The 56806-nt window shown below is 64.7% G+C and carries 50 protein-coding genes, 1 tRNA gene and 2 pseudogenes (2 of these 53 only partly in view); 27 read left to right on the top strand and 26 right to left on the bottom strand.

Annotated elements, in window-relative coordinates; all coding sequences use genetic code 11:
* Both XH87_RS12325 and XH87_RS12320 read left to right on the top strand, forming a co-directional pair.
* A protein-coding gene (locus XH87_RS12325; RefSeq protein ID WP_271587466.1) for a xanthine dehydrogenase family protein molybdopterin-binding subunit crosses the window boundary here: on the top strand, positions 1–857 show its end. The gene continues 1438 nt to the left of window position 1, outside the view; only the last 857 of its 2295 coding nucleotides appear in the window; its start codon lies beyond the left edge, outside the window; the stop codon is at positions 855–857.
* A 384-nt stretch (positions 858–1241) separates the two neighbouring features.
* Entirely contained in the window at positions 1242–2336 is a 1095-nt protein-coding gene (locus XH87_RS12320) for an HD-GYP domain-containing protein (RefSeq protein ID WP_158667951.1), read from the top strand.
* Between the two features lie 199 nt (positions 2337–2535).
* On the opposite strand, the gene XH87_RS12315 is transcribed toward XH87_RS12320, so the two are convergent.
* Positions 2536–4116, bottom strand: a complete 1581-nt coding sequence (locus tag XH87_RS12315) for an AMP-binding protein (RefSeq protein ID WP_271587465.1) — start codon at positions 4114–4116, stop codon at positions 2536–2538.
* A 108-nt stretch (positions 4117–4224) separates the two neighbouring features.
* Positions 4225–4635 (bottom strand): VOC family protein, encoded by a 411-nt coding sequence (locus XH87_RS12310; RefSeq protein WP_271587464.1) that lies wholly within the window; start codon positions 4633–4635, stop codon positions 4225–4227.
* A 125-nt stretch (positions 4636–4760) separates the two neighbouring features.
* On the opposite strand from XH87_RS12310, the gene XH87_RS12305 reads away from it, so the two are divergent.
* From XH87_RS12305 to XH87_RS12285, 5 genes and pseudogenes are all read left to right on the top strand, one after another.
* A complete protein-coding gene (locus XH87_RS12305) occupies positions 4761–5735 on the top strand; it encodes a Bug family tripartite tricarboxylate transporter substrate binding protein (RefSeq protein WP_271523036.1) in 975 nt (324 codons plus the stop codon).
* Between the two features lie 149 nt (positions 5736–5884).
* Positions 5885–6163: a DUF3551 domain-containing protein gene (locus tag XH87_RS12300; RefSeq protein WP_271587463.1), complete on the top strand. Its 279-nt coding sequence runs from the start codon at positions 5885–5887 to the stop codon at positions 6161–6163.
* Positions 6164–6262: 99 nt separating this feature from the next.
* Entirely contained in the window at positions 6263–6715 is a 453-nt protein-coding gene (locus XH87_RS12295) for an ArsR/SmtB family transcription factor (protein WP_271587462.1), read from the top strand.
* Between the two features lie 8 nt (positions 6716–6723).
* Positions 6724–7059, top strand: a pseudogene (locus XH87_RS12290) (SRPBCC family protein); the annotation flags it as partial.
* A 16-nt stretch (positions 7060–7075) separates the two neighbouring features.
* Positions 7076–7813 carry a DUF899 domain-containing protein gene (locus tag XH87_RS12285; RefSeq protein WP_035704437.1) on the top strand — a complete coding sequence of 246 codons (738 nt, stop codon included), beginning with the start codon at positions 7076–7078 and terminating at the stop codon, positions 7811–7813.
* Between the two features lie 156 nt (positions 7814–7969).
* Here XH87_RS12285 and XH87_RS12280 read toward each other — a convergent pair whose 3' ends face one another.
* On the bottom strand, positions 7970–9217 hold the full coding sequence (locus tag XH87_RS12280; RefSeq protein WP_271587461.1) for a S1C family serine protease: 1248 nt from the start codon (positions 9215–9217) through the stop codon (positions 7970–7972).
* 202 nt (positions 9218–9419) lie between these two features.
* On the opposite strand from XH87_RS12280, the gene XH87_RS12275 reads away from it, so the two are divergent.
* The 4 genes from XH87_RS12275 (at position 9420) to XH87_RS12255 (ending at position 11838) form a co-directional block, all read left to right on the top strand.
* Positions 9420–10037, top strand: a complete 618-nt coding sequence (locus XH87_RS12275; RefSeq protein ID WP_271587460.1) for a hypothetical protein — start codon at positions 9420–9422, stop codon at positions 10035–10037.
* Entirely contained in the window at positions 10024–10398 is a 375-nt protein-coding gene (locus XH87_RS12270; protein ID WP_035704446.1) for a transcriptional regulator, read from the top strand. Before XH87_RS12275 ends, XH87_RS12270 begins: the two co-directional genes overlap by 14 nt.
* 29 nt (positions 10399–10427) lie before the next feature.
* Positions 10428–11168: a di-trans,poly-cis-decaprenylcistransferase gene (locus XH87_RS12265; RefSeq protein WP_271587459.1), complete on the top strand. Its 741-nt coding sequence runs from the start codon at positions 10428–10430 to the stop codon at positions 11166–11168.
* A gap of 184 nt (positions 11169–11352) precedes the next feature.
* The gene (locus tag XH87_RS12255) at positions 11353–11838 is read left to right on the top strand and encodes a Crp/Fnr family transcriptional regulator (protein ID WP_271587458.1); all 486 of its coding nucleotides are present in this window, start codon (positions 11353–11355) and stop codon (positions 11836–11838) included.
* Here the strand turns inward: XH87_RS12255 and XH87_RS12250 are convergent.
* Positions 11777–12604 (bottom strand): metallophosphoesterase family protein, encoded by an 828-nt coding sequence (locus tag XH87_RS12250; protein WP_035704453.1) that lies wholly within the window; start codon positions 12602–12604, stop codon positions 11777–11779. The two genes, XH87_RS12255 and XH87_RS12250, sit on opposite strands and share 62 nt — an antisense overlap.
* A gap of 157 nt (positions 12605–12761) precedes the next feature.
* Between XH87_RS12250 and XH87_RS12245 the strand changes: the two genes are divergently transcribed.
* The 3 genes from XH87_RS12245 to XH87_RS12235 all read left to right on the top strand — a co-directional run bounded on the left by XH87_RS12245 (position 12762) and on the right by XH87_RS12235 (position 14265).
* On the top strand, positions 12762–13448 hold the full coding sequence (locus XH87_RS12245; RefSeq protein WP_271587457.1) for a DNA-3-methyladenine glycosylase I: 687 nt from the start codon (positions 12762–12764) through the stop codon (positions 13446–13448).
* Between the two features lie 26 nt (positions 13449–13474).
* Positions 13475–13768, top strand: coding sequence for a DUF1330 domain-containing protein (locus XH87_RS12240; protein WP_271587456.1), 294 nt, complete (start codon positions 13475–13477; stop codon positions 13766–13768).
* Positions 13769–13971: 203 nt separating this feature from the next.
* Positions 13972–14265, top strand: coding sequence for a hypothetical protein (locus XH87_RS12235; RefSeq protein ID WP_271587455.1), 294 nt, complete (start codon positions 13972–13974; stop codon positions 14263–14265).
* Positions 14266–14384: 119 nt separating this feature from the next.
* Here XH87_RS12235 and XH87_RS12230 read toward each other — a convergent pair whose 3' ends face one another.
* Together XH87_RS12230 and dinB are read right to left on the bottom strand one after the other, a co-directional pair.
* Positions 14385–15797 carry a sensor histidine kinase gene (locus XH87_RS12230; RefSeq protein WP_271587454.1) on the bottom strand — a complete coding sequence of 471 codons (1413 nt, stop codon included), beginning with the start codon at positions 15795–15797 and terminating at the stop codon, positions 14385–14387.
* Positions 15798–15894: 97 nt separating this feature from the next.
* Entirely contained in the window at positions 15895–16995 is a 1101-nt protein-coding gene (gene dinB / locus XH87_RS12225; protein ID WP_271587453.1) for a DNA polymerase IV, read from the bottom strand.
* Positions 16996–17039: 44 nt separating this feature from the next.
* Between dinB and XH87_RS12220 the strand changes: the two genes are divergently transcribed.
* The gene (locus tag XH87_RS12220; RefSeq protein WP_271587452.1) at positions 17040–17483 is read left to right on the top strand and encodes a TspO/MBR family protein; all 444 of its coding nucleotides are present in this window, start codon (positions 17040–17042) and stop codon (positions 17481–17483) included.
* A gap of 95 nt (positions 17484–17578) precedes the next feature.
* Entirely contained in the window at positions 17579–17788 is a 210-nt protein-coding gene (locus XH87_RS12215; protein ID WP_035704467.1) for a hypothetical protein, read from the top strand.
* A 27-nt stretch (positions 17789–17815) separates the two neighbouring features.
* Here the strand turns inward: XH87_RS12215 and XH87_RS12210 are convergent.
* The 11 genes from XH87_RS12210 to XH87_RS12160 form a co-directional block, all read right to left on the bottom strand.
* A tRNA-Arg gene (locus XH87_RS12210) sits at positions 17816–17892 on the bottom strand.
* Between the two features lie 398 nt (positions 17893–18290).
* A complete protein-coding gene (locus XH87_RS12205; protein ID WP_271587451.1) occupies positions 18291–21401 on the bottom strand; it encodes a bifunctional diguanylate cyclase/phosphodiesterase in 3111 nt (1036 codons plus the stop codon).
* A gap of 174 nt (positions 21402–21575) precedes the next feature.
* Positions 21576–22658 (bottom strand): branched-chain amino acid ABC transporter permease, encoded by a 1083-nt coding sequence (locus XH87_RS12200; protein ID WP_271587450.1) that lies wholly within the window; start codon positions 22656–22658, stop codon positions 21576–21578.
* Complete coding sequence (locus XH87_RS12195) at positions 22655–23665, bottom strand: branched-chain amino acid ABC transporter permease (RefSeq protein ID WP_271587449.1); 1011 nt, start codon at positions 23663–23665, stop codon at positions 22655–22657. The genes XH87_RS12200 and XH87_RS12195 overlap by 4 nt, the downstream gene beginning before the upstream one ends.
* Positions 23662–24384, bottom strand: a complete 723-nt coding sequence (locus XH87_RS12190; RefSeq protein ID WP_271587448.1) for an ABC transporter ATP-binding protein — start codon at positions 24382–24384, stop codon at positions 23662–23664. Before XH87_RS12190 ends, XH87_RS12195 begins: the two co-directional genes overlap by 4 nt.
* Complete coding sequence (locus XH87_RS12185) at positions 24381–25157, bottom strand: ABC transporter ATP-binding protein (RefSeq protein WP_271587447.1); 777 nt, start codon at positions 25155–25157, stop codon at positions 24381–24383. The genes XH87_RS12190 and XH87_RS12185 overlap by 4 nt, the downstream gene beginning before the upstream one ends.
* Before the next feature lie 173 nt (positions 25158–25330).
* On the bottom strand, positions 25331–26515 hold the full coding sequence (locus XH87_RS12180) for a substrate-binding domain-containing protein (protein WP_271587446.1): 1185 nt from the start codon (positions 26513–26515) through the stop codon (positions 25331–25333).
* 107 nt (positions 26516–26622) lie between these two features.
* Entirely contained in the window at positions 26623–28647 is a 2025-nt protein-coding gene (locus XH87_RS12175; RefSeq protein WP_271587445.1) for an acyl CoA:acetate/3-ketoacid CoA transferase, read from the bottom strand.
* A 243-nt stretch (positions 28648–28890) separates the two neighbouring features.
* Positions 28891–30327, bottom strand: a complete 1437-nt coding sequence (locus tag XH87_RS12170; RefSeq protein ID WP_271587444.1) for a sigma-54 interaction domain-containing protein — start codon at positions 30325–30327, stop codon at positions 28891–28893.
* A gap of 291 nt (positions 30328–30618) precedes the next feature.
* On the bottom strand, positions 30619–32355 hold the full coding sequence (locus tag XH87_RS12165; RefSeq protein ID WP_271587443.1) for a putative bifunctional diguanylate cyclase/phosphodiesterase: 1737 nt from the start codon (positions 32353–32355) through the stop codon (positions 30619–30621).
* Positions 32356–32663: 308 nt separating this feature from the next.
* A complete protein-coding gene (locus XH87_RS12160) occupies positions 32664–33629 on the bottom strand; it encodes a sensor histidine kinase (RefSeq protein ID WP_035704487.1) in 966 nt (321 codons plus the stop codon).
* A gap of 179 nt (positions 33630–33808) precedes the next feature.
* Between XH87_RS12160 and XH87_RS12155 the strand changes: the two genes are divergently transcribed.
* Positions 33809–34648: an SDR family NAD(P)-dependent oxidoreductase gene (locus XH87_RS12155; RefSeq protein WP_271587442.1), complete on the top strand. Its 840-nt coding sequence runs from the start codon at positions 33809–33811 to the stop codon at positions 34646–34648.
* Positions 34649–34797: 149 nt separating this feature from the next.
* Here XH87_RS12155 and XH87_RS12150 read toward each other — a convergent pair whose 3' ends face one another.
* Positions 34798–36174 (bottom strand): cytochrome P450, encoded by a 1377-nt coding sequence (locus tag XH87_RS12150; RefSeq protein ID WP_271587441.1) that lies wholly within the window; start codon positions 36172–36174, stop codon positions 34798–34800.
* 145 nt (positions 36175–36319) lie between these two features.
* Positions 36320–37555 (bottom strand): LLM class flavin-dependent oxidoreductase, encoded by a 1236-nt coding sequence (locus tag XH87_RS12145; protein ID WP_158671579.1) that lies wholly within the window; start codon positions 37553–37555, stop codon positions 36320–36322.
* A 280-nt stretch (positions 37556–37835) separates the two neighbouring features.
* On the opposite strand from XH87_RS12145, the gene XH87_RS12140 reads away from it, so the two are divergent.
* Positions 37836–39248, top strand: coding sequence for an MFS transporter (locus tag XH87_RS12140; protein WP_271587440.1), 1413 nt, complete (start codon positions 37836–37838; stop codon positions 39246–39248).
* A gap of 163 nt (positions 39249–39411) precedes the next feature.
* The gene (locus XH87_RS12135) at positions 39412–40593 is read left to right on the top strand and encodes an extracellular catalytic domain type 1 short-chain-length polyhydroxyalkanoate depolymerase (RefSeq protein WP_271587439.1); all 1182 of its coding nucleotides are present in this window, start codon (positions 39412–39414) and stop codon (positions 40591–40593) included.
* A gap of 87 nt (positions 40594–40680) precedes the next feature.
* Here the strand turns inward: XH87_RS12135 and XH87_RS12130 are convergent, their stop codons facing one another.
* Complete coding sequence (locus tag XH87_RS12130) at positions 40681–40983, bottom strand: hypothetical protein (RefSeq protein ID WP_271587438.1); 303 nt, start codon at positions 40981–40983, stop codon at positions 40681–40683.
* A 139-nt stretch (positions 40984–41122) separates the two neighbouring features.
* Here XH87_RS12130 and XH87_RS12125 point away from each other — a divergent pair, with 139 nt between their 5' ends.
* The gene (locus tag XH87_RS12125; RefSeq protein ID WP_035704500.1) at positions 41123–41491 is read left to right on the top strand and encodes a winged helix-turn-helix transcriptional regulator; all 369 of its coding nucleotides are present in this window, start codon (positions 41123–41125) and stop codon (positions 41489–41491) included.
* 58 nt (positions 41492–41549) lie between these two features.
* Here the strand turns inward: XH87_RS12125 and XH87_RS12120 are convergent, their stop codons facing one another.
* Positions 41550–42230, bottom strand: a complete 681-nt coding sequence (locus tag XH87_RS12120; RefSeq protein ID WP_271587437.1) for an MBL fold metallo-hydrolase — start codon at positions 42228–42230, stop codon at positions 41550–41552.
* Positions 42231–42413: 183 nt separating this feature from the next.
* Between XH87_RS12120 and XH87_RS12115 the strand changes: the two genes are divergently transcribed.
* Positions 42414–44012 carry an alpha-amylase family glycosyl hydrolase gene (locus XH87_RS12115; protein WP_271587436.1) on the top strand — a complete coding sequence of 533 codons (1599 nt, stop codon included), beginning with the start codon at positions 42414–42416 and terminating at the stop codon, positions 44010–44012.
* Positions 44013–44060: 48 nt separating this feature from the next.
* On the opposite strand, the gene XH87_RS12110 is transcribed toward XH87_RS12115, so the two are convergent.
* Complete coding sequence (locus tag XH87_RS12110; protein WP_271587435.1) at positions 44061–45761, bottom strand: alpha-amylase family protein; 1701 nt, start codon at positions 45759–45761, stop codon at positions 44061–44063.
* A gap of 197 nt (positions 45762–45958) precedes the next feature.
* Here XH87_RS12110 and XH87_RS12105 point away from each other — a divergent pair, with 197 nt between their 5' ends.
* Positions 45959–46450, top strand: coding sequence for an MmcB family DNA repair protein (locus tag XH87_RS12105; RefSeq protein ID WP_271587434.1), 492 nt, complete (start codon positions 45959–45961; stop codon positions 46448–46450).
* 180 nt (positions 46451–46630) lie between these two features.
* Here XH87_RS12105 and XH87_RS12100 read toward each other — a convergent pair whose 3' ends face one another.
* Positions 46631–47185 (bottom strand): ActR/PrrA/RegA family redox response regulator transcription factor, encoded by a 555-nt coding sequence (locus XH87_RS12100; RefSeq protein ID WP_035704512.1) that lies wholly within the window; start codon positions 47183–47185, stop codon positions 46631–46633.
* A 104-nt stretch (positions 47186–47289) separates the two neighbouring features.
* Positions 47290–48609, bottom strand: coding sequence for an ActS/PrrB/RegB family redox-sensitive histidine kinase (locus XH87_RS12095; RefSeq protein WP_271587494.1), 1320 nt, complete (start codon positions 48607–48609; stop codon positions 47290–47292).
* 108 nt (positions 48610–48717) lie between these two features.
* On the opposite strand from XH87_RS12095, the gene XH87_RS12090 reads away from it, so the two are divergent.
* From XH87_RS12090 to XH87_RS12075, 4 genes are all read left to right on the top strand, one after another.
* Entirely contained in the window at positions 48718–49521 is an 804-nt protein-coding gene (locus XH87_RS12090; protein WP_158671556.1) for an ABC transporter ATP-binding protein, read from the top strand.
* 100 nt (positions 49522–49621) lie between these two features.
* On the top strand, positions 49622–50440 hold the full coding sequence (locus XH87_RS12085; RefSeq protein ID WP_271587433.1) for an ABC transporter permease: 819 nt from the start codon (positions 49622–49624) through the stop codon (positions 50438–50440).
* 121 nt (positions 50441–50561) lie between these two features.
* Complete coding sequence (locus XH87_RS12080) at positions 50562–51890, top strand: polyhydroxyalkanoate depolymerase (protein ID WP_271587432.1); 1329 nt, start codon at positions 50562–50564, stop codon at positions 51888–51890.
* 311 nt (positions 51891–52201) lie between these two features.
* Positions 52202–53041, top strand: a complete 840-nt coding sequence (locus tag XH87_RS12075) for a M48 family metallopeptidase (protein WP_035715887.1) — start codon at positions 52202–52204, stop codon at positions 53039–53041.
* Positions 53042–53332: 291 nt separating this feature from the next.
* Here the strand turns inward: XH87_RS12075 and XH87_RS12070 are convergent, their stop codons facing one another.
* Positions 53333–55549 carry a transglycosylase domain-containing protein gene (locus tag XH87_RS12070; protein ID WP_271587431.1) on the bottom strand — a complete coding sequence of 739 codons (2217 nt, stop codon included), beginning with the start codon at positions 55547–55549 and terminating at the stop codon, positions 53333–53335.
* A 169-nt stretch (positions 55550–55718) separates the two neighbouring features.
* Between XH87_RS12070 and XH87_RS12065 the strand changes: the two genes are divergently transcribed.
* A complete protein-coding gene (locus XH87_RS12065; protein WP_025033272.1) occupies positions 55719–56144 on the top strand; it encodes a DUF1330 domain-containing protein in 426 nt (141 codons plus the stop codon).
* Between the two features lie 143 nt (positions 56145–56287).
* Here the strand turns inward: XH87_RS12065 and XH87_RS12060 are convergent.
* A pseudogene (locus XH87_RS12060) lies at positions 56288–56806 on the bottom strand (alkaline phosphatase family protein); it runs 1116 nt beyond the window's last position.

Raw genomic sequence — 56806 nt, 5'->3', positions numbered from 1 at the left:
ACGTCGTCTCGGCCTGGCCGACAGCGCGCTGGGGAATCCCCGATTTCCTGACGCCCTCGGTCGACAAGAAGGGGCCGCTCGACAGCTTCACAGTCAATGGCGCGGACTTCTTCTACACCGTGCCCAACCACTATGTGCGCGCGATCAAGAACGAGCTCGCGCACAATGCGACACCGTCCGGGCAGCTCCGCTCGGTGGCGCCGGGCTGGACCTTCTGGGCGGTCGAAAGCATGATCGACGAGATCGCGGCTGCGACCGGCAAGGATCCCGCGCTGTTCCGCATCTCGCTGCTCGACGGCGCCGGCAAGAACGACGGCGGCGCGCAGCGGCTGCGCAACACGCTGCTCGCCGCGATGGGACTGTCCGGCTACGGCACCAGGCCATTGCCGAAGGGCGAGGGCATGGGCGTTGCCTGCGTGTCGTCGCAGGAACGCGCGAGCGCAAGCTGGACCGCATGCGTGGCACACGTCGCCGTCGCGCCGTCGGGGGCCGTAACCGTGAAGAAGCTCACGGTCGCGACCGATGTCGGCACCCAAGTGCATCCCGACAACATCCGCGCCCAGGTCGAGGGCGCGGCGCTGTGGGGCCTGTCGCTGGCGATGTACGAGAAGGCGACGCTGAAGGATGGTGGCATCGAGCAGACCAATTTCGATAGCTACACGCCCTTGCGCATGAGCCAGACGCCGGAGATCGCGGTTGCCGTGATCGCCAATGGCGAGAAGGCCACCGGGGTCGGCGAGCCCGCGGTGACGGTGGTCGCCCCCGCCATCGGCAACGCCATCTTCAATGCTTCAGGGGCCCGCGTGCGGGCACTGCCGATCACGGCCGAGGCCGTGAAGGCGAGCATGAAGGCGTAGGGGTTGGATGAAGGCTGCTTGAGACAATCCGCCGGAGGACCAACCTCCGGCGGATTTGTTTTGAGCCTTTACAGTCGCGTTCACCGTCGTGCCCGGGCTTGTCCCGGGCATCCACGCTCTTCGTGTCCCGGCTCAGGCCGTGGATGGCCGGGACGGGCCTGCCATGACGGAGACGTCGGAGCCAAAAATTCCCCTTTATTATCAATGGCAGTTCTACTGTGCATGGGGTTGTTTTCGCGGTTTTGACCTCCCGCCGGCCGGGACACGAAACCCGTAAAATTGCACCCAATTCCGCAGGGTTCCATTGAGCACGCCTCTTAAGGGCCAGAGAACCTGATCCGGCTTAGGCTGACGCCAAATCCCGTCCCGTGCCTTGGGGAAGTCATGAACGCCTCAGCCAAACCCGCCGCCAAACGTCGGCTTCTGCTCGCCTCCGATCGCAGCGACGAGAGCAGCGAGCTCGCCAGCATTTTGAAGGCGGTCGGCGACGTCTCGACGGTGACGACGGAGGCGATCCCCGCCCAACCGGCGCGTGATCTCTCCGGCCTCGTGGTCGACATCAACCTGCGCTCGCCCGAGAGCGTGCAGCGGGTCCGCAACAAGCTGCGCGGCGATGCCTACCGTTCGATGCCGCGGCTGTTCGTGCTCGCGGACGCCCTGCATCACGGCACCATGCAGGCCTGGGCGCTGGGGGCCACCGACACCATCTCACGGCCGCTTCAGGCCGACGCCATCTTGCAGCGCATCCGCGCCGCCTTCCCGGACACCGCCGCCTATGACGCGACCGATCGCGGCAAGACGCTCAATCGCGGCGTCGAGGCGGCGCACGCGGTGCTGGTCAAGATGTTCGAGAAGCTGCCGCTCGGCGTGCCCCTGAGCTTCGACGACGTCATCGCGGCCGAGAGCAGGATTCTGAAGGCAATCAAGCATTCCTCGCTGCGCGAATGGCTCACCACGGTCGGCTGCCACCATGTCGGCAGCTATCGTCACTGCCTGTTCGTCACGGGCTTCGCCGTCGCCTTCGCCCAGCATCTCGGAATGCGCGAGGACGATCAGCGCCGCCTCACCCGCGCCGCGCTGCTGCACGACGTCGGCAAGGCCTTCGTTCCTGCCGCGCTGCTCGACAAGCCCGGCAAGCTCACCGACGAGGAGATGGCCGAGGTCCGCCAGCATCCGCGTCGCGGCTATGAAGCGCTCGCCGCCCAGGGCGGCTTCCCGCCGGAGATGCTGGATGTGGTGCTGCATCACCATGAATTTCTCGACGGCTCCGGTTATCCGAACGGCCTGTCGTCGAACCAGATCAGCGACATCGTGCGTCTGACGACGATCGTCGACATCTACGCCGCGCTGGTGGAGAAGCGCGCCTACCGCATGCCCTTCACCCACTCCCGCGCGTTCACGATGATGGAAGGCATGGGCGGCAAGCTCGACCAGCAGCTGCTGCAGGCGTTCCGCCCGGTGGCGCTGGGGTCGTTCTAGGCGAGAGGTTGCAATTGCAGAGGCGCGCGGCCTGCTTACCCTCCCCTGGAGGGGGAGGGTCGCTTCGCATGGAGCAACGCGACATGTGAAGCGGGGTGGGGTGATCTCACCACACGGGCACCGCCTCGCAGGAGAGACTGTCACCCCACCCCGCTCGCGCTGTGCGCGATCGACCCTCCCCCTCCAGGGGAGGGTGAAGTCACCCCACCAACTTCCTGAGTTCCGCCTTCGCCACCTTCTCCAGCGTCGAGCGCGGCATGTCGTCGACGAATCTTATCTCGCGCGGCATCTTGAAGTCGGCGAGGCCCTTGCGGCAGGCCGCCATGACCCTGTCATGCAGATCGGGCGCAGCGCCCGCGACGCCCCCTTGCGGGATGATGAAGACGACGGGCACCTCGTCCAGCATCGGGTGCTTCTTCGCCACCGCCGCGGCCTCGCGCACGCCGGGGACGAGCGCGATCACCTGCTCGATCTCGGATGCCGCGACGTTCTCGCCGCCGACCTTCAGCATGTCCTTGGCGCGGTCGCCGAACTTGACGTAGCCGTTCTGAAGCCGCTCGACGCGATCGCCGGTGAGAAAGAAGCCGTGCTCGTCAAAACTCTCGCGCGTCGCCTTGTCGTTGTGAAGATATTCGGCGAACAGCGACAGGCCCGGGATGCCCTTGATCGCGAGGTTGCCGGTATCGCCGACCGCGGTCGGCCGGCCCTCGTCATCGGTGATGCGGATCTGATATTCGGGCGCGGCACGGCCGATCGACATCGGGATGTTGGGCTGGTCGACTTCGCCGACGATGCCGTGGGTGATGGTCTCGGTCATGCCCCACCAGCCGATGATCTTGATGCCGAACGCGGCAAAGGCCGGCGGCTCGTTGATGGCGGAGCCCCACAGGCGGAATTTGTGGTCCTTCGGGATCTCCTGCTCGAGCAGCGCCTTCATGCAGAACGGAATGGTCGAGGTCCAGGTCGCGCCGTGCTCGATCGCCGCGCGCCAGAACCGGCTGGCGGAGAAGCGCGGCTGGATCACGCAGGATCCGCCGACCCACAGCGTCGCCAGCATTGAGTAGGCCAGCGCATTGGTGTGGAACAGCGGCAGATAGGTCTGATGCACGTCGCTTGCATGCAGATCCTCATGCGCGGCGTTGATCTTGGCGCCCCACAGTGCGTTGGCATGGGTCCACAGCACTGCTTTCGGCCGCGACGTCGTGCCGGACGTGTACTGCACGCTGCAAGGCGCCAGTGGATCGGTGGCGCGCTGCGGGCGGTCGGCGCTGTCGGCGAACAACGCCTCGAAACTGTCGCCGCGCGAGACCGCCTGCGCAGGCGCGGTGCCGGCGTCATGCGACGTCACCGCCATCCAGCGAATGTTGCGGCAGTTCTGCGTGACGACTTCCGCATAGGCCGGCTGCGTGATCGCGGCGACCGCGCCGCAATGATCGGCGAAATATTCGATCTCGGCCGGCGCCGAGCGGGTGTTGGTGGTGACCGCGACGGCGCCGAGCTCGACACAGGCAAACCAGGACAGCAGCGCCTCGATGCAATTGTCGAGATGAATGAGCACATATTCGCCGGGCTTGACGCCGCGCCTGGCCAGCCCCGCCGCGAGCGCACCGACCCGCTCGTGAAACTCGCCATAGCTCCAGTGCCGCGCCGGCGCATCGAACGGCGCCCAGATCAGGAATGGATGTGAGCTGCGCACCTCGGCACGCATCCTCAGGAGCCAGGGCACGTCAAGCCCGTCGAACGGGCTCACGAATCCGGCGGCGGCTTGTCGAATAGGCATATGTCCTCCCGTGCAGCCTGCATCTTGCTGGCGGCTGTCTTTGGATTATTGCGTCTTCCTGCCACCGGATGACGCCAGGAGCAAATGGTGGGGTTGGCGCCGGGCGCCTCAATCCTCGTACGACGAAATCTCGATCAAGCTGCCATCGGGGTCCCGGCAATAGACCGAGCGCAGCGTGCCGCGGGCGCCTTGCCTCGGGCCCGGGCCTGCCTCGACCGCGACGCCATGTGCCCGCAAATGCGCCACCACCTCGTCCGGTGTGGCCGAGGTGAGAAAGCACAGATCCTCGCTGCCGGCGGTCGGGTGGTCGGCGGTGAACCACTCCACCTTGTCGGCATCGCGCTGCCGGACGTTGATCTTCTGGTTACCGAATTCAAGGAAAGTCCGCGGCGCGTTGCCGCCGCCGGGATCGAACAGCTTGACTTCCATGCCGAGAATCTTGCGATACCACTCCGCGGTCACCGCGACATTGCTGACATTGATCACGAGATGATCGAGGGCGTGAACCTTGACCGACATGCCTCATCCTTTCGTCATGATGTTCCCCGGCGCACTTTCCGCCTGCGGCAAGCTTTGTTACAACCGCGCCGCCGTTCCCTTCAACTTATCCGGCCTTCAAGAACAACACTGGGAGAACCCTTGAGATGATCACTCGCCGTACCGCGCTGGGCCTGCTCGCCGCCAGTCCGCTTGCAGCAACCCCGCTGTCGAAGGCCCTTGCCGCCGACTATCCGGCTCGTCCGGTGAAGTGGGTGGTCGGCTATCCGCCGGGCGGGGCCACCGACATCCTGGCGCGGCTGATCGGTCAGCGACTTTCGGAAAAGCTCGGTCAGCAATTCGTGGTCGAGAACAAGCCGGGCGCCGGCAACAATATCGCCACCGAATCGGTCGTCAATGCCGAGCCCGACGGCTACACGGTGCAGCTGGTCAATCCGGCCAACTACATCAACGCCTCGCTCTACAAGAATCTCAAGTTCAACTTCGTGCGCGACATCGCGCCGGTCGCTTCGTTCCAGCGCGTGCCGAACGTGATGACCGTCAACAAGGACGTGCCGGCCAAGAACGTCGCCGAGTTCATCGAATATGTGAAGGCCAATCCCGGCAAGGTGAACATGGCCTCGTCCGGCAACGGCACCTCGGTGCATCTGTCCGGCGAAATGTTCATGGCCATGACCGGCTGCAAGATGCAGCACGTGCCCTATCGCGGCGCTGCGCCCGCGATCACCGACATGCTCGGCGGCCAGGTGCAGGTGATCTTCGACAACATGCCCTCGATCATCCAGCACATCCGTTCCGGCTCGCTGCGCGCGATCGGCGTCACCACGACGGAGCGCTCGCCGCAGCTTCCCGACGTGCAGCCGATTGCCGACACGGTGAAGGGCTATGAGGCCAGCGCGCTGTTCGGCATGGGCGCGCCGAAGAACACTCCGAAGGAGATCATTGCCAAGCTCAACGCCGAGGTCAACGCGCTGATGAAGGAGCCCGACATGGCCAAGCGCCTGGTCGAGCTCGGCGGCGAGCCGCGGGTGCAGACGCCGGAGGCGTTCGGCGAGGAGATCAAGGCCGAGACCGAGAAGTGGAAGAAGGTCGTCGAGTTCGCCGGCCTGAAGGTCGAGTAGCGATCTTGTGATACCCGGGAATGGGGCCCTGCCGTTCGGCAGGGCCTTTTTCTTGCGTGCTCGATGCCAGTTGACCTGGAATAAAAGGCCGCGACGAAACCTGATGATATGTGGGGCCGTATCTCGCACCACGAAGAGGAGTTGGAATCATGCGCATGATGCAATTGGCGCTGCCGGCGCTGACCACCATGGTTGTCGTCGGTTTCGCCGCCAGCACCCCCGCCACGGCGCGCGATTATCCCTGGTGCGCGCAGGGCGGCGAGTTCGACTATCCCGGCGAATGCGCCTACAGCACCTATGAGCAATGCCAGGCCAGCGTGTCCGGGCGGCTGCTGTACTGCGATCGCAATCCCCGTTTCGCCTATGGCCAGCAACGGATCCCGCAACCGCGGCCGCACCGGCGCACGCGGCCTGCCGCTCCGTACTGATCGCGCTTCCGACGATCGTGGCCTGATCACGCAGTCGTGCGGACTTGCGCCCGCACGTTCCTGCTTGACGCTTTTCCGCTCGCGTCTATACTAAACCACATGGTTAAGTATAGAGACGAGACGCTGGACCGGACCTTTGCGGCGCTATCCGACCCGACGCGGCGGGCCCTGCTGGCGCGCCTCGGCGAGCAGGACGGCCTGACGGTGAGCGAGCTGGCCGCACCGTTTCCGGTCTCGCTGCCGGCCATCATGAAGCATCTCGAGGTGCTCACGGATGCCGGCCTGATCATGCGCGAGAAGACCGGGCGCACGGTCGCCTGCCGGCTCACCGCGCAGCCGATGGAGCAGGCGATGAACTGGCTCAATCGCTATGCACGGTTCTGGTCGCACAATTTCGATCGCCTCGCCGCCTTCGTGGAGGATGAGAAATGGCCAACGCCGCCGCCAATGCCGCCGTACGCCGCGCCGAACGTCCAAGCCTCACGCTCACGCGCCGGCTCCGCGCGCCACCGGAAAGGGTCTACGCCGCCTGGACGCAAGCCGCGCAGCTAGCACAATGGTTCGGGCCGCCGAACATGAAGCCGGCGACGCTTCAAGCCGAGCTCGACGTTCGCGTCGGCGGCCGCTACCGCCTCAGCTTCACCCGTGACGACGGTGAATATTTCGAGGCCGGCGGCCTCTATCGCGAGGTGGTGCCGAACGAGCTTCTCGTCTTCACCTGGGCCTGGCACTCGACGCCGGAACGTGAATCGCTGGTGACGATCTCGCTGAAGCCGGACGGTGCCGGTACCCTGATGGTCTTCCATCACGCCCAGTTCTTCGACGAAACCGCACGCGACAACCACCGGCGCGGCTGGAGCTCGTTCCTCGACAAGCTCGATGCCTTCGTCGCCTGAAGCAAGGGAGAGCGTCATGCAGCACCATCAGATCGTCTCGCGCGAGCAATGGATCGTCGCGCGCAAGGCCCATCTGGCGCGCGAGAAGGAGCTCACGGCGGCCCGCGAGCGCCTCGCCGAGGAGCGTCGCGCCTTGCCCTGGGTCAAGGTCGACAAGGCCTACGAATTTGTCGGGCCGAACGGCAGAGTGTCGCTCGGCGATCTGTTCAAAGGCCGTCCGCAGCTCATCGTTCAGCATGTGATGTTCGCACCCGACTGGGACGCGGCCTGCAAGAGCTGCTCGTTCTGGGCCGACGGGTTCGAGCGCATGGTGCCGCACTTGGCCGCGCGCGACACCACCATGGTCGCGGTCTCGCTGGCACCAAGCGCAAAGCTCGAGGATTTCAAGAAGCGGATGGGCTGGACTTTTGACTGGGTCTCCTCAGGCAGCAACGACTTCAACCGCGATTACGGCGTGACGTTCTCGCAGGAGCAGATTGCGACCGGCGAGCCCAGGTACAATTTCGGCACGACTGCGATCTACGGTCCGGAGCTGCCCGGAATCAGCGTGTTCTACCGCGACGAGGCCGGCGAGATCTTCCACACCTATTCCTGCTTCGCCCGCGGCCTCGACATGATGAACGCAGCCTATCAATATCTCGACCTCACGCCGCTCGGTCGTCACGAGGAGGGGCTGCCCTATCCGATGGACTGGGTTCGCCTGCGCGACCAGTACGAGCCGCAGGCGGCGAAGGCGGCGTGCTGTCACGGGTGAGGGGGCCGGCACGAATCCCCATCACGGGTGTCATCGCCCGGCCTTGCCCGGGCTTTCCGGCACTCCGAGACGCTCGTGGTTGAATTGCGAAGCCGCGGCGTACTGGATTCCCCGCTTTCGCGGGGAATGACGGCGGTGATCGAGGCGCGGCTCACGCTACCGCTTCGCGTCCGCCTGCTCCGTCCCATTGCACGAGATCAGCATCGTATAGGGCCGGGCGTTGGCGGCGATGTCGGTGGTCTTGAGCTCGCCCTTTGGTTCGGCGGTCTGGTAGGGCACAACGGAATTGTCGAGGAAGTCGCGCAGCACGCCGGTCTTGATGGCGAAGTTGATGTTCTCGGGAATGTTGCCGGTCGCCACGGCGATGCGGAGCGCATCGACCTTTCCGGTGACGACGCCCACGATCTGTCCGGTCGCATCGAACAGCGGGCCCCCGCTGTTGCCGGGCTGCACGGGCGCACTGATTTGCAGGAAGCGGGTGTCGTTGCGCATGCCGCTGAGCGAGCTCACGATGCCGGTCGTCACGGTGAAGTCCGAGGTCAGCATTCCATGGTAAGGAAAGCCGATCGCGATGACGGAATCGCCGGAGCGGATCGAGCGGTCGCGGATTCGGGCAAAGTCCTTGAATGTCGTCGTCGCCGGCGCCTGCAACAGGGCGAGATCGTTGTTCGCGTCACTCGACACGACGCGCAACGTGATCGCGGCCTCGCCGGCGACATTGCCCTTGATGTCGCCGACGCAACCGTTGATCACATGGTTGTTGGTGACGATGTGCCCGCTTGCGCTCACCACGAAGCCGGTGCCGCTTCTGGCTTTGGCGGGTTTGCTGCCGGCCGGCGGTGCCGCCTGCTTGTCCGGCGCGGTCTGCGGCTTGGCGGCGATCTTGGTGAAATCGCCGACCTTGTCCAGCCCGTCGGCCTTGACCCGGGTCACGCAATTGCTGACGGCGGCAATCAGAGGGGCAGTCGATGTCAGGCTGAACTGGAACGGTGTGCCTCTCGCCACCGCCACCATCAGGCTCGCCTTCTGGAACGCACGAGCGACGTTCGTAGGCAGAACTGCCGAGACCATGACCCCGGAAAAGGCGGTCGCAAAGAGCCTCACCTCGGCCTGACCGTCGAAGGTCACGTCGATCGTCAGGTTCTCGCCCTTCTTGAACCGAAACGCCGGGTTGGCAAAACCGAGCAGCCAAGCATTGTTTGAATCCTGGCCTACGAGCAAAGTCATGCCATTGGCGTAGGGCGCGCTTGCAGCGCAGTGAGTGAATGCGCCGGTCGAGTCGTTGGTGAAGGCGCCGCCGTTCCAGTTGCCGATGTGGATGGTGCCGAAAGGCCCCGCCGCATGAACGAGCCCGGCGAGCATCCCCTGTAAAACAAACGCAACGACGAACGATTTCAGCCACATACCAGCCCCCGGGAACGCTTTTGGATCCATCTTATCCGTGAGCATAGGTGGCGCGCAACCACCAGTTGTTCGCTCGGGTTCGGTCCGGCTTTCGCGACATTCGGGCTTGCCTTTACTTTGCTACGCCGTATACTTTGCATTACAAAGTAATGGGACCTGCAGTCCCGGAAGGCTCGGGTGGAACGGGGATTTGGCGTTGCCGATGCACGATCTCGACAAGGCGCTGGCCGATATCGTGGCGATCCGCAGCCAGATCGCCGCGGGCACCGCCTTCCGCGGCTACGGGCCGGCGACGATGGCGGCGACCGGCGCCGTCGCGCTCATCACCGCGGTCCTGCAATTCTGGCTGCTGGACGATCCCACCGGCGAGCCGCTCGGATTCTTTTGCGGCTGGTTCGTCGCCGCCGCGCTCTCGGGGCTGATGATCGGCATCGAGATGCGCGCGCGCTCGCGCCGTCACCATTCGGGCCTGGCCGATGCCATGATCCATCAGGCGGTCGAGCAGTTCCTGCCGGCAGGCGTTGCTGGCGTGCTGCTCGCGGTGGCGATGTGGAAGTTCGCGAGCGAGACGCTGTGGCTGCTGCCGGGCCTGTGGCAGATCCTGGTGTCGCTCGGCATCTTTGCCTCGGTCCGCTCGCTGCCGCGCACCGTCGCGCTCGCCGGCGCCTGGTATTTCGTGTCCGGCTTCGCGGTGGTGGTGCTCGCAAGCCGAACCCACACGCTGTCGCCGTGGACCATGGGCCTGCCCTTCGTGATCGGGCAATCGGTGATGGCGGCCATTCTGCATGTCGCTTCCGGAGACAACGATGTCGAAGACTGACAGCGCGCCCTTCTCTTACGAAGGACTCGACCGCGTGATCCACGAGAAGGCGAGGCTCGGGCTTCTCACTTCGCTGATGGCGCATCCCAAGGGGCTGGCATTCGGCGACCTCAAGCAGCTCTGCGGCCTCACCGACGGCAATCTCAGCCGGCACCTTGCCGTGCTCCAGGAGGCCGGCCTCGTCGAGGTGACCAAAGGCTACGAGGGCAACCGCCCGCACACCACCTGTCGCCTGACCAGGGCCGGCCGCCGCCGTTTCCTCGACTACCTCGCTGTGCTCGAGCGGCTGGTGCGCGACGCGGCGAAAGCCGCCGGCCGTGGCGCGCCGCCGCTCGGCCGCCTCGGTATCGTCTCGACCTGATCCTCTCCTTTTTGACTGGAGACTTTGCAATGCAAAGTGACCTTACGTCCCGCAGCGAGAAGCTTCATGTCGGCATCATCATGGACGGCAATGGCAGATGGGCGACGCGGCGCGGCCTGTCGCGCGTGCGCGGCCACGAGGCCGGCGTCGAGACCATTCGCCGCATCGTCGAGGCCGCGCCCAAGCAGGGCATCGGCACGCTGACGCTTTACGCCTTCTCCGCCGACAATTGGCGGAGGCCGAAGACGGAGGTCGCCGCACTGATGACCTTGCTGCGCTTCTATCTCGCCCACGAGGTGCAGAGCCTGGTCAAGAACGGCGTGCGCCTGACCGTGATCGGCCGCCGCGATCGCCTGCCCGAAGGCATCGCCACCGCGATCGATCGCGCCGAAGAGGCCACCGCCGCTGGCGGCGCACTGCATTTGCGCATCGCCGTCGACTATTCCGCGCGCGACGCAATCCTCAACGCCGCGGCCAAAGCGGCCGCGCTGACCAGCCTCACCCGCGAGGCGTTCTCGCAGCTCGTCACCGGCGAGGCCGGTCTCCGCGACGTCGATCTCATCATCCGCACCTCCGGCGAGAAGCGGCTGTCGGACTTCCTGCTCTGGGAGGGCGCCTATGCCGAGCTGCACTTCACCGAGCGGATGTGGCCCGAGTTCGACGCGAGCGATCTCACCGAGGCGCTCGCCGCGTTCCACGGCCGCGAGCGCCGCTTCGGCGGCCTTCGGGCGATCGTGCCGGAGGAGGTGCCTTCGCTCTCCCGGGTGTGACGCGCGGCGCGATGCGCGGCCTGGCGAAGAGAGCGGGTTTTCGGGATACCGGCCTTGGAGATCGGCCGTCGGTCCACCTCGCGAGGTGCTTGTCGCGCTCGTCATACGCTCGTTGAATTGCCGCATGGCACGGATCGTGCTCTAGTCTCCGTCGATGGGTCCCCAGCGACAGGAGCTCTCTGCGATGCGCGCGGTCCTGGATTATTGCACCGGCGGAACGGAGCGGCAGATCGCCGCCGGCACGCTCATTGTCAACGAGGGTGGCACCACCGGCCATCTCTACGTGCTGATGCAAGGCAAGCTCGAAGTGCTCAAGGGCGAGATGGTGATCGCCACCGTCACCGAGCCCGGCGCGGTGCTCGGCGAGATGTCCGTGCTGCTGGGCCAGCCGCACACCGCAACCGTGCGGGCCTGCTCCGACGCGGTCGTCTATGAGTTCGAGAACGCAGCCTCGTTCCTCGAGAAGGAGCCGGGCGTGGCCCTGCTGATCGCGAAAATGCTGGCACAGCGGCTCAATGTCGCCAACACCTATCTCGCCGATCTCAAGCGGCAATATGCCGGCCACGGCACGCATCTGGCCATGGTCGGCGAGGTGCTCCAGAGCATGATCAACCTGCCGCCGCTTGAGGTCTCGCCAGGCTCGGATCGGAAATCCGATCCAAGAATGTGAGCCAGTCGGGCGGCGCTTCGATCGGGGCGGCGGGGCGCTTCAGCGGCGCATTGAGGTCGATCCACTGGGCTTCGCCGGCTGCAAGCCAGAACGCCTTGTCCGCGTCGAGGTCCAGCACGATACAGGTCGGCGGCCGGCCCGGTTGCAGGCCGGTGTTGAAGACCCAGGTCCGGCCTAGCCGGTCGAACCACGAGCCGCCGGTGATGAACGGCGACTGATGCACATGGCCCGAGATCACCATCGACGGCTGGTATTGCACGATCCATTGCACCAGCTCGACGTCGCCGAAGAAGCGCTTGCCGCCCCAGCTCGTCGGTGAATCCGCCGGCGGCGCGTGGTGCGCCCAGATCCATCGTCGCGGTCGGCTGGCCGCGGCATCGTGCAACTGGTCGACGATGCGCTGCTTTACCAGCGGCCCATCCCACCACGGGCATACCGTGAACATCGTGTCGCCGATGCCGAGGCTGTCGCCGTCGCAGGCGATGCCCAGCTCGCGCACCTCCGAAATCCAGCGCGCGATCTTCTCACCTTCGGCGTCGCGCTCGTCGAGGTCGTGATTGCCGGAGCAGAGGATCACGCGGGTCTGCGCGGCAAGCAGCGCGAGGTATTTCTTCACCACAACGATCTGGGCGCGGAAGTCAACGACCGAGCCGATGTCGAGCGCATCGCCGGCGAAGATCACGAGGTCGAACTGCGGCGCCGCGCTGACCAGCCAGTCGAGCTGGGGCAGCGAATAGTGCAGGTCGGCCACGACCAGGCAGCGCATCGAAAATCCGTCGGCGAGAGCTTGAAAATGTCTGGGAATTCCAAGCCTCATGAAGCAAGAAGCGGACCAGCATGGCCGCTCCTGCGCGTCAGCGTCGCGGGGCTGGACCGGTTCATTGAATTCTGATGTCGTGGGCATCCTCAATGCGGATGCCCGTATGACCCCCTTCAAGACCATTCGCGCCCGCGCCGAGAAACGCAAGGGCGGGCCCAAGGCGCTGGAGAAACTGATGCCGGCAAAGCCGGACCTCAAGCGGCTGGCCAGGCTCGGCGACGACCGCATCCTCGCCGAGATGACCAGGCGGGTGTTCTGCGCCGGCTTCGCCTGGAGCGTGATCGATTCGAAATGGGACGGTTTCGAGCACGCCTTCCTGCATTTCCAGCCCGCCAAGCTCATGTTCCAGCCAGAAGACTATTGGGAGGGCCTGCTGCGCGACGCGCGCATCGTGCGCAATGGCGCCAAGATCATGTCGGTGCGCGACAACGCCGCCTTCGTGCAGGAGATCGCGAAGGAGCACGGCAGCTTCGGCAAGTTTCTGGCGAAGTGGCCCTCGTCCGACGAGATCGGACTGCTCGATCTCCTCAACAAGCGCGGCAGCCGGTTGGGAGGCAACACCGGCCAGATGCTGCTGCGCTTCGTCGGCTGGGACGGTTTCGTGACGTCCAGGGACGTGGTCGCTTGCCTGCGCGATGCAGGTCTCGACGTTGCCGAGGAGGTCAAGTCGAAGGGCGATCTCGCCAAGGTGCAGGCGCAGTTCAACGCCTGGGCCGAGGAGACCGGTCTGCCTTACACCTGTCTGTCGCGCATCTGCGCGCTGTCGGTCGGCGAGAACCGCAGCGAGTAGCACTCACAACAACCTGGAGAAGAGCAATGGCGAAAGCCTATTGGGTTGCGACCTATCGTGCGATCAAGAACCCCGATGCGATGACCGCCTATGCCAACGTATCGCGCCAGGCGATCGAAGCGGCGGGTGGCCGCGTGATCGCGCGCGGGGTGCCCGCGGCCGTCTTCGAACTCGGCCAGATGGAGCGCGTCGTTCTCATCGAGTTTGACAGCGTCGCGAGCGCCAAGGCGGCGTATGAGAGTCCAGCCTACAAGGTCGCGCACGACCTGCTTGGTGATGGCGCGGATCGCGATATCCGGATCGTCGAGGCTGTCGAGTAGCGCGCGGAACAGCGAGATCGTGTGCATCGTGTGGCGATCTCGTGCCGCGAGCGCGGCAGGTGCCGTGCGCGATCACGAATTGCATTTTGCAGGAACATTTGTCCGCAGTGCCTGTTCGGGACCTTGAGCCAGGCCGACAAGGGCGCGAGGAACGCATGCTTCCGCCTGGGTCAATGAAACCGGAGCCAGAAACGGAGCAGCTCATGAAGCTCACATCCGAACAGGTGAAGCAGACCGTCAACCAACTCGGCGCTCAGGTGCTGCCCGACGAACATCCCGCCATGCCGCAGCTCAACAGCATGTTCGGCGAGCATACCTTCTTCGTCGACGAGATGGGTCTCAAGGTCCTCGAGCCCACGGGATCGCCTGGCGCCGACCGCCAGAGCGGCGAGGTCGTCAGCCTCGCCGATTGGGGCGATTCCGACCTGACACGCCTGATGGCGCATGAGCCCGAACCGACCGGGGTGATCGTGGTGTTCGAGCATATGAAGCATTGAGCGCCCCCCGAGCGGATCGATTTTCATCGGTGGCGGATCTGAAAATCCGTCACCGGCAGGCATGCCCGGCGAGCGTCCTGTTCCCGGCCTCCGAGGCGGCTCCAACACGGCCGCCGGGATCAGGCCTGGAGCGGGATCTCGATGGCGATCTGAGTCCCCGGACCCGTCGTGCTCTCGAGCCGCAGCCGCCCGTTCAGAGATGAGGCCACCAGGTTAAAGGCGATGTGCAGCCCCAGGCCGGCATTGCCGCTCTTCCGACTCGTCGTGACGAACGGATCGAAGATATGCGCCTGCAATTCGTCGGGGATCCCGACGCCTTCATCAGCACAGACGAGGCGGACTGATGCCGGATCCGGTTGGCTGACTGTGATGACAAACCGGCCGCCTCGTTTGTCGGGGTAAGCGTGCCCCGCCGTATTGAGAGCGAGATTGCTGATCACCTGAGCAAGCGCTCCGGGGTAGCTGTCGAGCTTGATTCCCGCCGGGCATCGGACCTCGACCGTCAGGCCATGATGCGACAGCAATGGCCCGAGCTTGGACATCAACTCCGACAGCCAATCCTCGAGCTCGAAGGTCCGCCGGTCCTCGTCGGCTTGATGGACGGCGACCTGCCTGAAGCTGTGCACCATCTCGGATGCGCGGTGCAGATTGTCGAAGGTCAGATTGAGCCCCTGCTTGAGCCTGTCGATGCCCTTGGTCAGATCGGAGCGCCGGACCGAGGCTCCGCCCAATGCATCAGCCATTGTCTGCAGATCGGTCTGCATGGCGGTCGAGGTCGTCAAGGCGATGCCGAGCGGGGTGCTGACCTCGTGCGCGACACCAGCCACCAATTGGCCGAGCGAGGCGAGCTTTTCCGCCTGCACGAGTTGCTCCTGGGTCGCGCGCAGATCGCGCAGCGATTTCTCCGAGCGTTCCTTTTCCCGTTGCAGCGCCTCCGACGTCCGGAATTGCTTTCGCGCCCGATACTCGCGCGCGGCCACGGCGTAAAGCGACAAGGCGTAGGCGTTCCCGACGAGAGAATGGTTGATGAATCTGAGGCCCGTCGGCAGCGCCGGCGCGAACGTCTCGGCGACGATCAGCGCCACCCACGACAGCAGGCAGAAAATCGCCAGCGAACCGATCCGCAACGGCAGCATGGTCGAGACGAACAGGATGATCATCATCATGCCTGGCGCGGCAAAGGTGAAGCCGGATGGCAGGACGAGATAGATGCTGGGCAGGATACAACCGGGAATGACGCAATAGGCGAGGAAAATCGTCTCTGCCCATGGCTTCATCCAGCGCCGTGACAGCAGCGCGGTCAGCGGGAGCAGGATGAACACGGCAGTGCCACCACGGATTGCGAGCGTGGTCGGCACGACTTCAGGGTAGAGCACCCAATCCCACAGCGTGTAGCCGGCATAGGTGGCGGCGCCGAGCAGCATCGCGATCTGCGTCCATCCGAGACTGCCCCGGACATATTGGTCGACGAATCGCCGTTCCTCGATGCGGTCTTCGAAGCGCAGTCCGAGGCGTATCAATAAGGCAAGCATTCCAATTCAATCGCGAAAAAGGCGTGTTTTGACGTCTCTACGACAGGTTTGGAGCCGCGTCGCGGACAAAGATGTCGCGTTCGCCCGGCGGTCCCAATCAAATACCCAGCGTCAGCTGCGGCTCCGCATCGTCCCCGACCTGCAGCGAAGACAGCGAGACGCCCAGCAGCCTGACGCGCTTGGGCAGCGGCATCTCGGCTTCGAGCAGGCCGCAGGCCAGCCGCTCCAGATCGTCCCGGCCCGCAACTGCCGCGGCGGCGGACTTGCTGCGTGTGATGATCTCGAAATCGGCGAACTTGATCTTCAGGGTCACGGTGCGGCCCCGGTTGCCGGTCGCCTCGCAATGGCGCCAAACCTTGTCGACGAGGGGCCTGAGTTCGGCGGCCAGCGCGTCGAATGCGTCGAGGTCGATCGAGAATGTGTTCTCCGCGCCGATCGACTTGCGGATCCGGTTGGCCCGCACCGGCCGCTCGTCGACACCACGTGAGATCCAGTAGTAATAGGCGCCGGACCTGCCGAAATTCGCATTCAGGAACTCCAGCGTCTGGTTACGGATGTCGCGGCCGGTGAACAGGCCGAGCGCGTTCATCTTCGCAGCTGTTGCCGGGCCTACCCCGTGGAACTTGCCGACCGGCAGCGCCTCGACGAAAGCCGGCCCCATCTCCGGCGAGATCACGAATTGACCATTGGGCTTGCGATGATCGGAAGCGAGCTTGGCCAGAAACTTGTTGTACGAGATCCCCGCCGAAGCGTTGAGGCCGGTCTCGGCCTTGATCTTCTCGCGGATCCGCAGCGCGATGTCCCGCGCCAGCGGGATGCCCTGCAGGTTTTCCGTCACATCGAGATAGGCCTCGTCGAGCGACAATGGCTCGATGATGGGCGTGTGCTCGGCAAAGATGTCGCGGATCTGCCTGGAGATCGCCTTGTAGACCTCGAAGCGCGGCTTGATGAAGACGAGATCGGGACATTGCCGCTTCGCTGTCACCGACGGCATGGCCGAGCGGACGCCGAACTTGCGCGCCTCGTAGCTCGCGGCCGCGACGACGCCGCGTTCCGCGGAGCCTCCGACGGCAACCGGCTTGCCGCGCAGCTCCGGCTTGTCGCGCTGTTCCACCGACGCATAGAAGGCATCCATGTCGATATGGATGATCTTGCGCACCGGTGGGGCGTCGCCGGTCATCGTGTTGGAGCCGCTCATGGAAAGAATGATACAATCGGGGAAGAAGAAGCGCGAGGTGATGGATGCTTCAGTTGTTGGTCTTCGTGGTCGCCGTGGTCGGCATCGGCTGGCTGATCGGCGCGACCAATCTGCCCGGAGAGTGGTATGCAAGCCTCGCCAAGCCGGATTTCGTGCCGCCGAACTGGGCGTTTCCGGTGGCCTGGACCATCCTTTACATCATGATCGCCGTGGCGGGTTGGCGGACCTACCGTCGTGCCCCGTCAGGAAAGGCGATGCTGGTCTGGGCCGCGCAACTCGCCCTTAATTTCGTGTGGTCTCCGGTCATGTTCACGATGCACCAGATCGGAGCCGCGCTCGTCATCCTCGTCTGTCTGTTCGTCGCGATCGTAACTTACATCGGTATCGAGATATCACGAGACAGGTTGGCGGCCGCCTTGTTCGTGCCCTACGCGGCCTGGGTCGCATTTGCCGGCGTGCTCAATGCGGCGATCTGGCGTTTGAATTGAGACGATCATTCTCAATCAATCTCGAACAGCAATCCCAGGCTTGTGAGTGGCAAGCATGAGCACGCGATCTAATATCAGTCCGCGGAGGACAGCCCATGCAATACAGCTCCGATCTCATTCAGACGATGCGTCAGGCCCTGGAAACCGTGATGGCGAGCGTGCCGGCCCAGCAATCGGTCTTCGGTCTGAAAGCGGCCGTGGCCGAATGCATCCTGAACGCCGCCGCACACGGCCAGACGTCGTATGACGGACTGGTGACGGCCGCCTCTGATCAGATTCAGGCGATTATTTCGATGCTGACATAGGCCCCGGCGTAGGAGAGGCTCAAAAGCTGGCGCACCCGACACGATTCGAACGTGTGACCTTTGCCTTCGGAGGGCAACGCTCTATCCAGCTGAGCTACGGGTGCAGTCGGGTTCATTTAGCCGATTGGCGAGGGGCGGGCAACCGGTTCTCGCCGCATGGCGCTCGAGCCGCTTCGCGCCGGAAACAGGCCGGAACCGCCGCGGCTTCCCGGCCGAGGGCGGCGAAATCGGCAAGCCCCCGTTCGGCGCAGACGACGCGGTTGCGGCCGAGCCGTCTGGCCAAATGGAGCGCCGCGTCGACGGCGCGAGCAGCCGGGCCGCCATCGGCACCGCTGGGAATGCGGCCGGCGCAGGCGGCGCTCGCTTGCAGGCCCTGCTCCGGATCACGACACGGCGCTTTCGGGTCGATCGCGAAGGGTCGGCACCACCGGATGCTGAAGCAGCCCACCGCATAGGAGTCCGCGACGTCGACGGCTTTGGCCGGAGCTGCCTGGCTTCGCCGTCAGGCCACCGCCGCCACGGGCGCCGCATCGCCGGAGCCGAACAGCTTTCGCACCTGGCTGGCTGGCTTCGGCGCGCTGAACAGATAGCCCTGCATCTGCGTGCAGCCGAGCGCGCGCAGCATGTCGCGCTGCGCCTCGGTCTCGACGCCCTCGGCGACCGTGGTCATGCTGCTGGCGGCCGCAATGTTCACCACCGCCTGCACGATCACGGGCGAGCCGCTCGCTTCCGCGATGTCGGCGACGAAGCAGCGGTCGATCTTGATCTTGTCGAACGGGAAGCGCTTCAGATAGCTCAGCGAGGAGTAGCCGGTGCCGAAATCGTCGAGCGCGATGCGCACGCCGATCGAGCGGAGCTGATGCAGGATCGAGAGCGCCGCCTCGTCGTCGCGGATCAGCACGGCTTCGGTGATTTCGAGCTCGAGCCGGCGCGGATCCAGTCCGGAAGCGGCGAGCGCGCCTGCGATCCGCAGCGCCAGCGTATCGCATTTGAGCTGCACCGGCGACACGTTGACCGCGACGCGGATATGCGTCGGCCAGGTTGCGGCCTCGTTGCAGGCCATGCGCAGCACCCAGTCGCCGAGCTCGGTAATCAGGCCGGTGTCCTCGGCGACCGGAATGAACTCCGCCGGCGACACCATGCCGCGTTCGGGATGGCGCCAGCGCAGCAGCGCCTCGCAGCCCGAGACTTCGCCTGAGCGCAGGTCGACCAGCGGTTGATAGTGAATTTCGAAGCCGCCATCCACCAGGGCCTGCCGCAAATCCTGCTCCATGCTGAGGCGTGCCTTGGCGCTCGCATCCATTTCCGGCTCGAAGAAGCGATGTGTGCGACGTCCTTCGGCTTTGGCGCCGTACATCGCGAGGTCGGCGTTCTTGACGAGCTGGTCGAGATCGCTGCCGTCCTGCGGCGCAAGCGCGATGCCGATGCTCGCGTCGGTGGAGAGCTGATGGCCGAGGCAATGATAGGGCTGTCGGATCACGCCATAGATCCGCTTCACGAACGACACCACCTCGTCCGAGGACTGGATCCCGGTCTGGATGACCGCGAACTCGTCGCCGCCGAGCCGCGCGATCAGGTCGCCCTGCTTGAGGCAGCCCCGGATACGGCCCGCGATCGACTTCAACAGCTCGTCGCCGACGTGGTGGCCGAGCGAATCGTTGATGCCCTTGAATTCGTCGATGTCGATGTAGAGCAGCGCGAACTGATCGCCGCCCGCGATCTTCGCCAGCTCGCGTTCGATCTGCTCGCGGAGCAGGGTCCGGTTCGGCAGGTCGGTCAGCGCATCGTAATGCGCCATATGCGCGATCTTCTCGTCGGCGTAGCGCCGTTCGGTGACGTCCTCGACGACACTGATGAGGTAGCGCGGCTCGCCGGACCTGTCGCGAATGCCGATCCGGGTCGAGGTGATATAGCGCAGCCCCTTGGTCTGGCTTTGCCAGGGATGTTCGTCCTTGAACAATCCGTCGGCGGCCTGCAGCGCTCTGCTGTCGTCCTCGGTGACGAGTCTGGCGGCTTCGTCCGGGTAAAGATCGAAGGGCGTCTTGCCGACGATGGCTTCGCGCGATTGGCCGAATTGCTGCTCGGCGGTCCGGTTGATCAGCAGATATTGCCGCGTTTGGGCGTCCTTCACCGTGATCTGCGAGGGAATATGATCGATGATCTCGCGCAGGAATGTGTGGTTGCGGTCGCGCTCCTGCTCCAGATTGCGCCGCTCGGTGATCTCTTCGATCGTTGCGACCCATCCGCCCTGTGCGAGCGGCGTGTTGATGACCTGGAAGGCGCGTCCGCTGGCCAACTGATGAATTCGAGTGGAGACCGTGCCTTCTGCGACGATCCTCAGGACGTCAGCGCAAAATGCCTCGACATCGCCACTGAACGCGCCACGCTCCTTGCGATGATACATCGCCTCGCGGATGTGGCAGCCGGGCTTGATGACGTCGTGGGAGAGACCGAACATGTCGGCGTAGCGACGGTTGCAGGTGACGATGTATCCGGCGGCGTCGTACAGGATCAGCCCTTGCGACATGTTGTTGAGGGCGGTGTCGAGCCGCAGCCGCTCCGCTTCAAGCCGTTCCTGGGCGTCGCGGTTCTGCCGTTTGATCTGGCGGATGATCAGATACAGGATCAGCGCGATGACGGCGGCTGAAAGCGCGGCGGTCGTAACCATGAAGCCGGTCTGCTGCCGCCAGTCCGCAAGGGCTGCGGCTGTCGTGTTGGTAGCGAGGATGACCAGCGGGAAGTGCGTCAGCGATGCCGCCGAGCCGAGCCGCGCCTCGCCGTCGACGGGGCTCTTGCCGCGGAGCGTCTGCTGGCCGCCTTGGGCCAGCACTTTCTGCATCAGCGGCGCGTCCTTGAAGCTGCGTCCGATCAGCTCCTCGCGATGCGGATAGCGCGCCAGCAACTTGCCTTCGCGATCGAACAGCGAGATGGCCGTGCCCTCGGCGAGCGCGACAGACGCGAAATACTGCCGGTAGCTGTCCGGATCGATCCGGCGGACCATCGCGCCGAGGAAGGTGCCGTCGGCGCCGGTCAAGCGGCGTGCGACGATCGTGGTCCATTTGTTGAGGATGAAGCTGCGGACGGATTCCAGCAGCACCGATTCGGACCGCGGATTGGTCTTGAATGTCTGGAAGTAGGCCCGCGACGAAACGTTGATCTTGGGCAGTGGCTGGGCGCGCGACCAGTTGATCAGCTCGCCGTCGGCGTCGTAGATCGCGATATCGCCGAGATAGGACACGGGGCTGATCTTGCTGCGCAGCATCTGGTTCGCCGCAGGTCCGGACATGCGTTCGCGGAACGTCGCCGGCGAGGTGATCTCCATCAGGTTCATCTGCCCGATCAGATCGGCGGCGACGACGTCGGAATCCTCGAACTGCTGATCGAAGTGCCGTGCGATCAGCTGCACCGTGTTTTCAAGCTCGCGTTCGCGGTTGGCGAGGGTCCGTTCGCGAAACTCGCCGACGGCCATGGCGGTCACGGCGAAGATGCCGGCGACCAGCAACACGCCGCACAGGGTCAACCACAGGACGGGACCACGCCGCACCAAGGCCTCCCAGCCGCTCCTTGCGGCTAGAGACATTCCGGCTGCCACCGTGGAAAAGACTGGGCGCATTCCCCCCTCCCTGGAGGAACACGAATACACCGCACAAATGGCGCAAACCTTATGAAAATCAGTTACCTAAGCATTAATCCGGTTGCGCGATCGCGTCAGCATGCAGCGAAGCGGGAATCCCGCCACGTTGTGCGGCGCGCCCGGCGATCGCCGCGCCGCGTCGTTAACCGCGGCTTAATGCGCGCCGGCGCTCTTGTCGCCGCCGACCTTGCGCAGCCGTCCGACCACGCCGGTCGGGAAGAAGTAGACGCTGGCGATGAACAGCAGCCCGAGCCACAGCAGCCAGCGGTCGGGATGCAACAGCCCAGGCAGCAGCGGCAGGCCGGCTTCGCCCGCCGCCCTGGAGGCGACGCCCATCAGCGACTGCAGATAGTTCTGGGCGAGGATGAAGATGGTGGCGCCGATGATCGCGCCGTAGATCGTGCCCATGCCGCCGATCACGACCATCAGCAGGATGTCCAGCATGATCGAGAAGCTGAGCGAGGTATCGGGACCGGCATAGCGCAGCCACAGCGCGTTCAGAATTCCGGCGCTGGCGGCGACGAGCGCGGCGAGGCAGTTGGCGTAGGTCAAATGGAAGACGGTGCGGAAGCCGAGCGCCTCGGCGCGAAAGCGGTTCTCGCGGATCGCCTGGAGCACGCGCCCGAACGGCGAGTTCACGACGCGCAGCAGAGCGAGGATCATCATGGCCGAGACCGCTAACACCAGATAGTAGGTCAGGATGCGGCCGTTGATCTCGAAGCCGAACAGGTTCCTGGAGACCAGCACGGTGCCGGGGCGCAGCAGCTCCGGCAGCTGAAAACTGCGTCCGTCCTCGCCGCCGGTCAGCCAGGACAGCTGCGAGGCCAGCACCTGGAAGGCGGAGGCGACCGCGAGCGTGATCATGGCGAAGAAGATCGCCGCAACGCGCAGCGAAAAGAGGCCGATCGCGAGCGCGAGCAGGGCTGCGAGCGGCAGGCCGACAACGATTCCGGTTGCGACCGCGGCCCAGTTCGGACCCATCCCGTACAGAGCGATCGCGATGGCGTAGCTGCCGATGCCGTAGAACATGGTGTGGGCGAACGACACCGAGCCGGTATAGCCGAGCAGGAGGTCGTAGGAGGCGACCAGCGCGGCGAAGACGCAGATCTTGGCCGCGACGTTCAGCGCCTTGGCGCCCGGAAACAGGAACGGCGTCGCCGCCAGCGCCAGGATGATGACGACGAGAACGAGCGTGAGGACGCGGCTGCGCGGTGGATCGCCTGACAGGATCATCATCGGCTGGTCACCGCATAGAGGCCGCGCGGCCGCCACATCAGAATGGCGACCATCAGCAGGATGTTGGAAACGAGGGCGAGCTTCGGCACCAGGAAGCCGCCGTAATTGGCGACCATGGCCACCAGGATGGCGCCGATGAAGCAGCCGCCGATCGACCCCAGGCCGCCGATGATGACGACGATGAAGATGAGCACGGTGAGGTCGTCGCTCATGGAGGCGTGAACCTGCTCGCGATAGAGCGCCCACATCACGCCGCCGAGGCCGGCCAGCGCCGATCCGGTCATGAACACGCCGAGGAACAGGCGGCGGATGCGGTAGCCGAGCGCCTCCACCATCTCGCGATTCTCGACGCCGGCGCGGATCAGGAGGCCAAGCTTGGTGCGGTTGAGCACGAGCTGGATCGCGATGAACACGGCAAGGCCGATCAGCATCGCCAGCACGCGGTATCTGGCGATCGCGACGTCGCCGAGGATGAACGAGCCGCGCAGCGAGGTGGGCAGCGGCATCGGGATGATCTGCGGCCCCCACAGCGCATAGAGCGTCTGCTCGGCGACGATCAGGCCGCCGGTCGTCATCAGGATCTGCTTCAGATGCTGGCCATAGACCGGCAGGATCAGCACGCGTTCGACCACCAGGCCGAGGGCGCCGGAGACCGCCATCGAGAGCAGAGCGGCCGGCGCCAGCACCGCGAGGTTCATCCACAGCGAATCCGCCTGGATGGACGCCGCAAACGGCGCCAGCACCAGGGTCGCGACATAGGCGCCGACGGCGATGAAGGCGCCATGGCCGAAATTGAGCACGTCCATCAGGCCGAACACCAGCGTCAGGCCCGAAGCCATGATGAAGATCATCATGCCCATGGCGAGGCTCGCGACCGTCAGCGTCAGCCAGGAGCTGGTCGAGCCGATCAGAGGAATCGTGAGCAGCGCGAGCGCGAGCGGGAGCAGGATCGGCGCGATGTCGCGCTTCGGCTTCGGCAGCGGATCGGTTGCGGCAAGGTCAGTCACTGATGTGCCTCCAGACTCAGGCCGAGCAGCCGCTCCTGCAGCGGCACGTCGGCGGCGAGCACCGCCATCTCGCCGCGATGGACGATGGTGCCGTTGTCCATCACGAGCACGTTGTCGCCGAGCTCGCGGGCGGCAAAGAAATTCTGCTCGACCAGGAGGATCGTCGCGCCCTTGCGCTTGATTTCCTTCAGGCATTCGATCAGCGCCATCACGATCGCCGGCGCCAGCCCCTTGGTCGGCTCGTCGATCAGCAGCAGCTTGCGCGGTTCGATGATCGCGCGCGCGATCGACAACATCTGCTTCTGCCCGCCCGAGAGGCTTCCCGCGCGCGACAGCCAGAACCGACGCAGCGCCGGAAAGAAGCCGAAGATCCAGTCGAGCTGGGTGTCGTCGAGCGGCCCGTCGCGGGCCGCGAGCACGAGGTTCTCCTTCACCGTGAGGTCGGAGAACACCGCCATGCTCTCCGGCACGTAGCCGACGCCGAGCCGGGCGATGTCGGGCGTCGCAAGACTCTCGATGCGGTCGCCGGCGAGGGTGATCTCGCCCTTCGAGGCCTGCCACAGGCCCATGATGGTGCGCAGCGTCGTGGTCTTGCCGGCGCCGTTGCGGCCGAGCAGCATCGTGACCTGCCCTTGCGGGACGGCGAGATCGATGCCCTGGAGGATATGGTAGCGGCCGATATGGGTGTGCACGCCGGAGAGCTTCAGGAGATCGGTCATGCTGCACTCTCTGCAGCGTTCTTGGGCGCGACGCCGAGATAGGCCTCCTGCACGATCGGCGAGGCGATCACTTCCGCGGGCGGGCCGTCGGCGACGAGCTGGCCGTTATGCAGCACGATGATGCGGTCGGCGAGCGAGCGCACCACGTCCATCTTGTGCTCGACGAGCAGGATGATCTTGCTCCTGTCCTGCTTGAGCTGTGCGATGAGGTTGAGGACGACGGGCACCTCGTCGATGCTCATGCCGGCGGTCGGCTCGTCGAACATGAACACCTTCGGCTCCAGCGCGATCATCAGCGCCACTTCGAGCTTGCGCTGGTCGCCATGGGACAGCGCGGTCGCGGCGACGCCGCGGCGGCTGCCGAGCGCGACCTGGTCGAGGATGGCGTCGGCACGGGCGATCAGGTCGCGGCGGACCATCCAAGGCCGCAGCATGTCGTAATGGGTACCGCTGGCCGCCTGCACCGCGAGACGAACGTTCTCTTCCACTGACAGGTTCGGGAACAGGTTGGTGAGCTGGAAGGCGCGGCCGAGGCCCGCGCGGGTGCGCATCGGCGCCGAGCGCTGGGTGATGTCGGAGCCGTCGAACAGGATGCTGCCGTGTGAAGCGCGCAGCTGGCCCGAGATCAGATTGAAATAGGTGGTCTTGCCGGCGCCGTTCGGCCCGACGATGGCGGTGAGCTCGCCCGGGCGGAACGTGCAGGAGACGTTATTGACCGCGACATGGCCGCCGAAGCGAATGGTGAGATCGCGGGTTTCGAGGGTGAGAGTCATTGAGCGTTCGGTAATTGATGAAACGGGCTATGTCCGCGATCGCGCTGCGCCCCTCCCCAGCTTGCGGGGGAGGGCTGGGGAGAGGGTGTTTCCGCTCGCGAGAACCCCCCAAGAGGCGAGAGCCCTCTCCCGGCCTCTCCCGCAAGCAAGCGGGAGAGATGAAGCAGGAAAGCTTACCGCTTGTTGCGGATCGGAACGTCCATATCCTCGATCTTCAGCTCGCGCACCGGCTCGAGCACGGCCCAGGCGACGTTCGGATCGACCTTGACCTTGAAGTGATACATGCTCTGCAGCGCCTGATGGTCCTCCTTCCGGAACACCATCTTGCCCTTCGGCGTGTCGAACTCGAGGCCTTCCATCGCCGTGATCAGCTTCTCGGTGTCGGTCGACTTCGCCTTGGTGACGGCGGCGACGACGGACATCGCGGCAGCGAAACCGCCCGCGGTGAAGAAGTCCGGCGGCGCGTTGAAGCGCTTCTGGTGCTCGGCGACCAGCCAGTCGTTCACCGGGTTCTTCGGGATCTCATAGAAGTAGTAAGTCGCGCCTTCCATGCCGGGCAGGCCCTTATAGGCGGCGAGCGCCGGCAGGATGTTGCCGCCGGTGGAGAGCTCGATGCCGTAGCGCTTCGGGTCCATGTCCTGGAGCTTGGCCAGCGGATTGCCGGCGCCGGCCCAGATCACCCAGATCACCTTGCGGCCCGGCTTGTCCTTCAGCGCGTCGAACAGGCGCTGGCCGACCGCGGTGAAGTCCGTGGTGTTGGTCGGGGCATATTCTTCGGCGGCCAGCGTCGCGCCGGTCTTGGCGAGCGCCTCCTTGAAGGCGGCGACGCCGTCGCGGCCGAACGCATAGTCCTGCGCCAGCGTCGCGACGGTGACGCCCTGCTTGCCGATCGCGACCGCGTTGGAGATGGCGTCCTGCGAGGAGTTGCGCGCCGTGCGGAAGATGTAGCGATTCCACTTCTCGCCGGTAATCTGGTCCGCGACCGCGGGCTCGACGATCAGGATCTTCTTGTTCTCTTCGGCGACCGGGAGAATGGCGAGCGCCGCAGCCGACGAGGTCGTGCCGATCGCAATGTCGGCCTTGTCGTCCTGATAGGCCTCCGCGAGCGCCGCCTTGGCCAGATCCGGCTTGCCCTGGTCATCCTTGGTGATGACGACGATCTTGCGGCCGTCGAGCGTCATGGTGCCCTTGGTGGCGTATTCAAGACCCAGCTTCAGGCCGGTCTCGGTCTGCTTGGCGTAGGCCTCGAGCGGACCGGTCTTGCCGTAGATCAGCGCGATCTTGAGATCGTCGGCTTGCGCGGAGGTGCCCGCGCCTAGCGCGAGAATGGTTGTTGTTATGATGAGTGATCGACGCACGATGGTCCCTCCTGATTTGAAGTTTCTCGGCAACAGCGATTTGCACAAGCTTGCGAACATTGCAATTGAACCTTCCGGTGGCGCGGTCTGGCCTCTGCGGGCATGCATCATTTTTGGGCCTGCCTCGCTGCGCCGGCCTCGACCTGGCGCCAGTCCGACTGCGCTTCCTCCGCGCTCTCGAAGATGTGCGGCGCCACGCCGCGCTTCTCCAGGGCTTCGCCGAGCTTGATACGCAGGAAGCCCGACGTGGTGTAGCGCGATACGCCGGAATAGAAGCGGTCGACGAGGCTGCGGACCATGGCGGAATAATCGTCCATCAGCTCCGGCAGGATGGAAAAATTGTCATAATTGACGATGGCGTAGACCCGGCGTCCGAGCGGCGCCAGGCGAGCCTCGACGATGGATGCGATGGTGTCGATCTCGGTCTTGCTGCGCAGCGGATAGCGTTCCAGATTGACGAAGAACAGGTTCTGCCGCTCGTCAAGCGTGAAGCGCTGGTCGAGCGGGATGGTGAGCAGGCTCTCGCGCAGATCCATGAGGCCGTCGCGGAAGATGCGCTCGTCCATGGTTGCGGGATCGCGCGGGATCAGCGGCTTGAAATCCATCAGGCGGAGGATGTCGCGCTCGATGTCGATGCCGGGCGCGACTTCGGTGAGTTCGAGCCCGTCCGGCCTGAGCTCGAACACGCAGCGTTCGGTGACATAGAGCGTGCGTTGCTTGCGCGCGGCGGCAAACGGGCCGCTGAAGGTGACGTGCTCGACATGGTCGACGAATTTACGTGATGTCGCCTCGTCGAGAATGACGAGCCTGCCGTCGGTCACCGCGATGCGCTGCCTGCCTGCGCCGAAGGTGCCGACGAAGACGACTTCCTTGGCATTCTGGCTGATGTTGATGAAGCCGCCGGCACCGGCGAGTTTCGGCCCGAACTTGCTGACATTGAGGTTGCCGACGCGGTCGACCTGGGCAAGCCCGAGGAAGGCGGCATCGAGACCGCCGCCGTCGTAGAAGTCGAACTGGTACGGCTGGTCGATCACCGCCTGCGTGTTGATCGCCGCGCCGAAGTCGATGCCGCTCGCCGGGATGCCGCCGATCACGCCCGGTTCCGCGGTCATCGTGATGAGATCGATGATCCGTTCCTCGTTGGCGACCGAGGCGATCCCCTCCGGCATGCCGATGCCGAGATTGACGACGCTGTTGGCCTTCAGTTCCAGGGCGGCGCGCCGGGCGATGATCTTGCGCTCGCTGATCGGCATCACCGGCAGCGAGGCGGCGCGGACGCGGATCTCGCTGCTGAAGGCCGGATTGTATACGGTGCCGAACGTCTGCCAGTGGTTCTCCGGCCTTGCCACGACGACGCAGTCGACGAGGATGCCGGGAATCTTGACCTGGCGCGGATTGAGGCTGCCGGCCTCGGCCACGCGTTCGACCTGGGCGATGACGATGCCGCCGGAATTGTGCGCCGCCATGGCGATGGCGAGCGCCTCCAGCGTCAGTGCCTCCTTCTCCATGGTGAGATTGCCGTCGGGATCGCCCGTGGTGGCGCGGATGATGCCGACGTGAATCGGAAACGTCTTGTAGAGCAGGCAGTCCTCGCCGCGCAGCGTGATCAGTTCCACCATGTCTTCGGTGGTGCGTGCGTTGAGCTTGCCGCCGCCATGCCGCGGGTCGACGAAAGTGCCCATGCCGACGCGGGTGATGTGGCCGGGCCGGTGCGCGGCGATGTCGCGGAACAGATGCGTGATCACGCCCTGCGGGAGGTTATAAGCCTCGATCTGGTTTGCGATCGCGAGCTGCTGCAGTTTCGGCGCAAGGCCCCAATGCCCGCCGATCACGCGCCGAACCAGCCCTTCATGTGCAAGATGATTGAGGCCGCGCTGCTTGCCATCGCCTTGTCCGGCCGCATAGACCAGCGTCAAATTGCGCGGCTTACCCTGCGTATAGGGTGCATCGTCCTCGTGGGACAGATAGAGTTCCTCCAGCGCGATCGCGATCTCCTCGGCAAAGCCGATGCCGACGAAGCCGCCGGTCGCCACCGTGTCGCCGTCGCGGATCAGCATGACGGCCTCAGTCGCCGAGACGACCTTGCCCTTCTCGGAATTGCGCAAATACGGCAGAGCTGGGTGCTGGCTCACGGCGTTCCTCCCGATCCCTTCGACCGTATGCCGTTGTTGTTTTGCGTTGATCTTATCGCGGGGAGCAGTCCTGGAACAGCTTGCTCCCCACGAGGGAAGGCAGCAAAGAGCAAGGTCCGCGCCAGATGCCGTCGTTTCGCGGAAAGCGGCCTAAGCTACGGCAATTTCCGCATGTCCGATGCCGAAGAGTAACCAGGCACCGTGTCCGGAATCCGAGATTCCGGACACGGGGAGTCTCGAAACTCAGACGGCAGCCGGTCCCGTGGCGAGGCCGAACTTGGCGAGCTTCTTGTAGAAGGTCGCGCGCGAGATCCGCAGCATCCTGGCGGCTTCGGTGATCTGGCCGTTGCTGGCGGCGAGCGCCTGCTCGAGCGTGTGCTTCTCGAACACGGCCTCGGCTTCGGCATAAGGCACCACCGTTCCGGCCGGGCGCGCGGGCGGTGCGAGCCTGACCTCGGCGCCGACGGGGAGGATGCGCGCGACATCCTCGCCGGTCAGCCGCCCGGAATCGCTGAGGATCAGCGCGCGCTCGAGGATGTTGCGGAGCTCGCGGACATTGCCCGGCCAGTCGTAGCGGCCGAGCGCGGCGAGCGCGCTCGGCGTGATCTTCGCCTTGACGTAGTCGCCCGACGCGCTGATGTCGTCGAGCAGCCGGGCGCAGATGTCAGGGAGATCGTCGAGGCAGTGGCGCAGCGGCGGCAGGTCGACCGAGAGCACGTTGAGACGGTAGTAGAGATCGGCGCGAAATGCGCCGTCGCTGACGCGTTTGCGCAGATCGACATTGGTCGCGGCGATGACGCGGACGTCGACCCTGGTGATCTTGTCCGAGCCGAGCGGCTCGATCTCGCGCTCCTGGAGCACGCGCAGCAGCTTGGCCTGCAATTGCAGCGGCATCTCGCCGATCTCGTCGAGGAACAGCGTGCCGCCGTCGGCAATGCGGAATTTGCCCTCGCGCCCCCTGCGGTCGGCGCCGGTATAGGCGCCCGGCGCCGTGCCGAAGAATTCCGATTCGATCAGCGTGTCCGGGATCGCGGCCACGTTGACGCTGACGAACGGCCTCTCCGCACGCGAGGAGGCGTTGTGAATCGCCTGCGCCAGCATCTCCTTTCCCGTTCCGGTCTCGCCAGTGAGCAGCACCGTGACGCTCTGCCGCGCGGCACGGCTTGCGAGCTCCTTGGCCTGCGCGATTCCAGGCGTGGTACCGACGAAGTCGGCGAAGGTGAAACGCGCCGCGCGGGCGTTGGACAATTGCCGCCGCGCCAGCCGCAAATCGCTCTCGAGCTGGGCGACGCGGGCGAGCAGAGGCTTCAGGCTTTCGAGATGATCATAGAGCACGAATCCGATCGCGCCGATCACCGTCCCGTTCTCGTCCTCGATCGGCATGCGGGTGACGACGAGCTGCTCGCCGCCGAGCTCCATGATGTCGAGCAGGATCGGCTCGCCGGTCTCGGCCACCTTCCGCATCAGGCTGTTCGGGATGACCTCCTCGATCGACCGGCCGATCGCCTCACTGGTGCGCCCGAGGCCGAGCGCTGCGAGATATTTCTCGTTGACGTAGACGACGCGTCCGCTGCGATCGATCGCAATTGCACCTTCGCAGAGATTTTCCAGCCGCTCGAACAGCGTCTCCATCGCGCGTGCACGGAGATAGGCGGGATCGCTGATCGAGGAGGCGGGCATGACGTACCTCGCGGGAAGTCTGGCTGCTTATTAGCAAAAGACCAGTAATTTCAAAGGGGGAATTGACCATTTAGAGGGCGGCCATTCTCGGTCGTCGTCCCGGACAAGCGCAGCTCTTGGCAACGCGAAGCGTTGTCCAGGGCGGAGCGCCGATCCGGGAGCCATACCCACAGGGAGCAATTTGGCGAAGACTCGGAGTGGGAGCGTCGCGCTGCAACTGCGCCCCGTGGTTATGGGTTCGCGCTTTGCGCGCCCCGGGACGACGACCGTATTTGTTGCGCCGCCTTGCCCTTACCTTCGATACCCGCTCGCCCGCGAATAGCCCTGGCGGTTCTGCTGGTGGGGGCGGCTCGCCACGCTGACCCGCGCCTCGCTGGAGACGGGTGTTGCGAGCTTCAGCTCCTCCAGGAAGATCGGCCGGGAGAAGTAGTAGCCCTGCGCGTAGCGGATCTTGGTCGTCGCCTGGAGATAGGCGAGCTCCTCGTAGGATTCGAGGCCCTCGGCGATCACCGTCATGCCGAGCGCTTCGCTCAGGGATTCGATCGCGCGCAGGATGCCCTGGCTGCGCGGGCGCTTATGGATGTCGGTGATGAAGGAGCGGTCGATCTTGATCTCGTCCGCGGTGATGTCGGCCAGCGCCGAGAGCGAGGAATAGCCGGTGCCGAAATCGTCGATGGAGATGCCGACGCCGAGCTTGCGGAATATCGGCAGGATCTCGGCCTGGAAATGATTCTTGGCGACGAAGGCGTCTTCCGTCACCTCGATCATGAAGCGCTGGGGAAAGCCGGTGTCGTCCAGCGCCCGAGCAAAGCTGCGCATGAACTCGGGATTGCCGGCCTGCTTGGCGGCGACGTTGATGCTGATGGTTGCTTCCGCGCCGAACGTGTCGTTGATCAGGTCGATCGACTTGACGATCTCGGCGAGCACGAGATGGGTCAGCTCGTCGATCAGCCCGAGCTCGCCGGCAAGATTGATGAACGAGCCGGGCGCCTGGATCACGCCTTGGTCGTCGCGCAGGCGGACCAGGGCCTCGATGCCCTTCACGGCCTGTGTGCGGATGTCGACCTTGGACTGGAAGGCGCAGCAGAAGCGCTTTTCCAGGATGGCGAGCCGCAGCGACTGCTCGACCTTCATCCGTGCCTGCGCCTCGCGCTCCATGCTGGCGTCGAAGAAGGCGGCCAGCCCCTTGCCGTTGTTCTTGATCCGGTACATCGCGATGTCGGCGTTCTGCCGCAGCGTCTCGAAGCTGCTCCCGTGATCGGGATAGAGGCTGATGCCGACCGAAGTCGAGGCGAAGACTTCCGAATGGTCGATGAAGAACGGGGCGGTCAGCCGCTCCAGCGTCGATTGCATGAACTCGGCGACTTCCTCCTGGCTCTGGATCGGGGAGAGCAGCAGCAGGAATTCGTCGCCGGAGATGCGCGACAGCATGTCGGAATCGCGCAGGTCCCGCCCGAGCCGCCTCGACAGCTCGACCAGCAACGCGTCTCCCACGGAGTGGCCGTAATAGTCGTTGATGTGCTTGAAATTGTCGACGTCGAGAAAGGCCAGCGCGAAACGCTCGCCGCCGCGGACTTTCGTGAGCAGATTGTTGGTGCGATGTTCGATCACGCGCCGCGAGGGTAATCCGGTCAGCTCGTCGAAATAGGCCGAACGGAACAGCTGGTCCTCGAAATTCTTCTGTTCGGTGATGTCGGAGGACGCCGAGATCAGGAGCTCGCGTCCGGCGAGACGAACGGGACGATGGGTCGTGAGCAGCACCTGGCGCGCGGCGCCGACGTGAAGCGCTTCCTCGGTCACGATCGCTTGGCCGGCGCTCAGCGCCTGCAGGCAGGCGGCGCGGCGCGGCGCCAGATCGGGTGAGGGACGGCTGCCGTCCATGCCGAGCTGGGCGGCGGCGGCGTCGTTAACCAGCAGAAGCTCGCCATGTGCGTCCTGCACGGTGAGGCCCGCCGGCAGCATTCTAACGATTTCCTTGAGAAATCCGAGTTCGGCCTCGTTCGCGCCGGAATATCTGTTGTCGTTCATAGAAGTCATGAATCTTGTTGTTTCAGCGCGCCTTTGCAATGAGCGCGATCTTGCGCGGTTCCCTCTTAAGTTTGGTTAAGGCCTCCGGAGAAATACGGGGGTGTCTTGCGACGATGCGACGCGCGCCCCCGATCGTCATTAACAGAGGGTCAATGCACGCAGTGAAACTGCGGGCGAAGGGTGCGCTATCGCTTTCGCTTATATCGAATCCGGCTGCGTATCTGCCCTGGTTGAAATGGTGCGAGCCGTGGTCGACACCTCTCCTGTTGGGGAGAGGTGATTCGCAACCCGGGCTGATTCATCGAGCTTTATTCGCTACGCGGGATTCGGCACTGCATGATGCAATGCAGCCCGGTTTTCAGATACGAGATCTCGGTCCTGCCGTCGAAGGCAGACAGAGCCGATTTCAGCAGCTTGGTGCCGAAGCCGGGCTCTGACACCTTGTCGACGCTCGGCCCCTCGGTTTCGTCCCAGGTGATGGCCAGGCGGTCGTCGCTGATGGTCCATGACACCTGCAGCAGGCCGCGCGGCGAGGAGAATGCGCCATACTTGCCCGCATTGGTAGCGAGCTCGTGAAACATCAATGACAGCGTGACCGCGAGCTTCGGCGGCAGGAGCAATCGCTCGCCATTGAGGGTGAAGCGGACATGGCCATAGGGGCCAAGCTCCGAGATCAGGAGGTCGCGGATATCGCAGCCGGCCTTGTCGATCCGCGATATCAAATCGTCGGTTGCGGCAAGCGAGCGCAGCCGGGGATCGACCCGGGCCCAGACCTGCGGCTGGTCGTGCAGCACCTGGTGCAGCACGGCATGCACCGTCGACAGCTTGTTCTTCAGCCGGTGCTGGAGCTCGTCGACCAGCAGCTTGCGATATTCTTCTTCCTCGATCAGGCGCCTCGAGATCCGGCGCTGCTCCGCCAGCATGGTGCGATAGTGCTCGACACCCCAGATGGTTATCGCGCAGACGGCCCAATAGAGCGCCAGCAGGGCAAACCGCGCGCGATCGGCAAAAGCATCGCCGAAATTCAGGACGACACCGAGCACGCCGCCGACCAGCGCCGTCACCACACCGATCCGGAATCCTCCCAGGGCCGCGGCAAAGAACACGGCTGGGAAGTACGGCGTGAAGTAGATGTCGGGGCGAACCTGTGCGAGACCCCAGCGGACCAGGGTCGCGCCCAACAGGCAGATCACCGCAAACGAGATGCTCAGACCGAGCGAGGGCGGCGCCGCGCCCTGCCAGCCCTTGCGGAACTCGTCGATCAGCTTCCCCATGCGCAGCCCAGTTGCGATATGCGTTCGAAAATCGAGCGGCCCGTGAGGATGTTACGCATGCCGCCCGCATAAGCATAGCTTGCCTTGTCGGAAGCGGGCAGGGATAGTGGCCGCTCCGGCGACGGCGACGGCCGACGTTCGCCACTTGGCATCAAATCGCTCAAAGACAGGAACATTCCATGGGCAGGCTGGACGGCAAGGTTGCAGTGATTACTGGGGCGACGAGCGGGATCGGATTGCGCACTGCGGAAGTCTTCGTTGCCGAAGGTGCCAAAATTGTGATCGCGGGTCGGCGCATACCGGAAGGCGAGGCTCTGGCGAAGCAGCTCGGGGCCAACTGCATCTTCCGCCAGACCGACGTCACGGTCGAAGCGCAGATGCAGGCGCTGATCGCGCTTGCGGTCGAGAAATTCGGCCGGATCGATTGCCTGTTCAACAATGCCGGCGGGCCGGCGCAGACCGGGGGCATCGAGGGCCTCGAGGTCGAGCGGTTCGACGCGGCGATGGCCACGCTGGTGCGCAGCGTCATGCTCGGCATGAAGCATGCCGCGCCTCACATGAAGAAGCAGGGCTCCGGCAGCATCATCAACAATGGCAGCATCGCCGGCCGCCTCGCCGGCTTCTCGTCGTCGATGGTCTATGGCGCGGCCAAGGCGGCGGTGATCCATTTGACCAAATGCGTGGCGATGGAGCTCGGCGAATCCAACGTCCGCGTCAACTCGATCTCGCCCGGCGCGATCGCGACAGGCATCTTCGGCAAGGCGCTGGGGCTCTCGACCGATGCCGCGGAGCAGACGCCGGCGGTGATGCGCGAAGTCTACAAGACCGCGCAGCCGATCCCGCGTGCCGGCCTTCCCGATGACATTGCCCATGCCGCGGTGTTCCTGGCCAGCGACGAATCCAGCTTCGTCAACGGCCATGACCTCGTCGTCGACGGCGCCATGACCGGCGGCCGCAACTGGAGCCAACAGCAGCAGGGCTATGTGGCCCTGCGCAAGGCGTTCGACCAGGGGGCGTAGGAAGGTCTCGTGCCCCGGACGCCCGGCGATGCGAAGCATCGTCCGGTGCGGTGCGCTGCAGAGCCGGGGGCCCATCTCGCTCCTGAGACGATCTTGAAGATTCTGGGTCGCGGCTCGCGCTTCGCGCGTCCGGGACACGAGGGCGAAGCTCACACCGCCTTCACTCTCACCTTCAGCCCGTCGCGCGGCTTCGGGATCGGCCACATCTGCCAGTCCGGCTTGTAGCCGGGCGCGAGCGAGACCTCGATGTTCTGCAGGAAGTGCCGCGCGAAGCATTTGGCCTGCATATAGGCAAAGTGCAGGCCGAGGCACATATGCGCGCCGCCGCCGAACGGCACGAAGGCGAAGCGGTGGCGGCCACGCTGCGCCTCCTCGGTGAAGCGCAGCGGATCGAAGCGATCCGGCTCCGGCCAGATCTCCTTCATGTGGTGCGTGTAGAGCGGATTGACGCCGATCGCGGTGCCGGCGGGGATCGTAAAGCCCTTGAAGCTGAAATCGCGCATCGCGCGGCGTGGCATCGAGGGCACCGGCGGCTTGATCCGCAGCGCCTCCTTGAACGCCATCTCCGACAGCGGCATCTTTTCGAGATCGTCGAAGCTGCTCGGCGCACCCGGGGCAAGTCCGAGCGCGAGCACCTCCGCGCGCAGCCTGTCCTGCCAGTGCGGATTGGCGGCGAGCTCGCCGATGAAGGAGGTCAGCGACGAGGTCAGCGTGTCGTGCGCCGCCATCATCAGGAAACTCATGTGGTCGATGATGTCCTGCTCCGAGAGCAACGCGCCGTCTTCATGGGTGGCGCGGCAGAGCTGCGAGAACAGATCGTCGCCGCCGTGATTGCCGCGGCGGAGCGGAATCTGCTCGCGGAAATAGGCGACGATGCGCTTGCGCCCCGCAACGCCACGCGCCATCTGCGTGCCGGGCAGGGGACGGCGGATCGGGGCGACGGCGGCGGCGACCATGTCGACGAAGGCGCGGTTGATCTCGTCGACCTCCGGCCCGATATCCGCGCCGAGGAACGAGGCCGCGGCGAGATCGAGCGTGAGCTGCTTCATCGCCGGATAGAGCTGCATCTCGCCGGGCTTCGCCTTCCACTGCGCGACGCGCGCGGAAATACCGCGGTCGAGATCGCTGAGATAGGACTTCATCGGCCCGGACTTGAACGCGACCGACAGCGCCTTGCGATGCAGCCGGTGCTCGTCGAAATCGAGCAGCATCAGCCCGCGCGGGAACAGCAGGCCCAGAACCTTGTTCCAGCCATGCGTCGACGAGAACAGCTTTTGCTGGTCGAACAGCACGAGCTCGTTCGCCTCGGGCCCGAGCAGCACGACATTGGTCTCGCCGAAAAAGTGCGTCCGGTAGACCAGGCCGTATCTGGCGGCGTTCGCCTCGATATGGCCCTTCGGATCGGCGAGCACCTGAAAGGTCTTGCCGATGATCGGCCAGCCTTCGTCGCCGGGGATGTGGCTCAGCTCGTTGCGTCTCGGTGGGGTGAACTGGAGCGCAGGGGCGGCCACATTCTGCATCGACATCACGATTGCTCCGGTTGGCTGACCGAACAGAATCCGTGCGCCCGCGGCATTGTTGCGGCCTGCGCCAGGCTGACGCGATCAGCTTAGCACAGGCCGGTAACACTTGCTCGAGATCTTCATTGCGGGTGTTCGCCGCAACGAGTCCCTACCGCTTCGCCGCCTCCTTCTGCAGATCCGGCGCGTTGACGGCGGGGATGGCGACGCGGCCGGGACCGGTGACTTTCAGCGCCTCGGCGGCCTTCTCGTTCTCCATGATCTTGGCCATCACGGCCTGTCCCGCGCGCTCGAAGATCGCGCGGTTCTCGATCACGAATTTTTGCGATTTGCGCAGACCGTCGATGTAGCCGTTGATCTCGGGCACGACGTAGCGCGCCACCATGTCCCAGCTGCGCCGCGTCGCTTCCGGATTGGCCCAGTCGTGCACGAAGCCGATGATGGCACCGACGCCGCCGGAGACCTGCATCACGTTCTTGATGGTTTTGACGAGATCGTCGGGCGTGCCGATGGTGGACGCGGCGCCCTCGACGAAGGCCGTCTTGTCGACCGCCTCGTCGGGCGAGGAGAACGCGGTGAGCCCCGGCCGCTGCAGCGTTCCGACATTGTATTCGTTGTGCCAGCGCATCAGCCCGGCGCCTGCTTCGCGGCGCGCCTGCTCGCGGGTTTCGGCGATGTGGAAGGTCAGCAGCACGCGCCAGTCGGCACGGTTCACCTTGGTGCCATGCTTCCTGGCGGCATCTTCGGCAAACTGCCATTGCTGCTGCAACGACATCAGACCCTGCGTCGTCATCGAGCCCAGCGAGATGATGCCGATGCCGTATTTGCCGGCGAGCGTCATGCCGGAGGGCGAGATCTGCGAGGCGACCACGAACGGCATCTCCTCCTGCAAGGGCAGGATCTGGAGCGCGGCGTCGTTCATGGTGAACCAGTCGCTCTTGGCGGTGACGCGCTCGCCGTTGAAGAGGCGGCGGATGATGCCGATCGCCTCGTCCTGGCGGTCGCGCTGCGTCATCGGATCGATACCGAGCGTGTGCGCATCCGACGCGAGCGCGCCCGGTCCGGAGCCGAAGATGGCGCGGCCGCCGGTCATGTGGTCGAGCTGCACCATGCGCTGGGCGACGTTGAAGGGATGGTGATAGGGCAGCGAGACGACGCCGGTGCCGAGCTTGATCCGCTTGGTGCGCTCGCCGGCTGCGGCCAGGAACATCTCGGGCGAGGCGATCATCTCCCAGCCGGAGGAATGATGCTCGCCGCACCAGAACTCGTCATAGCCGAGCGCATCCAACTGCTCGACCAGGTCGAGATCGCGCCGGAACTGCAGCATCGGATGCTCCCCGATCGGGTGATGCGGGGCAAGGAAGGCTCCGAACTTCAGGCGCGCCATGGCGTTCTCTCCGGCTTCATTTTCTGCTTGTTGAGATGCCGAGGCTACGTGCTGGGGCAAGCGAACGCAATCGCGCGATGTCCCGCGTGGTGGAATGCAGGCATGCGTGTGACTTCTTCCTCCTCTCATACTTGCGTGCAGGCGCTCCATACCGTCATGGCCGGGCTTGTCCTTCCGCCGGCGGGGAGAGAAGAAGCGCACGCGAACCCTACCTGTGAAGTAATGGCGACACCGTACGCGATCTGAAATCATCGGGCCACGAGTCCAGAGTCGTGCGCCAATGCATCAGATCGTCACAAAACAAATTGATTCGTCGCGACGTTGGTGGGTGCTGGCAATCGTCGTGGCCGCCCAGTTCATGTTCGGCGTCGACGCCTTCGTGGTCAACGTCGCCATTCCCACCATCGCGGTCGACGTGAAGGCCTCGCCGGCCCAGATCGAATCGATCATTGCGATCTACCTGATCGCCTATGCCACGCTGGTCGTGACCGGTGGCCGGCTCGGCGACATCCACGGCACGAAGAATGTCTTCCTGGCCGGCGTGCTCGGTTTCACCCTGACGTCGCTCTGGTGTGGCCTCGCGCAGTCCGGGGTGGAATTGATTATCGCGCGGCTGGCGCAGGGCACGACCGCGGCGCTGATGGTGCCGCAGGTGCTGGCGACGCTGCACCTTCTGTTCGCTGATGATTCGCGCAGCCGCGCCTTCGCCATCTATGGCGTCGTGCTTGGGCTCGCGGGCGCCGCGGGCTTCCTGCTTGGCGGTCTGCTGGTCACGCTAGATCTCGCCGGCACCGGCTGGCGCGCGGTGTTCTTCGTCAATGTGCCCTGCGGCCTCGCCATCGCTATCGCTGCCTGGCGCATCATGCCATCGGTGCCGCGCCGATCAGGTACAAGGCTCGACATCAAGGGCGGCGTGGTGCTGTTCGCGGGGCTGTTGTGCCTGATCGGCCCGCTGCTGTTCGGTCACGATGTCGGTTGGGCACCGTGGATCTGGGCGGTGATGGGAAGCGGCGGCGTGATCCTCGCCGCGTTCCTGAAGCTGGAGCAGGCGGTCGCAAGCGCCGGCGGCATGCCGCTGATCGATCTCACGCTGCTGGCGGACGCCGCCTTCCTGCGCGGCGTCGGCGCCGCCTTCTTTTTCTTCTTCGCCAATCTCTCGTTCTATCTGGTGATGACGCTGTTCATGCAGCGCGGCCTGAAGATCCCGCCGCTCGCGGCCGGCATGGCCTTCATTCCGCTCGCGCTCGCCTTCGTGCTGGCCTCGCGCCACAGTGCAGCGCGGGCGCGCCCTCGTGGCACCGAGGTGTTGATCGAAGGCTGCGCGATTCAAATTGCGGGCCTCGCCGCGCTCGCGCTTGTTGCGGGCGGTGTCGATGCGCCGTCGCCGCTCCTGCTTGCGTTCACCATGATCATCTTCGGCTACGGCCAGGGATTGGTGATGGCGCCGCTCTCGGGCGCGTTGCTCTCGACGGTGAAGCCTGTCGCCGCAGGCTCGGCCTCCGGCATCTACGGCACGACGGCGCAGATCGGAAATGCGGCCGGAGTGGCCGCAATCGGCGCGGTATTCTTCGCCGTCGAGGCCCTGCAATCAGCGCGCGCAGGATTCCTCGCGTCGCTCGCGCTGTTTGTGACGTCAATGATGATTTGCGCCGCATTTCTGGCGTGGATGCGCCGCGCATCGGCACGAAGTTGAGGCACTGCGGTTAAGAAGTTGAGGCACTGCGGTTAATACGTGTGGAATCCTGCGGGATTTCCGGTGATTTCGCCGGGATTGACAGCGCACGGTCTTTTTATTTTGCAACGCAGCAACTATCTGGTTGGGCTGGACGTTGAACGTCGCCCACCAGGAACTTGCCGTGTCGTTAGCCAAAAATATCGATCTGCTGAGACGCCTGCCAAGGATGGACGGACTGCGCTTTGCCGAGCTCGGCCGCAGTGCGGATGAAGCCAGCCCCTTGGAAGAGATCATCGGCTTCGGCGACAATCCCGGGGCCTTGCGCATGTTCGCGTTCGTGCCGGGCCAATTGCAGAAGCCCCGCGCGCTCGTCGTCGTGCTGCATGGCTGCGGGCAGACGGCAGCCGCCTACGATTTCGGCGCGGGCTGGTCGACGCTGGCAAGGCACTACGGCTTTGCTCTTTTGATGCCCGAGCAGCAACGCCTCAACAACGGCAACACCTGCTTCAACTGGTTCAATCCGGAGGACACGGTGCGGGGCGGCGGCGAAGCGCATTCGATCCGCGAGATGATCGCGCACATGATCGAGACGCACCGCATTGATTCCAGGCGCGTCTTCATCACCGGCCTGTCGGCCGGCGGCGGCATGACCTCGGTGATGCTTGCGACCTATCCGGAAGTCTTCGCGGCCGGCGCGGTCATTGCCGGACTGCCCTATGGCATCGCCTCGAATTTGCGCGAGGCGCTCGACGGCATGTTTCATTCCCCGGCGCGTCCCGCGCGCGAGCTCGGCGATCTCGTGCGCAGCGCCTCCGATCATCGCGGGCCCTGGCCGAAGGTCTCGGTGTGGCACGGCAGCGCCGACCGCACCGTCAATCCCGGCAATGCCAACGAGATCGTCAAGCAATGGCTCGACCTGCATGGTCTGCCGGAGATGCCGATGGCGGAGACCAATGTCGATGGCTATCCGCGCCAGGCCTGGTGGGACAAGGACGGCGAGACGCTGGTCGAGTCCTATGCCATCACCGACATGGCGCATGGCACGCCGCTCGGCCTTGCCGACAACGACCAGCGTTACGGCATGGAAGGCGCGTTCCTGATCGAGGCCGGCATTTCCTCGTCCTACCACATTGCAAAGTTCTTCGGCCTTACCGGCTGGATTCCGGACGCCGCAAAGGCGGAAGCCAGGCCGGCAGCGAAGCCTGCAACGAAGCCGGTGCTCTCGCCCGCGCCGCATCTCGCCCGCTCGATCCGCGCGGCAATCGCCGAAGAGCCGGTCGAATTGAAGCGCGAGCAGGCTCGCGGCTTCGATCTCGGCCAGATCATCACCCGCGCGCTCACGGCCGCGGGATTGATGAAGTAGCCTCGCCGTCGTCCCGGATCTGCGCTGGCGCTTGTCCGGGACGACGGCCGAGTTTGTCGCGGGCGCAATCGCGTCAGCCCACAAGCGCTACCCCGTCTGATCGATCCATTCGATCGGCGTCACCGTCACTTCGCCGCCCGCAACCTTCCGCGTCGCCTCCTGATAGTGCTTGAAGAAGTCGCGCGATTGCAGCGCTTTTTGCGCGGCATCGTCGGTGACGCTGGCGAGGTGGAGATAGCTGCCGTCGTCGCGATGCTTCAGGCAACGATAGCCGATCCGCCCTTTCAGTTCCGGATCGCCGTCGATCGCCTTGATGAAACGGCCGATCTCGCGGTGCCAGTCTTCCGTCGTGCCGTTCCTGAACTCGTAGCTGATCATGAAGTGCTTCATGTGACGCTCCCTGTTCGTCATATGCGTCATCATCTGCGCTTCGCGAGCGATCCTGCAAGTATGGACAAATTTGATAGTATGGACTTTCTCGACGCTGCTCCTATGCTCCCGCAAGCTGGCTGCGCTTGGAGGAGACGACATGGCAAGGGCAATCCCGGCGCGCACCTGTCCGGTGGCGGCCTTTCAGAAGATGATCAGCGGCAAGTACAAGCTCCGCATCGTCTGGGACCTGAAGGACGGCCCGCGCCGCTATGGCGAGATCAGGAGCGGACTGTTGCGCGGCACAAGTGGAAGCGCGGAGATCACCCCGCGCGTGCTCAGCCGCGAATTGAAGGCGCTGACGCAAAGCGGCCTGATCGACCGCAGGGATTATGGCGAGGTGCCGCCGAAGGTCGAGTACCGCCTGACCCGCAAGGGCAAGAGCTTCGTGCCTGTCGTCGCCGCGATCCGGGAGTGGGGCGAACGTCACCTCAGCGAGACGGCGGCGCTGGCGAGCGCCGCCGAATAGTGCATGATCCGGAAAAGTGTGAAGCGGTTTTCCGATCAGATCATGCTCAACCAGAAGGCTACATCTCGCCGGTGATGAACGGATTCGTCATCCGCTCCTGGCCGATGCTCGAGCCTGCGCCGTGGCCGCAGATGAAGCCGACATCGTCGCCGAGCGGCAGCAGCTTGGTCAGGATCGAGTTGATCAGCGTGGCGTGACTGCCGCCGGGCAGATCGGTGCGGCCGACCGAGCCCGCGAACAGGACGTCGCCGACATGGGCAAAACGTAACGCCTTGTTGAAGAACACCACGCTGCCGGGCGAATGGCCGGGGCAGTGCAGGATGTCGAAGTGCAAGCCGCCGATCGACACGGTGTCGCCCTCATTGAGCCAGCGGTCCGGCGCGAAATCGCGGACGCCGGTCATGCCGAAGCGCGCGCCGCTTGCGACGACGTTGTCGAGCAGGAACTTGTCCGCGACATGCGGGCCCTCGATCGGCACCTTCAGCGCATCGCGCAGCTCGGCCGCGCCGCCGACATGATCGATATGGCCGTGGGTCAGCCAGATCTTCTCCACGGTGACGCCGGTCTGCCTGATCGCATCCAGGATCTTCGGCACGTCGCCGCCGGGATCGATTACCACGGCCTTCCTGGAAGGCTCGTCCCAGATGATGGTGCAGTTCTGCTCGAACAGCGTCACGGGAACGATGATCGCGCCCGCCTTGGGTTGCGAGGAGTCCTGGGAGTCAGTTTGCTCGGTCATGGCGCCACAATGCCGATTTTTGTCAGCCCGCCAAGCAAAAGATTCGCAAAGGATTCGGGCGAGAGGTTGGGGAACAGCCGCTGCCCTCGTCACACGGCCGTCCCAATTCGCCTGCCAATTCGAACCGGGGCGTTGCTGCCGCGTTCTCCCGCGCGCGGCGCAGATTTCGGGTGGTCTTTCGGCATGGCTCAGGGCAACGAGAACTGGTGGCGCGACGGCATCTTCTATCAGATCTATCCGCGCTCGTTTCAGGATGCAGATGGCGACGGCGTCGGCGATCTCGCCGGCATCCTCAGGCGGCTGCCTTACGTGAAGTCGCTCGGCGTCGATGCGATCTGGCTGTCGCCAATCTTTCCCTCGCCGATGGCGGATTTCGGCTACGACATCTCCGACTATACCGGCATCGAGCCCTTGTTCGGCACGATGGCGGATTTCGATGCGCTGCTCGCGGCCGCCCATGACAAAGGCCTGAAGCTGATCCTCGACCTCGTGCCGAACCACACCTCGGACCAGCATCCCTGGTTCGTGGAGAGCCGCGCCTCGCGCGACAATCCCAGGCGCGACTGGTACATCTGGCGCGATCCCGCGCCTGACGGCGGCGCGCCCAACAATTGGCTGTCCGAGTTCGGCGGCAGCGCCTGGCAGTTCGACGAGACCACGGGTCAGTATTACTATCACGCCTTCCTCGCCCAGCAGCCGGACCTGAACTGGCGCAATCCCGAAGTCCGCGCCGCGATCTACGACGTGATGCGGTTCTGGCTGGACAAGGGCGTCGACGGTTTTCGCGTCGACGTGATCTGGCACCTGATCAAGGACGCCGAATTCCGCGACAACCCGCCCAACCCGCATTATGTCGAGGGCCGGCCGCCGAACGAACGGATCCTGACGCAATACTCGACCGACCAGCCGGAGGTGCATGACGTGATCGCCGAGATGCGGCGCATCACCGATTCCCGCGGTGCGCGCGTCCTGATCGGCGAGATCTATCTGCCGCTGCACCGCCTCATGGCCTATTACGGCAACGATCTCACCGGCGCGCAGATGCCGTTCAATTTCGCGCTGCTCTCGACCTTCTGGAGCGCGCGCTCGATCGAGAAGATCATCGAGGATTACGACAAGGCGCTGCCGCGCGGTGCCTGGCCGAACTGGGTGCTCGGCAATCATGATCGCCCGCGCGTGGCGAGCCGGGTCGGGCCGGAGCAGGCCCGCGTCGCGGCCATGCTGCTGTTGACGCTGCGCGGCACGCCGACGCTCTACTACGGCGACGAGATCGGCATGCATCAGCTCGCGATCGCGCCGGAGGACGTGCGCGACCCGTTCGAGAAAAACGTGCCCGGCATCGGTGTCGGCCGCGACGGCTGCCGCACGCCGATGCAATGGGATTCCTCCAATTTCGCCGGCTTCTCCGAGGTGAGGCCGTGGCTGCCGCTGCCTGAGGACCATATCCGCGAAAACGTCGCCAATCTCGAAGCCGATGCGCGCTCGATCCTCAATCTCTACAAGGGTCTGATCGCCTTGCGGAAGAACTGTCCCCCGTTGGTCACGGGCGACTATCATCCGGTCTCCGCGCAGGGCGATCTCCTGATCTACCGCCGCGAGGCCGGAGGCAGGGCGGTCATCGTGGCGCTCAATCTCGGTCCTGATCCGATCGCGGTGACTACGAGCGCGGTCCGTTTCGGCAGCAGGATATTGCTGTCGACGTTTCTGGATCGCGAAGGTGAGGGGATCGAAGGCGTGCTGGACCTGCGCGGCAATGAGGGGGTCATCGTCACTCCACCCTAGCTGTCGTCCGCGCCTTCGCGGGGACGACAGCGGAGGCTATCGATATGTCTATCCCGGATGCTTCGTCCCCCGCACCGCAGACCCGTCGATATCGCTGCGCTTCAGGAGATAATCCAGCCCGCCGACGCGGTACCAGCGATAGCCATACGGCTCCAGCACGATGCGATGCTGGCCGCGCTGATCGGCGTGGCTGTGGTCCTCGGCGAGCAGGTTGATCAGGTGCGCGCCGGTATCGCCGGCTAGTCCGGCCGAGAACGCGATCTCACGCGGCTTCTCGTCGAGATTGTGTACGAACAGCACCGAGTTGTTGCGCCAATCGTAGCGCATGATGAACACCGCGGGATCGCGCACGGCAATGACGGTGAAATCACCCCAGCCCACTTCCGGAACCTCCTTGCGCATGCGGACGATGCGCTCGGTCCAGTTCAGCATGGAATTCGGATCGCGCCGCTGCTTGGCGACGTTGACGTGCTCAAAGCCGTAAGGCCCCTTGTCGATCACAGGGCAGGCCGGCTTGTCGCTCTTGGTGAAGCCGCCATGCGGCTCGGTCGACCATTGCATCGGCGTGCGCGCGCAATTGCGTTCGGGCAGCGAGAGGTCGTCGCCCATCGCGATCTCGTCGCCGTAGCGAATCACGGGCGTCCCCGGCAGCGTGCACATCAGGCTGTAGGCAAGCTCGAGCCGCCTGCGGTCGCCGCCCAGCATCGGCGCAAGGCGGCGGCGGATGCCGCGGTCGTAGAGCTGCATGTCCTTGTCGGGTCCGAAGCATTTGAACACGGTGTCGCGCTGCGCCTCGGTCAGACGCCCAAGATCGAGTTCGTCGTGATTGCGCAGGAACAGGCCCCATTGCGCCGTCGCGGGGCGCGGCTTGGTCGCCTTCAGCGCCTTCGCCAGCGGGCGCGAATCGGCGGAGGCCAGCGCGTAGAACAGATGCTGGTTGACGTGGAAGTTGAACATCATGTGCATGCGGTCGGCGTCGCGGCCGAAATATTCCATGTCGGTCTTCGGCAGCACGTTGGCTTCTGCGAGGATGATGGCGTCGCCCTGACGCCATTGCAGGAATTCGCGAAACGCGCGCAGCATGTCGTACTGCTCGACCGGCTTCTTCACCTTTGCGCCCTTGGTCGCGATCACGAACGGCACAGCATCCATGCGGAAGCCGGAGACGCCGAGCTGGATCCAGAAGCCCATGATCTTCAGGATCTCGGCCTGGACATGCGGGTTCGAGGTGTTGAGATCGGGCTGGAAATCGTAGAAGCGGTGGAAGTACCAGGCGCCGGCTTCCTTGTCGCGCGTCCAGGTTGATTTCTGCACGCCGGGAAAGACGATGCCCTTGTTGGCGCCCGCCGGCTTCTTGTCGGACCACACGTACCAGTCGCGATAAGGCGAGTTCTTGTCGCGCCGCGCTTCCTTGAACCAGTGATGCTGGTCCGAGGTGTGGTTGACGACGAGATCGATGATGACGCGGATGCCGCGCTGCTTGCAGCCATGGGCGAACTCGACGAAATCGCCGAGCGTGCCGTAGCGGGGATCGACGCTATAATAGTCGGCGATGTCATAGCCGTTGTCGCGGCCGGGCGAGGTCTGGAACGGCATTAGCCAGATCGTGGTGATGCCGAGCCCGTGCAGATAGTCGAGCCGACGCAACAGGCCCTTGAAATCGCCGACGCCGTCGCCGTTGGCGTCCATATAGGAACCGACGGACAGGCAGTAAATTACGCCGTTCTTGTACCAGAGATCGTCGATCATGCGCCGCAGCCTCGGGGTCCGCCGAGGTGCGGCGGCTGCGTGATAAGTGCGTGAGGCAGGGGAGGTTCCCGCATCTCGCTTTCGTCCCCGCCTGGTGGGTCATTACGCACTCCGCAGGGACGGCAGTGGAAAAATGCGGCCGCGACTGACCTCAACGGGTCGTGTGCACACGACCGGAATCGGCTATCCTCCCCGCCATGGACAGCACCGCCCGCAACATCGCCCTCGTTCCGCCGCCCGACCGCCGACAGTCCGAAACGGCGCTCGCGGTCGCGCGCGGCACGGCGCGGCTGTTGCGCTCGCTCGGCTTCTCCTGCATCAGCGAATTGCCGCTGCCGTCGGGCCGGCGCGCCGATCTCGTGGCGCTGAACGAGCGCGGCGAAATCTGGATCGTCGAGATCAAATCGTCGGTCGAGGATCTGCGCGCCGACCAGAAATGGCACGAATACCGCGCCCATTGCGACCGGCTGTTCTTCGCCTTCACGCGGGATCTGCCGTGCGAGATCTTCCCTGATGACACCGGCCTGATCATCGCCGACGCCTATGGCGCGCACCTGTATTGCGAGGCGCCCGAGCACAAGCTTGCTGCCGCCACGCGCAAGCAGATGACGGTGCGTTTCGCGATGGCGGCGGCCTTGCGGATCAACCGCCTGGTCGATCCGCAGGGGCATGCGGACTTCTGGGAGTAGGACGGTCTCGTGTCCCGGACGCGCTGCAACGCGCCGGCGTTGCTGCGCGGCGTCCGGGGCACGCGTGCGGCGGCAGCTAAAGCATGATCCGGAAAAGTACGAAGCGGTTTTCCGGAAAGATCATGCGTAAACAACAACAACCCAAAGCGCGATGATGATTCATCCAAATCTCATCGCGCTTTAGCGCGGCGCGCGCTTGGCCAGAATTCGTTGCAGCGTGCGGCGGTGCATGTTGAGCCGGCGCGCCGTTTCCGAGACGTTGCGGTTGCACATCTCGTAGATGCGCTGGATGTGCTCCCAGCGGACGCGGTCGGCCGACATCGGATTGGTCGGCAGCTCGGATTTCTCCGCGCTGGTCGAGAGCAGCGCCGCGACGACGTCGTCGGCATCCGCGGGCTTGGAGAGATAATCGATCGCGCCCATCTTCACCGCGGTCACGGCGGTGGCGATGTTGCCGTAGCCGGTCAGCACGATCGCGCGTGCGTCGGGGCGCTTCTTCTTCAGCGCCGAGACCACGTCGAGGCCGTTGCCGTCGCCGAGCCGCAAATCCACCACCGCGAATGCCGGCGCCGACTTGCCGATCTGCGCAAGTCCGTCCGAGACGGTGTCGCACGATGTCACGGCAAAGCCCCGTGTCTCCATGGCACGCGACAGCCGCTCCAGAAACGGCTTGTCGTCCTCCACGATGAGCAGCGAGCGGTCGCTCTGTTCGTTCAGTTCGGCAATGGCGTTCAAGGTTTTGTCCTCTCTCTCCAGAGCACTGACATATGGCGTCGCAACCGCGCGGTGCCAAGGCCGCCGATGGTCGATCGGCCCTGTTGTGCGACGCAAGGTCGCGGCTATCCTATTGTTTCTTCGGGCGTCTCGATAGCCTCAAAACGCTGCCTGGGCCATGTGATGTGCACCACCGCGCCGTGTTCCGGAAAGGTCCGATTGGTAAACGAGACCTTGGCGCCGGTGCGCTCCAGCAAGGTGCGCGCGATGAACACGCCGAGGCCGAGGCCGCGTCGTCCGCCGCCATCGTCCTGGGTGCGGCGCCGCGACAGATAGGGCTCGCCGATCCGGTTGAGGATGTCGGGCGGAATGCCCGGTCCGTCGTCGGAGATCATAAGCTCGATAGTGTCCTTGTTCCACCACGCGTTCACCTCGACGGTGGTGCGGGCGAAATCGACCGCGTTCTCGACGATGTTGCCGATGCCGTACAGGATCGCCGGATTGCGCGAGCCGACCGGCTCGGCCGCCACGGCCACCGCGATCCGCACCGTGATCTCGACGCCGAAGTCGCGATGCGGCGCCACCACCTCCTCGATCAGCTCCGACAGCTTCATGCGGTCGAACGGCGCGCCGGTGGAGGAGAGCTGGGTGATCTTGCTCAGGATGTCGCGGCAGCGCTGGGTCTGCTCGCGCAAGGTCTTCAGGTCGGCGGCAAAGCTTGGGTCCTTCACCGTCTTTTCCAGTTCGCGCGAGATCAGGAAGATCGTCGCGAGCGGCGTGCCGAGCTCGTGCGCGGCCGCGGCGGCGAGTCCGTCGAGCTGGGTCAGATGCTGCTCGCGCGTCAGCACCAGCTCGGTCGCGGCCAGCGCGTCCGCGAGCTTGCGCGCCTCCTCGCTGACCTGGAACGAGTAGAGGCTGGTGACGCCGATCGCGAGCGCGATCGAGAGCCAGACGCCGACGAGATAGATCGGCGGCAGCACCAGCGGATCGTCGGAATCCCACGGCAGCGGAAAATGGAAGAAGAACAGGAGCGAAGCGCAGGCAACCGCGAGCAGGCCGAGGCCGAAGGTGAAGCGGGCCGGCAGCGCGGTGGCCGAGATCAGCACGGGCGCGAGGAACAGGAACGAGAACGGGTTCTGCAGGCCGCCGGTGAAGAACAACAGGCCAGCCAGCTCCACGATGTTCAGCGCGAGCAGCCCGGCCGCCTGCATCGGCTCCAGCCGCCGCATCGGATTGGCCGCGGTCTGAAGCGCCAGATTGAGCGCCGCCGACAGGGCGATGATGCTGACACAGGGGACGATCTCGACGTCGAACTCCAGTCCCTGTGCCACGATGAAGATCGCGGCGAGCTGCCCCAGCACCGCGAGCCAGCGCAGCCGCAGGATCGTGTCCAGCCGGATATGCCGCTGCGCGTGGCGGAAGTCGGAATCGGCAATTTCGGTCATATCGGCCAATGTGGCGGCGCCTTCTCGGTCACAAACGCTGGGCTCGCGGAACCAGCCAGGAATTACAAGCCTTGCGCTCTTCGCTGCAATAGCAGAAGAACGGCCAGCATGACCGAGAATGACAAGGCTTCAAGTCGGCCGACTGTCGCGGATCGCAGCTCGTCCGCGGCAATCGCGGTCGATCACCTCGTCAAGGTCTACAAGCAGACCCGCGCCGTCGACGACATCTCCTTTTCGCTCCCGCGCGGCAGCATCACCGGCCTTCTCGGCGGCAACGGCGCCGGCAAGACCACGACCATCGCGATGATCATGGGCCTGGTGCTGCCGACCTCCGGCCGCGTGCAGGTGCTGGGGCATCGCATGCCCGAGGAGAGCGCGGCCGTGCTGGGCCGGATGAATTTCGAGAGCCCCTATGTCGACATGCCGATGCGGCTCACGGTGCGGCAGAACCTCACCGTGTTCGGCAAGCTCTATGCAGTGAAGAATCTCTCTGACCGCATCGCGAAGCTGGCCGCGGATCTCGACCTCGGCGATTTCATCGATCGCGCCAACGGCAAGCTCTCGGCCGGTCAGAAGACGCGCGTCGCGCTCGCGAAGGCGCTGATCAACCAGCCCGAGCTGCTGCTCCTGGACGAGCCGACCGCCTCGCTCGACCCGGATACCGCCGACTGGGTGCGTGCGCATCTGGAACGCTACCGCCGGGACAACAACGCCACCATCCTCCTGGCCTCGCACAACATGCTCGAGGTCGAGCGGCTCTGCGACCGCGTCATCATCATGAAGCGCGGCCGCATCGAGGACGACGACGCGCCGGACGCGATCATGGCCCGCTACAACCGCACCACGCTGGAGGAGGTGTTCTTGGACGTCGCGCGCGGCCGGGTGAACGGTGCGAAGGAGGCGGCGAGATGAGGGAGCGGAGCTGTAGCCCGGGTGAGCGCAGCGATACCCGGGAATGCCGCAGTGAAAGACCCGGATGTCGCTGCGCTCATCCGGGCTACGCGAAGCTGCAATGACCGGGCTCTCGCTCCACCGCGGCATATCCCTCCATCGCATCGGCGCGATGATCCTGCGCTACTGGTACCTCCTGCTGTCGTCCTGGCCGCGGCTGCTCGAGCTGCTCTACTGGCCGGCGCTGCAGGTCGTCACCTGGGGCTTCCTCCAGCTCTACATCGCCGAAAACGCCAGCTTCTTCGCACGCGCCGGCGGCACGCTGATCGGTGCCGTCATCCTCTGGGACATCCTGTTCCGCGGCCAGCTCGGCTTCTCCATCTCGTTCCTGGAAGAGATGTGGGCGCGCAACCTCGGCAATCTCATGATGAGTCCGCTCAAGCCGATCGAGTTTCTGCTGTCGCTGATGCTCATGAGCCTGATCCGGCTCGCGATCGGCATCATCCCGATGACGCTGCTCGCGCTGTTCCTGTTTCACTTCAACGTCTATGCCCTCGGCCTGCCGCTGATCGCGTTCTTCTGCAACCTGATCTTCACGAGCTGGTCGGTCGGCATCTTCGTCTCGGGCCTGGTGCTGCGAAACGGCCTTGGCGCCGAGAGCATCGTCTGGACCCTGATGTTCGCAATCCTCCCGCTCGCCTGCGTCTATTATCCCGTCAGCGTGCTGCCCGCCTGGCTGCAATACGTCGCCTGGGCGTTGCCGCCGACCTACGCCTTCGAGGGGATGCGCGCGCTCCTGATCGAGCAAACCTTCAGGACCGATCTGATGCTGGAGGCGTTGGCCATCAACGCAGTGCTGCTGGTTGCATCTTTTGGGGCATTCCTTGCCCTATTGCGCAGCGCCAGGAAACACGGCTCGCTGCTGTCGGCCGGCGAATAGCCTCACTTTCCCGTGGATTCAGGCTGATTTCGCCGCTTCGGCTACGTAGATGTACGGAACCATGCATTGACGCAATATTACGCATTCGGCAGTATGTTGCGATGCGAAGAGGAATTTGACGATGCCCATTGGTGAGTTCGGCGGCGCCCCGCCCCTGGCTGCAGAAGGCAGTCCGGTCCTGACGACGCCGATGTACTGGATGTATGAGATGGCGCATGCCTCTCTCAATCCGGCACGTGCGGTCACGGACGCGACCAAGCTGCTGTTTCAGAATCCCCTCAATCCCTGGGCGCGCACCGAGGTCGGCAAGTCGGTCGCCGCAGCTTGCGAATTGTTCGAGCGCACCACGCGCCGCTACGGCAAGCCGGAGTGGGGTCTCGACGACACCGAGGTCAACGGCATCCGCGTCCCCGTCGAGGTCCGCTCGGTCTGGGAAAAGCCGTTCTGCAGGCTGCTCTACTTCGATCGCAAGTTCGCCCGCCCGCTGCGCAGCCCGCAGCCGCGCGTGCTGATCGTGGCCCCGATGTCCGGCCACTATGCGACGCTTCTGCGCGGTACGGTGGAAGCTTTCCTGCCGGCGCACGAGGTCTACATCACCGACTGGGCCGATGCCCGCATGGTCCCCTTGAGCGAAGGCCGCTTCGATCTCGACGACTATATCGACTACGTCATCGAGATGCTGCACGTCCTCGGCGGCAACACTCATGTGATGGCGGTATGCCAGCCCTCGGTACCGGTCGTCGCGGCCGTCTCGATCATGGAGGCGCGGCGCGATCCGTTCGTGCCGACCTCGATGACGCTGATGGGCGGCCCGATCGACACCCGCCGCAATCCGACCGCAGTGAACGACCTCGCGCAGGCGCGCGGTATCGACTGGTTCCGCAACCACGTCATCACCAAGGTGCCGTTCCCGCATCCGGGCATGATGCGCGACGTCTATCCTGGATTCCTGCAGCTCAACGGCTTCATCAGCATGAATCTCGACCGGCACATGGATGCCCACAAGCAGCTGTTCGCCAATCTGGTGAAGGGCGACGGCGACCTCGTCGACAAGCATCGCGACTTCTACGACGAATATCTCGCGGTGATGGATCTCTCGGCCGAGTATTACCTGCAAACCGTCGACACCGTGTTCGTGAAGCACTCGCTGCCGAAGGGCGAGATGACCCATCGCGGAACCCGCGTTGATCCCTCCAAGGTCAAGCGCGTCGCATTGATGACGGTCGAAGGCGAGAACGACGACATCTCCGGCCTCGGTCAGACCGAAGCAACGCATGGTTTGTGCAACTCGATCCCCGATCATCGCCGCGTTCACTACGTCCAGAAGGGCGTCGGACATTACGGCGTGTTCAACGGATCGCGTTTCAAGTCGGAGATCGTGCCGCGGATTCACGACTTCATGGTTTCGGCTGCGAATCCGAGCTCGTTACAGGCCCTCGCGGCCGAATAGAGCGTTTTCGAGCGAAGTGGTGGCCGGTTCGCGTGATGAAAACGCGCCAGAATGAGAATCTGGAGCGTTCCGATTTTCATCGAAGCGGCTCCAGCCGCGGATTTCGGCTTTCCCGTCGAATTTCAGCCCCTGCCGGAGCCTCCGGCGGGGGGCAAGTTCTCGCCGGATTCGTGGTATTTAGGTAGCTTTCTAGGAGTGAGTCCGTCCTCACCCCTTGGGGGTGTCGCATGCGTCCAGCGGGGGCGAAAAAAGCGGGTTCCAACCCCAGTCTGTAGGGCCTCCCGGACGCCCGACCGCTGTATATTGGGCAAATGATTTGTTTTTGCGCCGAGCGCTTTCCCTGGCGGCGGTTATGGCAGAATCCGGGCGAACTCCTGCTTCCCGGACTGACAGACATGGCCACTCGCGCACTCCTCTATCGGCGCCCCCACGAACCGAAGACCCTCGTCATCACCCACGGATCGCAATTCTTTGCCATCCGCTTGCGTCGGCACAGACGCGCGCGCCGCTACACGCTTAGAATTCATCCGAGCGACCGCGAGGCCATCCTCACGATGCCGCCGCGCGGCACGCTCGCCGACGCCAAGGACTTCGCGCAGCGCCACGGCGCCTGGATCGCCGCGCGTCTCGGCCGCCTGCCGAAGGCTGCGCCGTTCCAGCCGGGCACGGTGATACCGCTGCGCGGCACACCCCATCGCATCGTTCATCGTGCCGGTCAGCGCGGCACCGTGTGGACCGAGATGCGCGACAGCGGCGAACGCATCCTCTGCGTCGCCGGCGGGCTCGAACACGTCGACCGCCGCGTCAGCGACTTCCTCAAGCGCGAGGCGCGCCGCGACTTGCAGCGCTCGGCGGAAGCCTACGCGGCCGAGCTCGGCGTCAGGGTCAAGCGCTTGTCGATCCGCGACCAGTCCAGCCGCTGGGGCTCCTGCACCTCGGCCGGCTCGCTGTCGTTCTCCTGGCGCCTGATTCTCGCGCCGCCCTTCGTGCTCGACTATCTCGCCGCCCACGAAGTCGCTCATCTCGTCGAGATGAATCACTCGGCGCGGTTCTGGCGCGTGTGCGGCAAGATCTGCCCGTCGATGGAGCGCGCCAAGAAGTGGCTCGACACGCATGGCAACGATCTGCACCGCTATGGGGTCGAGGACTAAGGCTGAGCTGGGAATCAAAGTTCCACTGTTGCCTCATCTGACGCTGTCATCGCCCGCCTTGTTCGCTCTCGCGCACGCGAGCGGGCGATCCAGCATCGCAGAAGCGTTGGTCGTCGAGCCGAGACGACGCGGCGCACTGGATTCCCCGCCGTCGCGGTGAATGACAGCGCAGCGCGCGCTTCAGGCGTCTGTGCGGCCTGCGCAAGCCGTTGATTTCGCTATCCTCGGCTACTGTGCATGGGGTTGTTTTCGCAGTTCTTGTTTCGAGGTCATCGAGACCTCGGGCAGAATCTATCGGTTTCCGCCAAACAGCCGGTCCATCAGCCAGCCATCGAGCCCGGCCGCAGCCTCCGGCCGCACATTGGTGCGCGTGGGCGGCGGCGGGCGATAGCCGCCAGCGCTTGCCGCTGCCGGTCCCGGTGCTGCTGTTGGCGGCGACACTTGCCATGCCGCTTGCGCGAGGTTCGACAGGCCCCAGCCGCCCGGTGAGCTCGGCAGGTTCGCGATCGGCACGCCCTCGTGCGCCGTCTTCATGAAGCGCGACCAGACTTCCACCGGCAGGCCGCCGCCGGTCGCCTTCTTGGTCGGCGAGTTGTCGTCATTGCCGAGCCAGACGCCGGTGACGAGGTTGGCGGTGTAGCCGATGAACCAGGCGTCGCGGTAATCCTGGCTGGTGCCGGTCTTGCCGGCCGCCGGCCAGCCGGGGATTTCCGCCTTCCTGGCGGTGCCTGATATCAGCGTCTCCCGCATCATCGCGTTCATCATGCCGACATAGCGGGGATCGATGACCTGGTTGCGTTCCTCAGGCTGGCGCATGTAGAGCAGCTTGCCGCTGAGCGTCCTGATCCGCGTCACGACATGCGGCGTCACCGCAACGCCGCCATTGGCGAAGGGCGCATAGGCGCCGACCAGTTCGACCATGGAGACTTCGGAGGTCCCCAGCGCGATCGAGGCATTGGGTTCGAGCTTGGAGGAGATGCCGAGCCGGTGCGCGGTGCGCACCACGTTCTTCGGTCCGACCTCGAGGCCGAGGCGGATGGCGACCGTGTTGAGCGACATCGCCAGCGCCTGCGTCAGCGTCACCGCGCCGAAATATTCATGGGTGTAGTTCTCGGGCTTCCAGCCCTTGACCTCTATGGGAGCGTCCTGGCGGACGGTATCGGGCGTCAGACCCTGCTCGAGCGCGGTGAGGTACACGAACGGCTTGAAGGAGGAGCCCGGCTGGCGCTTGGCCGTCACCGCGCGGTTGTACTGGCTCTCGGAATAGTTCCGTCCGCCGACCATGGCGCGCACGGCGCCGTCGGGCGTCATCGCCACCAGCGCGCCCTGGCTGACATTGAACTTCACGCTCTTGGCCGCGAGCTCGTCGATGATGGCGGCTTCCGCCACACTCTGCAGCTTCGGATCGATCGTGGTCTCGACCTTGATGCTCTCGTCGATCTGCCCGACCAGGTCGTCCAGCACCTCGCCGATCCAGTCGGCGACGTAGTTGACCGTGCCGGCGCCGACCGGCTTCACATTGTAGGAGGGATGGCCGATCGAGGCCTGCGCCTGCGCTTCGGTGATGAATTTCGCATCCGCCATCGCCGCGAGCACGACTTGCGCGCGCGCTTCGGCGCCTTCGGGATTGCGGTTCGGCGCAAGGCGCGAAGGCGACTTGACGAGGCCGGCCAGCATCGCGGCCTCCGCGATCGTCACGTTCTTCGCCGACTTGCCGAAATATTTCTGCGCGGCAGCTTCGACGCCATAGGCGCCGGAGCCGAAATAGACGCGGTTGAGATAGAGTTCCAGAATTTCGTTCTTGGAGTGCTTGCGTTCCAGCCAGATCGCGAGCTCCGCCTCCTGCAGTTTGCGCTGCATGGTGCGTTCCTGGGTCAGGAACAGATTCTTGGCGAGCTGCTGTGTCAGCGTCGAGCCGCCCTGCGAGACGCCTCGGTGGAGCACGTTGGTGACGAGGGCGCGCAGGATGCCGATGGGATCGATGCCGAAATGCGAATAGAAGCGGCGGTCCTCGATGGCGATGAAGGCCTTGGGCAAGTAAGGCGGAAGGTCCTTCAGCGCGACGTTGGCGCCGGCCATCTCGCCGCGCTGAGCCAGCATGCTGCCGTCGATCCCGACGATCTGGATCGTCGGCGGCCGCTTGGGAATTTCCAGCGACTGGATCGGCGGCAGATGAGCGCCGACATAGATCACTACGCCGATCACGGCGATGACACCCCACAGGCTCAGCACCGCGCCCCAATAGACCAGGCGGCCGAGGCCCACGCCGAAACGCGACTTCGACCGGCGCTTGGCGCCGCTGCGGCCGGCCGGCGCCTTGCGCTCGCGCGGCGGCTCGTCGCCGGAATCCCCTGCCTTGCGCTTGGTGGAGGCCTTGGCTGATTTCTTCGGCTTGTCGTCACCCGCGTTGGGGATGCGGTCCGCTGCCGTCAGGCGCAGATCGGCGAGCGCGGCGGGCAAGCCGAACAACGGCTCCTTCCGCCCACCCTTTTTCTTTCCCCACGCCATACGCAAATACGCCCGGTCAACCCGCCCCGCCGCACGCTAGCGGTCGCTGTTTAAGGCCCGGTTACCCCGGCGTTAACGCGCGATTAGGAGATGCGGCATTCGCCCGCCGCAGTTCCGCTTTCGGGACGGCAAGGCTAGGATCGCCGCCGCAAAACAAGAGGAAACCCGCATGGGCCATATCGATCCGACCAAGGAGATCTTCGCGCAATTCCGGGAGAACGACCGCCCGGGCCCGATCCACATGCTCAACCTGGTGCGCCTGCGGAAAGAAGCGGCCTATCCCGATGGCCGCAAGGCCAGCGGCGCGGAAGCCTATGCGGCCTATGGCCGCGAAAGCGGCCCGGTGTTCGAGCGCCTCGGCGGACGAATCGTCTGGCAGGGCAAATTCGAGCTGATGCTGATCGGTCCGCAGGAGGAGCGCTGGGACCATTGCTTCATCGCCGAATATCCCAGCGTCGCCGCCTTCGTCGAGATGATCCGTGATCCCGTCTATCGCGAAGCGGTGAAGCACCGCCAAGCCGCGGTGGAGGATTCGCGGCTGATCCGGCACGCGGTGCTGCCGGTGGGGAAGAATTTTGGAGAGATACCCACCTGAACGCCACGCAGCGAATCTCTCTCCATATCCCCTCATCCTGAGGGGCTTGCGAAGCGGGCGTCTCGAAGGATGAAAGACCCGGCTGTTGCAGCGGGGCCTGCATGGTTGGAGACGGCGCCGCCGCGCCTCCCCGCCATGAGGGGCTATATCTTCGCGCGTTGCGCGATGCCGTCTTTGATGGCCGCGAGCTCTTTTTCGTCCCAGATGCCGATCAGAATGCCGCCCTTTACCTGCAGCTGGCTGTCCGCATAGGCTGCGATCTTCTCGCGCGGCGTGGTGATGTGGCCGCTCGGATGCAGCGCCCAGTCGAACAACTCGGACTGGAGGCGCGCGATGATGCCAGCGCATTCCGGATCGTCGCCGCGATCCAGATACTCTTCCGGATCGGTTTCGAGATCGTACAGCATCGGGCGGAAACCGGAGGCGTGGATGTATTTCCAGCGGCCGTCGAACACCATGAACAGGCGGCAGCGTTCGATCGGCTGGTTCAGTTTCAGCCGGACGTCCTGCATGGCTTAGTCGTATTCGGAGAATGCGACCTTACGCCAGTCGCCTGGCGTCCGCCCGCGCAGCAGCGGCAGCAGCGAACGTCCTTCCAGAATGTGTCCCGGCACTTTGCCGCCGAAATAATCGACGAAGGTTGGTGCAAGATCGATCGCCTC

Source organism: Bradyrhizobium sp. CCBAU 53415, assembly GCF_028128735.1.
GTDB lineage: Bacteria > Pseudomonadota > Alphaproteobacteria > Rhizobiales > Xanthobacteraceae > Bradyrhizobium.
The sequence above is the reverse complement of the archived record's forward strand: the minus strand, read 5'-3'. Positions and strand labels throughout refer to the sequence as shown.

Bases quoted from the DNA above. Each gene is read 5' to 3' on its own strand.
- XH87_RS12280 (WP_271587461.1), bottom strand. From the start codon at position 9,217: ATGTGGCTGAAATCGTTCGTCGTTGCGTTTGTTTTACAGGGGATGCTC.
- XH87_RS12300 (WP_271587463.1), top strand. From the start codon at position 5,885: ATGCGCATGATGCAATTGGCGCTGCCGGCGCTGACCACCATGGTTGTC.
- XH87_RS12275 (WP_271587460.1), top strand. From the start codon at position 9,420: ATGCACGATCTCGACAAGGCGCTGGCCGATATCGTGGCGATCCGCAGC.
- XH87_RS12070 (WP_271587431.1), bottom strand. From the start codon at position 55,549: ATGGCGTGGGGAAAGAAAAAGGGTGGGCGGAAGGAGCCGTTGTTCGGC.
- XH87_RS12105 (WP_271587434.1), top strand. From the start codon at position 45,959: ATGGACAGCACCGCCCGCAACATCGCCCTCGTTCCGCCGCCCGACCGC.
- XH87_RS12080 (WP_271587432.1), top strand. From the start codon at position 50,562: ATGCCCATTGGTGAGTTCGGCGGCGCCCCGCCCCTGGCTGCAGAAGGC.
- XH87_RS12190 (WP_271587448.1), bottom strand. From the start codon at position 24,384: ATGACCGATCTCCTGAAGCTCTCCGGCGTGCACACCCATATCGGCCGC.
- dinB (WP_271587453.1), bottom strand. From the start codon at position 16,995: ATGAGCGGCTCCAACACGATGACCGGCGACGCCCCACCGGTGCGCAAG.
- XH87_RS12125 (WP_035704500.1), top strand. From the start codon at position 41,123: ATGGCAAGGGCAATCCCGGCGCGCACCTGTCCGGTGGCGGCCTTTCAG.
- XH87_RS12230 (WP_271587454.1), bottom strand. From the start codon at position 15,797: ATGCTTGCCTTATTGATACGCCTCGGACTGCGCTTCGAAGACCGCATC.
- XH87_RS12095 (WP_271587494.1), bottom strand. From the start codon at position 48,609: ATGACCGAAATTGCCGATTCCGACTTCCGCCACGCGCAGCGGCATATC.
- XH87_RS12205 (WP_271587451.1), bottom strand. From the start codon at position 21,401: ATGCGCCCAGTCTTTTCCACGGTGGCAGCCGGAATGTCTCTAGCCGCA.
- XH87_RS12145 (WP_158671579.1), bottom strand. From the start codon at position 37,555: ATGGCGCGCCTGAAGTTCGGAGCCTTCCTTGCCCCGCATCACCCGATC.
- XH87_RS12310 (WP_271587464.1), bottom strand. From the start codon at position 4,635: ATGTCGGTCAAGGTTCACGCCCTCGATCATCTCGTGATCAATGTCAGC.
- XH87_RS12320 (WP_158667951.1), top strand. From the start codon at position 1,242: ATGAACGCCTCAGCCAAACCCGCCGCCAAACGTCGGCTTCTGCTCGCC.
- XH87_RS12130 (WP_271587438.1), bottom strand. From the start codon at position 40,983: ATGAAGCACTTCATGATCAGCTACGAGTTCAGGAACGGCACGACGGAA.
- XH87_RS12115 (WP_271587436.1), top strand. From the start codon at position 42,414: ATGGCTCAGGGCAACGAGAACTGGTGGCGCGACGGCATCTTCTATCAG.
- XH87_RS12140 (WP_271587440.1), top strand. From the start codon at position 37,836: ATGCATCAGATCGTCACAAAACAAATTGATTCGTCGCGACGTTGGTGG.
- XH87_RS12215 (WP_035704467.1), top strand. From the start codon at position 17,579: ATGCAATACAGCTCCGATCTCATTCAGACGATGCGTCAGGCCCTGGAA.
- XH87_RS12250 (WP_035704453.1), bottom strand. From the start codon at position 12,604: ATGCGCTGCCTGGTCGTGGCCGACCTGCACTATTCGCTGCCCCAGCTC.
- XH87_RS12200 (WP_271587450.1), bottom strand. From the start codon at position 22,658: ATGATGATCCTGTCAGGCGATCCACCGCGCAGCCGCGTCCTCACGCTC.
- XH87_RS12245 (WP_271587457.1), top strand. From the start codon at position 12,762: ATGACCCCCTTCAAGACCATTCGCGCCCGCGCCGAGAAACGCAAGGGC.
- XH87_RS12155 (WP_271587442.1), top strand. From the start codon at position 33,809: ATGGGCAGGCTGGACGGCAAGGTTGCAGTGATTACTGGGGCGACGAGC.
- XH87_RS12255 (WP_271587458.1), top strand. From the start codon at position 11,353: ATGCGCGCGGTCCTGGATTATTGCACCGGCGGAACGGAGCGGCAGATC.
- XH87_RS12285 (WP_035704437.1), top strand. From the start codon at position 7,076: ATGCAGCACCATCAGATCGTCTCGCGCGAGCAATGGATCGTCGCGCGC.
- XH87_RS12305 (WP_271523036.1), top strand. From the start codon at position 4,761: ATGATCACTCGCCGTACCGCGCTGGGCCTGCTCGCCGCCAGTCCGCTT.
- XH87_RS12150 (WP_271587441.1), bottom strand. From the start codon at position 36,174: ATGTCGATGCAGAATGTGGCCGCCCCTGCGCTCCAGTTCACCCCACCG.
- XH87_RS12110 (WP_271587435.1), bottom strand. From the start codon at position 45,761: ATGATCGACGATCTCTGGTACAAGAACGGCGTAATTTACTGCCTGTCC.
- XH87_RS12295 (WP_271587462.1), top strand. From the start codon at position 6,263: ATGGTTAAGTATAGAGACGAGACGCTGGACCGGACCTTTGCGGCGCTA.
- XH87_RS12265 (WP_271587459.1), top strand. From the start codon at position 10,428: ATGCAAAGTGACCTTACGTCCCGCAGCGAGAAGCTTCATGTCGGCATC.
- XH87_RS12315 (WP_271587465.1), bottom strand. From the start codon at position 4,116: ATGCCTATTCGACAAGCCGCCGCCGGATTCGTGAGCCCGTTCGACGGG.
- XH87_RS12165 (WP_271587443.1), bottom strand. From the start codon at position 32,355: ATGAACGACAACAGATATTCCGGCGCGAACGAGGCCGAACTCGGATTT.
- XH87_RS12170 (WP_271587444.1), bottom strand. From the start codon at position 30,327: ATGCCCGCCTCCTCGATCAGCGATCCCGCCTATCTCCGTGCACGCGCG.
- XH87_RS12085 (WP_271587433.1), top strand. From the start codon at position 49,622: ATGACCGGGCTCTCGCTCCACCGCGGCATATCCCTCCATCGCATCGGC.
- XH87_RS12160 (WP_035704487.1), bottom strand. From the start codon at position 33,629: ATGGGGAAGCTGATCGACGAGTTCCGCAAGGGCTGGCAGGGCGCGGCG.
- XH87_RS12220 (WP_271587452.1), top strand. From the start codon at position 17,040: ATGCTTCAGTTGTTGGTCTTCGTGGTCGCCGTGGTCGGCATCGGCTGG.
- XH87_RS12075 (WP_035715887.1), top strand. From the start codon at position 52,202: ATGATTTGTTTTTGCGCCGAGCGCTTTCCCTGGCGGCGGTTATGGCAG.
- XH87_RS12240 (WP_271587456.1), top strand. From the start codon at position 13,475: ATGGCGAAAGCCTATTGGGTTGCGACCTATCGTGCGATCAAGAACCCC.
- XH87_RS12185 (WP_271587447.1), bottom strand. From the start codon at position 25,157: ATGACTCTCACCCTCGAAACCCGCGATCTCACCATTCGCTTCGGCGGC.
- XH87_RS12065 (WP_025033272.1), top strand. From the start codon at position 55,719: ATGGGCCATATCGATCCGACCAAGGAGATCTTCGCGCAATTCCGGGAG.
- XH87_RS12235 (WP_271587455.1), top strand. From the start codon at position 13,972: ATGAAGCTCACATCCGAACAGGTGAAGCAGACCGTCAACCAACTCGGC.
- XH87_RS12270 (WP_035704446.1), top strand. From the start codon at position 10,024: ATGTCGAAGACTGACAGCGCGCCCTTCTCTTACGAAGGACTCGACCGC.
- XH87_RS12090 (WP_158671556.1), top strand. From the start codon at position 48,718: ATGACCGAGAATGACAAGGCTTCAAGTCGGCCGACTGTCGCGGATCGC.
- XH87_RS12120 (WP_271587437.1), bottom strand. From the start codon at position 42,230: ATGACCGAGCAAACTGACTCCCAGGACTCCTCGCAACCCAAGGCGGGC.